This is a genomic window from Bacteroidota bacterium, assembly GCA_016718825.1.
Taxonomy (GTDB): Bacteria; Bacteroidota; Bacteroidia; order J057; family JADKCL01; genus JADKCL01.
On the sequence record JADKCL010000004.1, the window covers coordinates 115344 to 173014 of the forward strand.

54 protein-coding genes and 1 pseudogene (1 of these 55 only partly in view) are annotated in these 57671 nt (G+C 50.9%); 38 read left to right on the top strand and 17 right to left on the bottom strand.

What is annotated here, in order from left to right:
• On the top strand, positions 1-153 hold the end of the coding sequence (locus tag IPN95_05650) for a T9SS type A sorting domain-containing protein (GenBank protein MBK9448887.1). 2109 nt of this gene lie to the left of the window's left edge; only the last 153 of its 2262 coding nucleotides appear in the window; its start codon lies off the left edge, out of view; it ends in the stop codon at positions 151-153.
• Between the two features lie 203 nt (positions 154-356).
• Here the strand turns inward: IPN95_05650 and ftcD are convergent, their stop codons facing one another.
• Together ftcD and IPN95_05660 are read right to left on the bottom strand one after the other, a co-directional pair.
• Positions 357-2039, bottom strand: a complete 1683-nt coding sequence (gene ftcD / locus IPN95_05655) for a glutamate formimidoyltransferase (protein MBK9448888.1) — start codon at positions 2037-2039, stop codon at positions 357-359.
• A gap of 688 nt (positions 2040-2727) precedes the next feature.
• Positions 2728-2943 carry a hypothetical protein gene (locus IPN95_05660; protein MBK9448889.1) on the bottom strand — a complete coding sequence of 72 codons (216 nt, stop codon included), beginning with the start codon at positions 2941-2943 and terminating at the stop codon, positions 2728-2730.
• A gap of 309 nt (positions 2944-3252) precedes the next feature.
• On the opposite strand from IPN95_05660, the gene IPN95_05665 reads away from it, so the two are divergent.
• Positions 3253-4263, top strand: a complete 1011-nt coding sequence (locus tag IPN95_05665) for a virulence RhuM family protein (protein MBK9448890.1) — start codon at positions 3253-3255, stop codon at positions 4261-4263.
• Positions 4264-4363: 100 nt separating this feature from the next.
• Positions 4364-5503, top strand: a complete 1140-nt coding sequence (locus IPN95_05670; protein ID MBK9448891.1) for a M28 family peptidase — start codon at positions 4364-4366, stop codon at positions 5501-5503.
• Here IPN95_05670 and IPN95_05675 read toward each other — a convergent pair.
• From IPN95_05675 to IPN95_05685, 3 genes are all read right to left on the bottom strand, one after another.
• On the bottom strand, positions 5398-6027 hold the full coding sequence (locus tag IPN95_05675) for a zeta toxin family protein (GenBank protein MBK9448892.1): 630 nt from the start codon (positions 6025-6027) through the stop codon (positions 5398-5400). The genes IPN95_05670 and IPN95_05675 overlap by 106 nt on opposite strands.
• A gap of 79 nt (positions 6028-6106) precedes the next feature.
• Complete coding sequence (locus tag IPN95_05680) at positions 6107-6772, bottom strand: cytochrome b/b6 domain-containing protein (GenBank protein MBK9448893.1); 666 nt, start codon at positions 6770-6772, stop codon at positions 6107-6109.
• A gap of 210 nt (positions 6773-6982) precedes the next feature.
• Positions 6983-7855, bottom strand: a complete 873-nt coding sequence (locus IPN95_05685; protein ID MBK9448894.1) for a hypothetical protein — start codon at positions 7853-7855, stop codon at positions 6983-6985.
• Between the two features lie 304 nt (positions 7856-8159).
• Here IPN95_05685 and IPN95_05690 point away from each other — a divergent pair, with 304 nt between their 5' ends.
• A complete protein-coding gene (locus IPN95_05690) occupies positions 8160-9254 on the top strand; it encodes a DUF695 domain-containing protein (protein ID MBK9448895.1) in 1095 nt (364 codons plus the stop codon).
• Between the two features lie 81 nt (positions 9255-9335).
• On the opposite strand, the gene IPN95_05695 is transcribed toward IPN95_05690, so the two are convergent.
• Genes IPN95_05695 through IPN95_05715 form a run of 5 tightly spaced genes read right to left on the bottom strand, consistent with a single transcriptional unit; the run spans position 9336 to position 12206 of the window.
• Positions 9336-10013 (bottom strand): T9SS type A sorting domain-containing protein, encoded by a 678-nt coding sequence (locus IPN95_05695; GenBank protein ID MBK9448896.1) that lies wholly within the window; start codon positions 10011-10013, stop codon positions 9336-9338.
• A gap of 47 nt (positions 10014-10060) precedes the next feature.
• Positions 10061-10579 carry a hypothetical protein gene (locus IPN95_05700; protein ID MBK9448897.1) on the bottom strand — a complete coding sequence of 173 codons (519 nt, stop codon included), beginning with the start codon at positions 10577-10579 and terminating at the stop codon, positions 10061-10063.
• The gene (locus IPN95_05705; protein ID MBK9448898.1) at positions 10576-11226 is read right to left on the bottom strand and encodes a class I SAM-dependent methyltransferase; all 651 of its coding nucleotides are present in this window, start codon (positions 11224-11226) and stop codon (positions 10576-10578) included. Before IPN95_05705 ends, IPN95_05700 begins: the two co-directional genes overlap by 4 nt.
• Before the next feature lie 4 nt (positions 11227-11230).
• Positions 11231-11788: a bifunctional (p)ppGpp synthetase/guanosine-3',5'-bis(diphosphate) 3'-pyrophosphohydrolase gene (locus IPN95_05710; GenBank protein ID MBK9448899.1), complete on the bottom strand. Its 558-nt coding sequence runs from the start codon at positions 11786-11788 to the stop codon at positions 11231-11233.
• Between the two features lie 34 nt (positions 11789-11822).
• Positions 11823-12206 (bottom strand): DUF1801 domain-containing protein, encoded by a 384-nt coding sequence (locus tag IPN95_05715; protein MBK9448900.1) that lies wholly within the window; start codon positions 12204-12206, stop codon positions 11823-11825.
• Positions 12207-12335: 129 nt separating this feature from the next.
• Here IPN95_05715 and IPN95_05720 point away from each other — a divergent pair, with 129 nt between their 5' ends.
• The 15 genes from IPN95_05720 to IPN95_05790 all read left to right on the top strand — a co-directional run bounded on the left by IPN95_05720 (position 12336) and on the right by IPN95_05790 (position 22802).
• Positions 12336-12974 (top strand): hypothetical protein, encoded by a 639-nt coding sequence (locus IPN95_05720; GenBank protein MBK9448901.1) that lies wholly within the window; start codon positions 12336-12338, stop codon positions 12972-12974.
• A 42-nt stretch (positions 12975-13016) separates the two neighbouring features.
• Entirely contained in the window at positions 13017-13199 is a 183-nt protein-coding gene (locus tag IPN95_05725) for a hypothetical protein (protein MBK9448902.1), read from the top strand.
• 11 nt (positions 13200-13210) lie between these two features.
• Positions 13211-13660 carry a DUF1697 domain-containing protein gene (locus tag IPN95_05730; protein ID MBK9448903.1) on the top strand — a complete coding sequence of 150 codons (450 nt, stop codon included), beginning with the start codon at positions 13211-13213 and terminating at the stop codon, positions 13658-13660.
• 100 nt (positions 13661-13760) lie between these two features.
• Positions 13761-14195: a hypothetical protein gene (locus IPN95_05735; GenBank protein ID MBK9448904.1), complete on the top strand. Its 435-nt coding sequence runs from the start codon at positions 13761-13763 to the stop codon at positions 14193-14195.
• Between the two features lie 86 nt (positions 14196-14281).
• Entirely contained in the window at positions 14282-15376 is a 1095-nt protein-coding gene (locus IPN95_05740; GenBank protein MBK9448905.1) for a hypothetical protein, read from the top strand.
• A gap of 40 nt (positions 15377-15416) precedes the next feature.
• On the top strand, positions 15417-16010 hold the full coding sequence (locus tag IPN95_05745) for a hypothetical protein (GenBank protein MBK9448906.1): 594 nt from the start codon (positions 15417-15419) through the stop codon (positions 16008-16010).
• A gap of 212 nt (positions 16011-16222) precedes the next feature.
• Positions 16223-17077 carry a DNA damage-inducible protein D gene (gene dinD, locus IPN95_05750; protein MBK9448907.1) on the top strand — a complete coding sequence of 285 codons (855 nt, stop codon included), beginning with the start codon at positions 16223-16225 and terminating at the stop codon, positions 17075-17077.
• Between the two features lie 52 nt (positions 17078-17129).
• Positions 17130-17876 carry a hypothetical protein gene (locus tag IPN95_05755; protein MBK9448908.1) on the top strand — a complete coding sequence of 249 codons (747 nt, stop codon included), beginning with the start codon at positions 17130-17132 and terminating at the stop codon, positions 17874-17876.
• A 7-nt stretch (positions 17877-17883) separates the two neighbouring features.
• Positions 17884-18402 (top strand): hypothetical protein, encoded by a 519-nt coding sequence (locus IPN95_05760; protein ID MBK9448909.1) that lies wholly within the window; start codon positions 17884-17886, stop codon positions 18400-18402.
• A gap of 112 nt (positions 18403-18514) precedes the next feature.
• The gene (locus tag IPN95_05765) at positions 18515-19135 is read left to right on the top strand and encodes a DUF523 domain-containing protein (protein ID MBK9448910.1); all 621 of its coding nucleotides are present in this window, start codon (positions 18515-18517) and stop codon (positions 19133-19135) included.
• Between the two features lie 106 nt (positions 19136-19241).
• Positions 19242-20150, top strand: coding sequence for a hypothetical protein (locus IPN95_05770; protein ID MBK9448911.1), 909 nt, complete (start codon positions 19242-19244; stop codon positions 20148-20150).
• A 48-nt stretch (positions 20151-20198) separates the two neighbouring features.
• On the top strand, positions 20199-20858 hold the full coding sequence (locus IPN95_05775; GenBank protein ID MBK9448912.1) for a hypothetical protein: 660 nt from the start codon (positions 20199-20201) through the stop codon (positions 20856-20858).
• A gap of 48 nt (positions 20859-20906) precedes the next feature.
• Positions 20907-21467: an inorganic diphosphatase gene (locus IPN95_05780; GenBank protein ID MBK9448913.1), complete on the top strand. Its 561-nt coding sequence runs from the start codon at positions 20907-20909 to the stop codon at positions 21465-21467.
• 8 nt (positions 21468-21475) lie between these two features.
• Positions 21476-21991 carry a lipocalin family protein gene (locus IPN95_05785; GenBank protein MBK9448914.1) on the top strand — a complete coding sequence of 172 codons (516 nt, stop codon included), beginning with the start codon at positions 21476-21478 and terminating at the stop codon, positions 21989-21991.
• A gap of 100 nt (positions 21992-22091) precedes the next feature.
• Positions 22092-22802: a DNA alkylation repair protein gene (locus IPN95_05790; GenBank protein ID MBK9448915.1), complete on the top strand. Its 711-nt coding sequence runs from the start codon at positions 22092-22094 to the stop codon at positions 22800-22802.
• Between the two features lie 30 nt (positions 22803-22832).
• On the opposite strand, the pseudogene IPN95_05795 reads toward IPN95_05790, so the two are convergent.
• Positions 22833-23739: pseudogene (locus tag IPN95_05795) on the bottom strand (hypothetical protein).
• Between the two features lie 21 nt (positions 23740-23760).
• Complete coding sequence (locus tag IPN95_05800; GenBank protein ID MBK9448916.1) at positions 23761-24111, bottom strand: DUF3291 domain-containing protein; 351 nt, start codon at positions 24109-24111, stop codon at positions 23761-23763.
• A gap of 522 nt (positions 24112-24633) precedes the next feature.
• Here IPN95_05800 and IPN95_05805 point away from each other — a divergent pair.
• Positions 24634-24864 carry a hypothetical protein gene (locus IPN95_05805; protein ID MBK9448917.1) on the top strand — a complete coding sequence of 77 codons (231 nt, stop codon included), beginning with the start codon at positions 24634-24636 and terminating at the stop codon, positions 24862-24864.
• A 9-nt stretch (positions 24865-24873) separates the two neighbouring features.
• Here IPN95_05805 and IPN95_05810 read toward each other — a convergent pair whose 3' ends face one another.
• Positions 24874-25170 (bottom strand): HEAT repeat domain-containing protein, encoded by a 297-nt coding sequence (locus tag IPN95_05810; GenBank protein ID MBK9448918.1) that lies wholly within the window; start codon positions 25168-25170, stop codon positions 24874-24876.
• A 192-nt stretch (positions 25171-25362) separates the two neighbouring features.
• Between IPN95_05810 and IPN95_05815 the strand changes: the two genes are divergently transcribed.
• From IPN95_05815 to IPN95_05850, 8 genes are all read left to right on the top strand, one after another.
• A complete protein-coding gene (locus tag IPN95_05815) occupies positions 25363-26874 on the top strand; it encodes a magnesium chelatase (protein MBK9448919.1) in 1512 nt (503 codons plus the stop codon).
• Positions 26875-27086: 212 nt separating this feature from the next.
• The gene (locus IPN95_05820; protein ID MBK9448920.1) at positions 27087-28643 is read left to right on the top strand and encodes a hypothetical protein; all 1557 of its coding nucleotides are present in this window, start codon (positions 27087-27089) and stop codon (positions 28641-28643) included.
• A 153-nt stretch (positions 28644-28796) separates the two neighbouring features.
• Positions 28797-29489, top strand: coding sequence for a hypothetical protein (locus IPN95_05825; GenBank protein ID MBK9448921.1), 693 nt, complete (start codon positions 28797-28799; stop codon positions 29487-29489).
• A complete protein-coding gene (locus IPN95_05830; protein ID MBK9448922.1) occupies positions 29486-29770 on the top strand; it encodes a hypothetical protein in 285 nt (94 codons plus the stop codon). Before IPN95_05825 ends, IPN95_05830 begins: the two co-directional genes overlap by 4 nt.
• A gap of 121 nt (positions 29771-29891) precedes the next feature.
• Positions 29892-30461 (top strand): colanic acid biosynthesis acetyltransferase WcaF, encoded by a 570-nt coding sequence (wcaF, locus tag IPN95_05835; protein MBK9448923.1) that lies wholly within the window; start codon positions 29892-29894, stop codon positions 30459-30461.
• Positions 30458-31237 (top strand): glycosyltransferase, encoded by a 780-nt coding sequence (locus IPN95_05840; GenBank protein ID MBK9448924.1) that lies wholly within the window; start codon positions 30458-30460, stop codon positions 31235-31237. Before wcaF ends, IPN95_05840 begins: the two co-directional genes overlap by 4 nt.
• A gap of 61 nt (positions 31238-31298) precedes the next feature.
• The gene (locus IPN95_05845) at positions 31299-32609 is read left to right on the top strand and encodes an MBL fold metallo-hydrolase (GenBank protein MBK9448925.1); all 1311 of its coding nucleotides are present in this window, start codon (positions 31299-31301) and stop codon (positions 32607-32609) included.
• An 82-nt stretch (positions 32610-32691) separates the two neighbouring features.
• Positions 32692-33033, top strand: coding sequence for a hypothetical protein (locus IPN95_05850; protein MBK9448926.1), 342 nt, complete (start codon positions 32692-32694; stop codon positions 33031-33033).
• 158 nt (positions 33034-33191) lie between these two features.
• Here the strand turns inward: IPN95_05850 and IPN95_05855 are convergent, their stop codons facing one another.
• The gene (locus IPN95_05855) at positions 33192-34376 is read right to left on the bottom strand and encodes a hypothetical protein (protein MBK9448927.1); all 1185 of its coding nucleotides are present in this window, start codon (positions 34374-34376) and stop codon (positions 33192-33194) included.
• A gap of 139 nt (positions 34377-34515) precedes the next feature.
• On the opposite strand from IPN95_05855, the gene IPN95_05860 reads away from it, so the two are divergent.
• The 7 genes from IPN95_05860 (at position 34516) to IPN95_05890 (ending at position 44993) form a co-directional block, all read left to right on the top strand.
• Entirely contained in the window at positions 34516-34791 is a 276-nt protein-coding gene (locus IPN95_05860) for a hypothetical protein (GenBank protein ID MBK9448928.1), read from the top strand.
• Between the two features lie 298 nt (positions 34792-35089).
• Entirely contained in the window at positions 35090-36754 is a 1665-nt protein-coding gene (locus IPN95_05865) for a right-handed parallel beta-helix repeat-containing protein (protein ID MBK9448929.1), read from the top strand.
• Positions 36755-36981: 227 nt separating this feature from the next.
• Positions 36982-40071: a histidine kinase gene (locus tag IPN95_05870; protein ID MBK9448930.1), complete on the top strand. Its 3090-nt coding sequence runs from the start codon at positions 36982-36984 to the stop codon at positions 40069-40071.
• 24 nt (positions 40072-40095) lie between these two features.
• A complete protein-coding gene (locus tag IPN95_05875) occupies positions 40096-40836 on the top strand; it encodes a response regulator (GenBank protein ID MBK9448931.1) in 741 nt (246 codons plus the stop codon).
• Positions 40837-40968: 132 nt separating this feature from the next.
• Positions 40969-42078, top strand: a complete 1110-nt coding sequence (locus tag IPN95_05880; protein MBK9448932.1) for a hypothetical protein — start codon at positions 40969-40971, stop codon at positions 42076-42078.
• Between the two features lie 49 nt (positions 42079-42127).
• On the top strand, positions 42128-43795 hold the full coding sequence (locus tag IPN95_05885) for a hypothetical protein (GenBank protein ID MBK9448933.1): 1668 nt from the start codon (positions 42128-42130) through the stop codon (positions 43793-43795).
• Between the two features lie 508 nt (positions 43796-44303).
• Positions 44304-44993, top strand: coding sequence for a hypothetical protein (locus tag IPN95_05890; GenBank protein MBK9448934.1), 690 nt, complete (start codon positions 44304-44306; stop codon positions 44991-44993).
• 316 nt (positions 44994-45309) lie between these two features.
• Here the strand turns inward: IPN95_05890 and IPN95_05895 are convergent, their stop codons facing one another.
• A complete protein-coding gene (locus IPN95_05895) occupies positions 45310-48282 on the bottom strand; it encodes an insulinase family protein (protein MBK9448935.1) in 2973 nt (990 codons plus the stop codon).
• 139 nt (positions 48283-48421) lie between these two features.
• Here IPN95_05895 and IPN95_05900 point away from each other — a divergent pair, with 139 nt between their 5' ends.
• Both IPN95_05900 and IPN95_05905 read left to right on the top strand, forming a co-directional pair.
• Positions 48422-48907, top strand: a complete 486-nt coding sequence (locus tag IPN95_05900) for a GAF domain-containing protein (protein MBK9448936.1) — start codon at positions 48422-48424, stop codon at positions 48905-48907.
• Positions 48908-49074: 167 nt separating this feature from the next.
• Positions 49075-50232: an ATP-binding protein gene (locus tag IPN95_05905; GenBank protein ID MBK9448937.1), complete on the top strand. Its 1158-nt coding sequence runs from the start codon at positions 49075-49077 to the stop codon at positions 50230-50232.
• Between the two features lie 120 nt (positions 50233-50352).
• On the opposite strand, the gene IPN95_05910 is transcribed toward IPN95_05905, so the two are convergent.
• Positions 50353-54678, bottom strand: a complete 4326-nt coding sequence (locus tag IPN95_05910) for a gliding motility-associated C-terminal domain-containing protein (protein MBK9448938.1) — start codon at positions 54676-54678, stop codon at positions 50353-50355.
• A gap of 202 nt (positions 54679-54880) precedes the next feature.
• Here IPN95_05910 and IPN95_05915 point away from each other — a divergent pair, with 202 nt between their 5' ends.
• Positions 54881-56413 (top strand): GH3 auxin-responsive promoter family protein, encoded by a 1533-nt coding sequence (locus IPN95_05915; GenBank protein ID MBK9448939.1) that lies wholly within the window; start codon positions 54881-54883, stop codon positions 56411-56413.
• Positions 56414-56515: 102 nt separating this feature from the next.
• On the opposite strand, the gene IPN95_05920 is transcribed toward IPN95_05915, so the two are convergent.
• A complete protein-coding gene (locus IPN95_05920; GenBank protein ID MBK9448940.1) occupies positions 56516-57643 on the bottom strand; it encodes a hypothetical protein in 1128 nt (375 codons plus the stop codon).
• Positions 57644-57671: the final 28 nt, after the last annotated feature.

Here is a 57671-nt window from a genome sequence, read left to right on the forward strand (position 1 = left end):
GACATGTTTGGCCGCAGCATTTTGGTCAAATCCCTGCCGCAGCTGGGTGATGAAGTCGCATTCGACCTCAAGGCCTTGGCCGCAGGAACTTACATGGTGGAGGTGACTTCCGAGCAAGGCCAACGCAAGACGTTCAAGCTCGCAGTCCAATAACCAAGTTTGTCTTGATCAAAAGCCGCTGGCGAATTCGAAGGAATTTGCCAGCGGCTTTGGTTTTTAGGGTTGCGAAATGGTTCAGGTAAAATCTTGATTCCTTTTTTCAGCCACAAAGACACGAAGGCACAAAGCAACTTGGACTCAGATTCGTGTCTTCGTGCCTTGGTGTCTTCGTGGCCAAATTTCAGTAGAATATCGTATCAGCCCATCTTGGATTCCACCACAGCCAAAATCTCCCGCAGCGTCATTGCCGAATCATTGATCAGCATTGCAACTTTTTTGCCGAGTTCGGCTTTGAAGTCTTCGTTTTTGAGGCCGCCGAGGTTGATGCGCACGTTGAGGGCTGCGCCTTGGATGCATGTGTGGATGCACAACGCGCCCACGCCTGCGTCCGTGATCGAAGCTGGATTGCCATTTTCGGCCATTTGCTTGATCAAGGCATAAGCTTCGAATGCCTTTTGCATGACGGAAAAGGGCACCTGCGCTGCATATTCGTTGGCGGATTGGATCGCGGCGCTGCGCGCAGCTTTTTCGAGGTCGGTGTCCTTGGGCAGGCGAAAGGCATCCATGACCTTGTTGAAGGCCGCGGTGTCTTCGTCCACGAGGTAAAGCAACTGATCCTTGATGCCCTGCGCCTTGGTCGCAATCGCGCTGAATTCGGGAATGCGGGCGTCCCAGCCTTGTTTGGCGGCGCTGAGGTTGGCGACCATTCCACCGAGGGACACGCCCAAGGCGCCGACCAATGCCGCCACAGAGCCGCCGCCCGGCGCGGGCGAATCGCTCAAGGTTTCGTTGCAAAACTGCCGCAGGTTCATTTTGACCAACTTGGCCTTGTTTTCGTCGGCGATGCGGTATTCGATGATCTTTTCCTTGGGATTGAAGGGGTACAATTCGTCGAGACCCATGGATTTCACAGCGATGCGAATCAATTCCTCCTCGCTCACACCTTCGCTCACGTTTTGCTTTTTCAGGTAATGGCGTCCTGCATCCAACATGGCATTCAACGGCAAAAGGCCTACGATTTCCGAGCCCGTGACACGCAGCCCGCGGTTGGTGGCGCTCACACAACAGGCGTCAAATGCTTCGTGCAAGGGCGTCACGCTGATGTTGGTGAGGTTCATGCTCACCTGCGCGATGCCGTATTCCTCGACCATCCATCCGATGGCTTTCACGGATTTCAGCATTCCCGGCTCGCGGATTTCTTCGCCATTGGCGTCGAGGACTTTTTTGCCCCAAGGTGTGCCGTCTTCTGTTTTGGGCCGGCCATTTTCCCGCACATCAAACGCCACCGAATTTGCGCGCCGCACCGAAGTCGTGTTCAAATTGGCGTTGTAGGCAATGAGGAAATCGCGTACGCCGATGACGGATTGGCCCGCCTTGGCGTTGAATTCCTGGGGTCCAAAGTCAGGTTTCCACTCCGGCTGATAAATTTTGGTGGCGAAGGCCTCGTATTCGCCGGCACGGATGACCGCCAAATTCCTGCGCTCCGGCGTCGAAGCGGCCATTTCGTAGAGGTAAACGGGGATGCCCAATTCCCCTACCCTTTTGCCGAGCTCCTTTGCCCAAACGATGCATTCGTCAAAGGTGATGCCGGCGATCGGAATCAGCGGCGTGACGTCGGTAGCGCCCATGCGGGGGTGTGCGCCCTTGTGGGTACGCATGTCGATGAGTTCGGCAGCCTTGGCGATGCCTCGGTACGCCGCCTCGACGACCGCAGCGGGTTCGCCGACAAAGGTCACGACGGTGCGATTGGTCGATGCGCCCATGTCCACGTCGAGCAGGGAAATGCCCTCGACAGACTCAATGGCGTCGGTGATTTGCTTGATTTTATCCTTGTCGCGGCCCTCTGAAAAGTTGGGTACGCATTCTATGAGTTGTTTCATTGGAATCTACTTTTGGGTGCCGCGAAGATAACGGGTTTTGGGGGAATGTTGGGTGGCTCCTTTTCACCTGAAAGGAGACTTGAAACGGAACTTTATTGCTCCTTTCGAAATGAAAAATCCGATTGAATTGCAGACGACTACCACTCAAGCCTAATATCCATGTCCTTAATTCGCTCCTCAATTGCTTTCTCGTTGCAAATCAGCTCGGTCAAGCCTGGAATTGTCTCGGAAACACTAAAAAGCAAGGGTTGTCCACTTTCCAGCTTGAGTAAAATGGCTGCATCGTATTCGTATCCCCAGTTGTCTTCTTTTTTCCGAAGAATTGATGTTCGAACAACGCTGCTGATAGGGCCAAGCACCACGTCGGAAGCCTCAAGAAAAGCACCTTTAAAAGGTCCTTCTATTTTACGTCGTATACCCTGCGGTGATTCGTTTTCCTCAAGAAAAAATTGATACCTTTCCTCGCCATCACACCATGAATAGATTGTAAGAAAACGTTCGCCGAGAGAAATTGAGAAGGAGCCAGCAGTAAACGATTCATCATAAAGACTGAACCTGATCGAGGGACACCAGATTTGGTAGATACCTACAGCTTCTGAAGCAAGGGAAAGGTCTTCTCATCAATGAAATTCTGAATGATCATTTGGATGGGGAGGAATACTTTTCAACGAGATCAATAAAAACCAGCTCAACATTCACTCAGAAAATCCTTTAGCGATTGCAACTCGCGTCCTTCCTTCTTGGCATCGTCTACTTCCTTGAGTGCGTCTTTTATCCCTTGCAAAACTACCAGCTTCCGTTTGAATTCCTGGAATTGCTTTTCGAAGAGCAGCCAATCACTCATGGCGATTTGTACTGCAATTTGCTTGCCCGTCGCATCTGTGATATAATTCAAGTCAAGCATGACATTAGATTTCTTCTTTGATCAAAGATAGTCACGACAGGCAAAAAGGACAAACTTGTTTCAGGTGGTCAATTGGCTGCGCATTTTCGGCTGACTATACTTGCAGGGAATCGACAATAGGCATTCTTTGAAATTCTTAGCTATTAGTTTTGGCATAAACTTGGCCGGATCGCCATTTCTGATCGTATTTGGCACCAAATCTTAGTTACAATTTCGAGATTTCTCTTTAAATTTGCATTCTCGGTCAATGCCAAAACTCGAAAGAGTCTGCCAAGATCGATTGTTAATCCGAATCACATTGCTCCAACCATGGAAAGCGAAGAACAGAACATCATCATTTACAATACTGCCGACGGCAAGGCTGCAGTTGCTTTGTATGCCCGCGACGGTAGTGCTTGGATGAGTCAAGCGCAACTCGCAGAACTTTTTGACACCTCTAAGCAAAACATTGGCCAACACATCGCTAATGTACTGGATGATAAAGAGTTAAATTCAAATTCAGTTGTAAAGAATTACTTTACAACTGCCTCTGACGGCAAGCAGTACGAAGTCACCTTCTACTCCCTCGACATGATCCTGGCGATCGGATTCCGGGTTCGAAGCAAACGCGGCACTCAGTTTCGCATCTGGGCCAACAACCACTTGCGGGAATACTTGGTCAAGGGCTTTGTGATGGACGATGAGCGGCTGAAGAATCCGAATGGCCGTTTTGACTATTTTGATGAGTTGTTGGAGCGCATCCGCGAAATCCGGGCATCGGAAAAGCGGTTTTATCAGAAGGTGCGGGATTTGTTTGCATTGAGCAGCGACTATGACCAAAGCGATAAGGCGACCCAAATGTTCTTTGCGGAGACCCAAAACAAGCTCCTCTATGCCGTCACAGGACAGACAGCGGCCGAAGTCATTGTCTCACGCGCCAACGCGAGCCTCCCCAACATGGGTTTGACCTCTTGGAAAGGCAACGTCGTGCGCAAGCAAGACATCATCGTCGCCAAAAATTATCTCAATGCCGACGAACTCGATACCCTGAACCGATTGGTCGTGCTCTTCCTTGAAAGCGCCGAGCTCAGGGTGAAAAATCGTCAAGACATCACGATGCGCTTCTGGCGGGACAATGTCGATCGGCTTCTAGAATTTCAAGACAAGCAAGTCCTGCAAGGCGTCGGACAAATCAGCCACGGCATGATGGAGGAGCAAGTACGCGAAGTTTATGCAGCGTTTGATCAGCAGCGCAAGGCCGCCGAAGCAGCTGCCGCGGATTTGTTTGATTTGGAGGAGTTGAAGGAGCTGGAGGAGGAGGTTGGGAAACGGAATGGGTGAGTTGGCAACGTCCTTTAACTAACCTGCAACAAACCGATTCCTAAACATTTGCAACCGAGACCACCAATACCCTATCTTCGCCGCTCACCAATTCCAGTAGATGCTTCCTTTCATCCAAGACATCATCAGCCGCTTTGGCGGTCGCTACCCGGGCAGCACTGCCGAAAGAGACGCCCAAGCCTACACTGCGGAGTATCTGAAAAACTACTGCGACAAGGTGGAGGTTGAGGAGTTTCAGGCGCCTTTGGAATCCCATTTCGGGTCGATGAAGATCTTTGTGACGGTGTATTTTTTGGTGCTGATCCTGCTGAAAGTCAATGTCTATGCAGCTGGTTTGCTCGGAATTTTGAATACGGTCCTGTTTCTGGGGCATTTTGTGAGCTACCGGCATTGGCTGGATTTTTTGTGGCGGAAACAGGCGTCTTGGAACGTCATCGGCGACATCGAACCCACGGGTGAAGTGCGGGACACGCTGATCATCGCCGGCCATATCGACAGCGTCCGCGAATTTCAGTGGTGGTACCGCTTCAAGCAGCGTGGCATCGAAATGACCCTGTTTGGCGGGTTTGCGCTGACATTCTTGGGCGTCTATGCGCTGCTGAGCATGGTCATCACAGCAAATTGGTGGAGTTACGGATGGTGGATTTTTGTGGTGATGGCGCCCTTGCAGCTGATTTGGTACAAATTTTTTGGAGATAGGGTCGTCGATGGCGCGATCGACAACCTCACGGGCGTGGCGCTCTCCGTCGAAATGGCCAAGGTCTTTTCGGCGCGCAGGCTCAAGCATACACGTTTGCGCGTGATCAGCTTCGGATCCGAGGAGGCGTGTTTGCGCGGGTCACATGCCTACGCACGGGCGCACAAGCAACAATTGCTGGACGAAAAGGCATTTCTCTTTAACCTCGATTCGATCAAGGACCCAGAGCACTTGACGATTTGCATCAGCGAAATCAGCACGTTTGTTTACTACAAAAAGGAACACATCGCGCTGGTGCAAAAGGCCTTTGACGATGCAGAAGTGCCCGCACTCAAGTTGCCGATCACGGTCGGCGCTTCGGATGGCTCAGCCTTCCATATGAACGGCTTGCCGGCGATCACGGTGATCGGCCTCAATTCGGGACGCTTGGACCCGACCTACCATACACGCCTCGACGTCGCGGCAAACATCAATCCGCAAGCGCTGGAGTCCATGAAAGAGGTGCTGATCCGGTTTGTGGAGAATTGGGATGGGCGGGTTTGAGGTGGACTGCCAGTCGACTTATGAGCAATCAACATTGGCGCTCCAAGAGAATTATCAAAAATCGTAGCTTCGCTCACGACCGGAAGGTAAATCCCAAACAGATTCTGCAGACCGCTTACATACCTTCTTCGGATAACATCTGTCTCAATGTTGTGCCCACCATTGCGCACTCTTTCGGCGACACGGTCAATGGCCAATTGAACGCTGTCCAACCAAAAAAACAACAAAGTCACGACGTACCCTTTCGCCTTGGCTTCCTCCACGGTCGTGCGGTAGCTTTTCGTTGCGAGGGTGGTCTCAAAAGCAAAGGTTTCGCCGCGCTCCAGAAGTTCGTCGATGCGCCTGAGCATGATCCTGCCAGCTTCAAAAGCAACCTTTTCCGGCTGAAAGGGCGACAAGCCGCGGGCTATTTCGTCGGCATTGACAAACTCTTTGCAGTTCAAAATCTCGGGCAAAATGGTAAAGGATGCCGTCGTTTTTCCAGCTCCATTGCAACCTGCGATGATAAATAGGCGCTTGACCATCGATCAAAGATAATCCATTTCAACGGAAATCATCCATTCGAAGTGGACCAGAAAAGACGCGCTTGTCCAATCGTCTCCTTTACCCCTGCTTCCCGTGGATCATCCTTGAAACTAGACCATTGTACTTGGTCATGTCGGCACGTAGAACCCCAAAAAGGTGTACTACGATGTAGGCGTACATTCCCCATTGGCCGAGTTCGTGGATTTGTTTGATCGGGCGGTGGTAGGTGTCCAACAATTCCACATCATGCTCAAACGCAAGGCCCAATCCTGTTGCTGCCATCACGAAAATCAACAGGTAAAAGACCAAATACCCACGCTTGACCCAGATGTAATGCAGGCGATCCCGTTTTTGGACATCCGATGTTGGGGAAAGCTGCAAAGCACGCTTGATCTTGTTACGCATTTTTTCCTCCTTCGAGACGACCACTTCGATCAACAAACGGCTGAATAACAGGAAATTAATTCCATAGCCGATCCAAGTATGGAGCACCCAGAGCTTTTCGGGGAAGTAGTGCGCGATGCCGCGTGCTTGTTTTTCGCTGAGTTCGACGCCGCGGTTGAGGGCCTCCTCCATGACCGCCGGCGCATTGGCACGGGTATCAAAAACGTATTCGGCGAGCATCACCAAGACGATCGTGCTGATGAGCAAAAGGGCAAATAGCCAGTGCCAGAGGCGGATCAGGGCTGGATGGCGTTCATTGAACAGGGCCACGCTGCCTTGCGTTGTCGCGGAATTCTCCATATCTCCAAACTAATAGCCTCAACCGCCGCATTCTCCATTGGCAGCCCGGCTGATGTACATTTTGCTGCCGATTTCGGGAAAGGAGACGAAAATTCCTAATGCGATGCCACGAATTGTCAACCACAGGCGTTTGGATGCCCATCCAATTTGGCTTCACACTCCCCACTGCGAACAAGATTCGGCCCAAAATTCCGGAGATCCTTGCCTTCTCTACCGCAAATAACCATTGATCGTGGCCAAATTGGGCGCGACGTGGGTACTGGAAACGACACTGCCGGCAGCGACGAAAATGGCTTGCTCGAGGTGGCTGTTGCGCGCCGCCTCGCCCCGGAAAAGGCTGAATCCTTCGAATACATTGATCCCATTCACCCGCAGGAAGGAGCCAAATCCGCCTGAGGAACAGTAAGATGTAATCACCAAGGTCTTGCCGACGGGCACTGTGTAAGTTGCGCCCACGAGATTGACGGAAACCGGAGTCACCTGCTTGTCGACTAGGTAGCCATTGAAATTGGTAGTGGTCTTGCCGCTGATCACGTCGCCCGGCCCCGCGAGCAATGGACGCAGAAAAGCCCCCATCGCGTCTTGGTCGCCACGATTCGTGTAACCAATCATCATCGTGATGGCGTTGATTTCGAGTGAGTTGGTCGTATTGCCGACATTGTTGTGGACGTTAGTGATGTAGAGGTTTTTGCCGACGGGCACGGTGTAGGGAAAAGAGGTGCCGGCAAGCGTGATTGGCGTGATGGTAACATGGTCGTCGGGATGGTACCAATCCGGGCCGCCGCTTCCCCCGCCACCGGGTGCCGGTCCCCAAGTGGCATTGCCCAGCAAAACCGTATTGGGATCCATTGAAAATTCGAAGCGGCGAAGGGTTCCCAATGGGTCAGCAATCACCAAGGCGCTATCCGGTCCTGCCAACGAATCGGAGCGGATCCAACCGGCAACATGCAACTTGGTGAATGGGTTGCTGCGGCCGATACCGACGTTTTGCGCTGACAGCGAAGCAAAGGCCAAACATCCAATGCTCAAAATCGACAAAACCACCTTACCATTCCGAAACCGGATTCCAAATAGCTCCAACATACCTACACGTGCGAAAATGTAATTCAGGAACCAAGTTAGCGATTTCAGGTGATTGCAACTTCATTGGATTAAGAATCGGGGTTAGCGATGAATCCGACGAAAACCACCTGGCAACCACTTGAGGACGCAATCCAATGACAAGTATCTCCTGCGAAGTCCCATTTGAGCCAATTTGGAGGTGGCACGAAAATTCGCGATGCTTGCATACTGACGCCCAAGCTTAAATGACCAATGCAGGTGCATGTCATGATAGGCGCGAGAAGGTCCACATTCGAATTCGTTCACATTAACCATTTTGAATCCCATGAGCTTCTTCAAAAAATTATTCGGCAAAAAAGAGCAGCCCATTCGCAGCTATGCAGATTTCTGGGCTTGGTTTCAGGAACATGCGCCGAACTTTCAAAGTGTTGTCAAGCGAATGGGAGATATTCAGAGGGACTTTTTCAGCCACGTTTCCCCAAAATTGGGCGAGTTGCATGAGGGATTTTACCTGTTGACGGGTATGCAAGACCCGGAGACAGTGGAATTGGTCTTTTCGGCGGAAGGGAATTTGCGGAATTTCGTTTTTGTCGAAGAACTCGTTGCTGCAGCACCTCCGATCCCAGGATGGACCTTCACAGCTCACAAACCTGCCTTCGACAGCACCACCTTTGGCGTCGAAATGGAGGGCATCCAATTTGACCACAAAACGTTGCATTTCTATCCGATCGAGGATTCAGCGTTCCCGGATTTGATTCAAATCGCGGTCGTACATCGCGATTTGACAGCCGAAAACCGCCCTGTGATCACCAACGGCTGCTTCGTATTTCTAGACAACTACCTTGGGGACCTGAGGGTCGTCACCGAAATCGATCAGGTTTTCATCGTAGGAAAGGGGGATGCAGCCGGCGAATTGATGACCATGGACAAACTTGGCCCCTACCTCACGTGGCGGCAAGCTGAATTCGTTGAAAAATACGAGGGCGAAAGACAGAATACCGAGCATGGCAACTACGCCATCATGGAAGCAACGCTGCAAAACGGGAAAGGGCTCATTGCAACGATCAACCAAGATCTGCTGCAATGGGACCGAAAAGCCTCGCATCCTTGGATGGTGATCGTGGAAATCGGCTATCCCGCTGACGGCGATCACGGCATGCCCGACCAATCAACAGCCGATTCGCTGAATACCATTGAAGACAAAATCATCGCCCAACTCCCTGACCATGAAGGCTATCTCAACATTGGGCGGCAAACTTCCGAAAACCTCCGATCCATCTTTATGGCCTGCCGGGATTTCCGGAAACCGTCTAAAGTGATGGAGGCGATTGAAAAGGAATACAAGGGCAGTTTTCAGATTGAATTTGAGATCTTCAAGGACAAATACTGGCGAAGTGTAGAGCGGTTTGCCAAGCCGTAGCCGAATTGACACCGCTTGATTCTACAGCTGAAAGATAGCTCGGAGGCACCATTTCGCTGATTCTTCCAGTCGATCGGCCATTCAATTCTTGAAAACTTTGTAAACTGATTGACTACCCGCAGTACCAATTTTGATCCAATACATGCCTGCCGGAAAAGACCGAATATCAACTGAAGCGCCGGCATTCAAGGTGGTGTAATAGCAAACTTGTCCCAAAGCATTGGTGAGTGTTAGCTCCAATCTTCCGACTGATTTGCGCGAAATCACCACAAATTCGTCCACCACGGGGTTAGGGGCAATGGAAAAGCCGTTAGAGGGTAAACCTTCATTTGCGATGCTAGCCAAGTTCACAACCTCGAAATTCAAAGTCACGCTGTTGGAATCTACCGGAACGCAAACGGTGTCATTGGAAGAAATGGTTCCCAAGTAATTCACTGTATAAAATCCTCCCTGCAACGGTCCAAGCATTGTTGTATCCAAAAACGTCCGTGGAACGGTCAGCATCCCATCCGCAAAACAGCCATTCAATTGGATCAAATTTCCTTGCAAAGAGAAACTGTATGAAATTTCTTGACCGTAGCCAGGAGTCGTCGTTTGTGTCACGATCCTCACCGAATCACTTGTGGTAGGCTGAGTGGGAATGATCTCGATTGGGGAAATGTATGGGCAGCAATTCGTTTGCGCATTGAACGAACCAACAATTGCTACCAAAACGAGGCAGGTGAGAAGAATCTTGCGGATGGTTTCGGGATTGATCATCAGGAATTATGATTACGTTTCAATGCAAGCCTTAAGCTATTCATTTTTCAGATTTCTTGCAACTTGATTGCACTGCGGTAGATCTTCTGAATGCTCCCCTTTTCCTCCCGCGCGCAAATCGCCTCGAACGCAGGCAAAAGATCTGCATTGTGCGGCGTTTTAATCTTGAAAATCTCGCCCAAGGCAAAGGCTGCACTCCATCGCACGACGGTTCCTTCGTGTTCGGTATTGGAAAGCAAGTTGCCGATGGCTTCCTCCAAATGGCCCGGAAAAAGGTAGGCTATGTTTCCAATCACCCTGGCCGATTCGCATTTCACGCGTGGTGCCTTGGCTTTCAATGCATTGGAAACAAATTGAAGGCAGTCCAACGTAGCCAATGCTGGATTTTGTTTTGTCGCGTATTCCAAAGCTTCGATACAAGTGGCTTTCAAAGGATCCTTTGCCTTCCCTGCGAACAACAGCAAATCTGCCACCGATAGGCTTTGGTTCAGCAACGCCGTACTGAGCGCGTTGGTCTTTTCCTTGGGCTTTAACCCCTTGTCGTTGAGCAACTCTCCGATGTTCATTTCCCTGTTTTCCTTGCGATCAGAATTAAATCCACATCCCCATCCGGCCCTGCTGCGCGAACCCGACTTTCGTAGAGTAAATCGAATCCGCAAGCCTTGAGCTGCGCTGTCAAATAGCCGGCTTCGTGAAAATGCATAAAAATTTCATCGCCTTGGCTGCCTTTGCGAATTCCCGATTTTGCATAGTCGTCTTCCATGGTGCTGATGTAGAGGACGCCACCCGGTGCGAGTTTGGTTGCACTATCTTGAATGAAACGCAGCGCCTCTTCCTTGGAAATGTACGGAAAGAAAAATGCCGCGACAATCGCATCCAACTGCTCCGGAACTTGCAAGATGGCCCGACCGTCCAGAAGCTCAAATTGCGCGGTCGGATTGTTGGCTTGGGCGAGGGCCAACATATTCGGAGATAGATCAGTGCCCAAAATCTGCAAATCCGGGCGCTTTTGCAGCAAATATTGGGTAACATTCCCCGGGCCGCATGCGACCTCGAGAACTTTTGCAGCCTTGACCGATATCGCGGCAAGCAAAACATCCAAACTGTCGTGGTAAGCGCTGATGTCCATGAACCGCGACTGATAGCCTTCGGCGTATTTGTCAAAGATGCTGGCAGCGAATTCGGAGTGATCCATGGATTCCGGATGTTTCATGGGCTCAGGCGATAAAACGTTGATATTCTTGAATCTTCAAGGCCAATCGATTCGCCAAGTAGACATTTCCATCCTTCAAAGCGGCATGAATCAACTTTGCCTCCTCCAAATAGGCCCGTTTCTTCTCATTGCTCCAATAAAACGGTGGCGCGTACAAATTGCAGATACGGTCGGCCATTTTGACTGCCCAGATTTCGTGGGGTTGCTGCCGAATGCGGGCAAGACTGTCTTGCATCTTCTCGTCCTTGTCGGCAATCGCAGGACTTTTGGTCAAGGCAAGCACCCCTTCGGCAACGGCAAGGCCAAATTTCGCTTGAATTTCCTCGAAAGTGATTCCGGTATCTTCCAAGCTATCGTGCAAAATGGCGCATGAAAGGGCCAACTCGGCGTTCATATTCGCCGTCTGATCCAAGGCCGCCATCACCTCAAACACCACACTCCCGATGTGATTGATATATTCAATCTGCTGTCCCTTCGCCGGACCGCCATACTTTTGGCCGTCGTGGAGTTCGGTGGCGAGCTGCCAGATATCTTGAAGTGTATCGATGGACCAATTTTTCATGTGCTTGCGGCTTTTGTCTTCTTCGAATCAGGCTTCAATTTTTCCGTTTGGGCTTCTTGACGACCAATGCCTCGTCTTCCATGATGCGGTGCAAGACGATCCGACGTACAAGTTCCAACGGCAGCGGCTTGTCAAGCGGAAACTGAACGGCACCTTTGGACCATTTGAAATCCTTGAATTCGTGCTGAAACGCAGCGATTCCGGTCCCCGAGGGATAAAATCCGATATGGCCTTTGTAGCCTGCAAAATAGACCAAAACGCGTTTCATTTTGAAGGCCGGCATCTGGTAACTGATGCATTCGACGGCCAAGGGAGCTGTTTCGCGAATCACCGCCCGGAGTTGTTGAAGCAATGCCTGCGTCTCCGCCGGAAATTGGGCGATGTATTGATCGATGTTTTTAAAGGCAACGGGATTCATGCGCTTTTGGATTGGACAAGGAAGGGAAATGCATCCTTTTGCCGAAATTAATCATTTTGCGTTTGAAGAGGAACGGTGTTTCACGACAGTTTCCGAGGGGCTTTGCGAATTTCCGATTATCTTTGCCGAATGGATTCTCGCCTTCCAATTCGCAGGTTCGGGCTTGGCAAATTGCTTTTGCTCAACATCTTGTTGCTGCTTGCTTCGCGGGTTTCTGCCCAATCGGAGGATCCGCTGGTGGAGCGCTTTTCGCTGACGCTGGACGATGGCCGCGTGTTGCTCAACTGGGTCACGCGCCCGGGCACGACCTGCGACGGCGTGGACGTACTGCGCGCGACCGACAGCATTCATTTTGAGCTGATCCACCACATTCCAGGCATTTGCGGCGGCCCCAATGATGCGTTTTCGTATTCCTTCCTAGATGAGCATCCCATCGCCAATCATACGAATTACTACCGCATCGGCTTTGACCGCTTGGGAGAATCCACGATTCGGTCCATCGATGTGGTGACGTTGGATGCGACTGGATTTCAGGTTCGCCCCAACCCTGTGACGGATGTTTCACGGCTGTATTTTGCAAATGAAAACCGCGAAGTCTGCTCCCTGAGTCTGATCGATATGGGCGGAATTGTCCAAGGCGAATGGCAAACCTCGCAAGATTTTTTTGTGGTGGACGGCACGGACTTGTTGCCGCAGCTGTACGCCTTCCGCATCCAAAACACAGAGGGCCAAGTGATTGCGAAGGGTAGATTGTTGGTACAGAAATGACCCTTTGCCGTGTCCATTCTCAAAAGACCTGATTTTCAACCCATGAGAATCCCCCCCATCGACACCGAAGAAGAATACGAAGCCGCCCTCCTGCGGCTCGCTGAATTGTTGGAAGACCTCGACGCAGACTCCGAGGATGAGGACGAGGAGCGGGAGGCCTTGTTGGAGGCGATTGAGGCGTATGAGGATGAACTTTTACCAAAGCAACAATTGAAGTCCACCTAAATTCAAAATCCATGCCCCGATACATCGCCCTCCTCCGCGGGATCAACGTCAGCGGTCAGAAAATCATCAAAATGGTCGACTTGAAGGCCATGTTTGAAGCGGCGAATTGCACGTCCGTCGTAACCTATATTCAAAGCGGCAATGTCGTTTTTGAACATGCTGAAGCGGATGCTGCTGAACTGCGACGGCATTTGGAGGTTCACCTGAAGGCATCGCTCGGGTATGCTGTGCCTACGCTTCTGCGCACGCACGGGCACTCGCGGCGATTGTGTCCAAAAACCCATTCGACGATCAACTTCCGGAATTTGGCAAGCGGATGTATGTCTGTTTCCTTGAAAATGCTCCCGATACCACGGCCATTGCCGCCATTGCGCCTTACACCAATCCTGAGGAACAACTGCAGGTCCATGGCTCAGAGGCCTTTGTGTACTATGCCGGCGGCTTGGGCAAGGCAAAATTGACGAATGCGATCATTGAGCGGAGGCTGGGCATGGCCACAATGCGCAACTGGAACACGGTCAATACCTTGTTGGAGATGTCCAAGCCCAATTGAGACGAGATATGGCCTTTGAAGATGATCAAGATTTCAGAAGATTTCTCAGCAAATTCGAACCTAACGTGCAAGAAATTGCCTTGGGAATGCGTGAATTTGTCTGGCGACGCTATCCCGAAAGCAATGAACTGATTTACGACAAAAAGAATGGGCTTTCAGTTGGATGGGGATTTACGGACAAGGCAGGCGACATTTTTGTGAGTTTTGCCTGCTATTCCAAGCATGTGAACTTCGGGTTTCATCATGGGAACCTGCTTGCTGATCCTCAAAAAATGCTGTCGGGTAGCGGCAGCCAATACCGGCATATCAAGGTGTCGCGTTGGGCAGAGTTTCCATCTGCTGCAATGGAGGGCTTCGCGCAAGCTGCTTGGCTCAATGTTCTTGGAATGCTCAAACCGACGGCAAAACTGATTCAAGGCGTCACGATGGTGAAATCGAGCTGAAACATCCGGCGCAGAAATGAGTTTTCCATGCTGGCGATTCCGTAACTTAGTAATGCCGGATTTGTCATTCTGCCGATTCTGATCGTATGAAAGGTTACCGTTTCTCCGAATACATCGCCCCTGAAAGCACGAAGACCACCTTCGACAAGCTGAAGGGCATCTTTTTGCAGATTCTTGTGCACACCAACGGCGATGTGGATGAGGCACTGAACTGGATGAATCAACTCGACCGGAAGTACCATCTGACGAATGATGCCTACGGTATGGGCGACTTCATCGAAGACCTTCGCAACCAAGGTTTTATCCGCGACAACGAGGAAGGAAAATTTGACCTGACGGCAAAGTCGGAGAAGACCATCCGGCAAAATTCGCTGGAGGAAATCTTCGGGAAGCTGAAAAAAGCCCGTCGCGGTGGCCACCGCAGTCCGCAGCATGGTTTGGGCGAAGAAGCAAGTGCCGACCACCGTCCCTACGAATTCGGAGACAGTTTGGAGCAGATTGCGATGACCGATTCGCTCCGCAATGCGCAGATCAACCATGGTCCCGACAGCAATCGCTTGACTGAAAACGACTTGGAAGTCCGCGAAAACGAATACACAACAGCTTGCTCCACAGTGCTGATGATCGATATCAGCCACTCCATGATTTTGTATGGCGAGGACCGCATCACGCCGGCAAAAAAGACTGCGATGGCCTTGGCGGAGCTCATTACCACGCGTTACCCCAAAGACACGCTCGACATCATCGTCTTCGGCAACGACGCCTGGCAGATCGAAATCAAGGACCTCCCCTACTTGCAGGTCGGCCCCTACCATACCAATACCGTGGCAGGATTGGAGCTCGCCATGGACCTGCTCAGGCGGCGCAAAACGCCCAACAAGCAGATCTTCATGATCACCGACGGCAAGCCAACCTGCATCAAGGAAGGCATCAAATACTACAAAAATTCATGGGGGCTTGACCGCAAGATCATCAACAAGACGCTCACTTTAGGCGCACAATGCCGCAAATTGAAAATCCCGGTCACGACTTTCATGATCGCCAAGGACCAATGGCTACAGGAATTTGTGCAGGAATTTACCAAAGTCAATGCAGGCCGGGCGTTTTACAGTGGATTGAATGGCCTCGGGGAGTTTGTGTTTGAGGACTATCAGAAGAATCGCCGGAAGACGGTAAGGTAGGAAACAAAAAAAATATCCCTCTCATTATCACCCAATTCACATGAATCATCACAACAACGCAAAGTTCCTCGGAAGCGCTGCCCTCCTCGCCACCCTCCTCTTATTCTCAGCCTGCAACAATTGCCCTGACTACCCGATCGAGCCCGATGTGTTGCGGTTCCTGCCTTACCAAGCGAATCAGACCGTTGTATTTGAAGATGCAACACAAAATCTGGATACACTTACCGTATCTTCATTCAGCCGCGGATTTGATACGGAAACTTGCGCAGACCACCCCAGCCAAGACTTTGAATATGAGCGCATACATATCACACTGGGGACAATTGCCGGCGATTCGACCTTCGTGCTGCTTGACAATACAACTTGGGAAAAATTGTCGATTCGGTTTCAGGACAGCGATTTGGGGCCTGCCTTTGAACCACTTTCCGGCACGCTCGACCATCCCATCGGTACCAACTATGAGACGTTTACCTTTCAGGCAAGCGAGGTCATAAATGGCACAACGTATCAAAATGTTTCGACCTACACCAAGACGTATTACAACCCTTCCCATATAGAAACGGTAAAGCTTGCCATTGACCATGGAATTGTTGCCTTTCAAACTGATTTGGGTGTTTGGTGGTATCTTCATTGATTGAATAGCACAACATTTTTGCAAAAACGGCGATTCCAGCGTTTCTGATCATATTGCCGACGTCGGCAAAATGATCAGAAACGCATTTTGAGGCAATCAAGGGCATGCAAAATCGCGAGCACCATCACCAACACACTTAGCCGCACGGAAATTTTATTGGGATTTTGCGAATTATTATTGCAACAAATTAGCAATTCACTATTTTTGCAACCATGAAACAAGAACTTATCACCGAACTCTTCGAAAAATTCGAAAAAGCCTGCTATTCCTACAATGGACTAGAGTGCTGGAGCGCCCGTGAGCTCATGGAAATTTTTGAATACACCAAGTGGGAAAACTTCGCCAAGGTGGTTGAAAAAGCGAAACTCTCCTGCGAAAACGCCGATTCCAGCGTTTCTGATCATTTTCTTGATGTCAGGAAGATGATCCAGACTGGCAAAGGGGCGGAAAGGGAGATTCAAGACATCGCACTCACACGCTATGCCTGCTACCTGATCGCTCAAAATGGTGACCCTGCAAAAAATCCGGTTGCCTTTGCCCAGACTTACTTTGCTGTCCAGACCCGGAAGCAAGAAATGGTGGAACAGCGGCTTCTGAACGTCGCGCGGGTGACGGCGAGAGAAAAGCTTTCCAAAACGGAAACCAAACTTTCGAAAATTCTCTATGACCGCGGCGTCGACCACCATGGGTTTGCAAGAATCCGCTCCCAAGGCGACCAAGCACTGTTTGGCGGAAACTCCACCGGAGAAATGAAAAAGCAGTTAAAAATCCCGGAAAACAGACCCTTGGCTGATTTCCTACCAACATTGATCATCAAAGCCAAGGACTTTGCAACTGAGCTCACGAGCCACAATGTTGTCGACAAGAACTTGCATGGTGAAGCGCCCATCACCCATGAGCATGTCGACAACAACCGCGCAGTGCGCAAAATGCTGAAAGAACGTGGCGTGAAACCAGAGGAGTTGCCGCCTTCGGAAGATGTCAAAAAGGTGCAGCGACAACTTGCCAATGAGGAAAAGGCCATTGCTGCTGGAGCGAAAAAGCCAACCGGAAATCCGCAACAATAGGAGTCGAATGCCTAGATTAGATGCTATGAAATTGCATTTTCACACGATCTGTTTGATTCTAATTGTTCTGAGCAGTTGTTCAGCGCCTAAACCCGTCAAAGGCATCGAGGAGCGCCGCCAACAACATTTGGACGTGTTTCTGGACCTCTTGCGCAACAACGATGCTGCCGGGCTTGCAAAACTTGTCCATTATCCGCTCAGCCGGGGCAATCCGATCCCAAATGTTGAGAATGAGGCGGATTTCATCCGGCGGTATGATACTTTGTTGGATTCAGAATTTAGGAAAACCCTGGTCCAAACCACTTGGGACTCCACCAATACCATGGAAAGCAATGATCGGTTCATGTTGGGCAGTGGTGAAATCTGGCTGGACTACGAAGGTAAAATCATCGCGATCAACCATCAGTCTCCTGCGGAATCCCAACTGCAAAAGGCAATCCAAACAAAGATGTTGATTGCCATTCACCCTGATGTGGAGCCGTGGCAACACAATCTCAAGGTTTGCGAAACGGACAAGTTCCTCATTCGGCTCGACGAAATGGCTGGCGGCGACTTGCGTTATGTCTCTTGGTCAAAACCCAAAACCTTCAAAGACAAGCCCGATCTCATTCTGGTTGGCGGGGAAAGCCAACAACAAGGAACGATGGGTGGCTTCACCTACACCTTCAAAAATGAGGACTGGACCTACGTGATCGACGAAGTGCAAATGGCCGAATCGGATGAAGACATTGGCCTGTTTTTACGTTTGCGGCAAGGCGAAGGGGATGAGATAAGCGCTCGTTGCACGGAAATCAAATAGCTGGAGTATGGGCTTTGGATTCAGTTTGATTGGAATTCCGTTGTTGCTTTTACTCAGCGTGGCGTTGTTGCTTTACTTCCTCTTTGTAAAAGAAAAGAAAGCCCTTTACGCACTTGGAATCCTGTGGGGAATGGTCTTTTTACTTATCCCGTTTTCATTGCTCATGGACAATTATCGTCAGCCGATAAGTCTGACCAAGGCAGATTTTGTCGGCGATTACCGGATCGACACCACCTTCTATCCCGGCAGAAACGCGCGGTGGCAATACGATCGCTTTGGATTTCGCATTTTGGAAAGCGACAGCATCATTTTTGTCGAAATCAATGACAAAGGGACACGGACGAAATTACATCGACATCGGATCAAAATAAACGATGTCCATCCCTCTCTCTGGAGCGTGATCGCTGAGACAACCTCCCATGTAATCCAAAAGCCACCCACGCTTTATCGAGGCCATACAAGATTCTACTATGTCTTTAGATCGGATCGGTATGGGAATATGTTTTTCCGAAAGGTTGATTCATGAATGTTCCTGATTGAATTTGGCTTAATTTGATTCCATGTTTGTCTCATGAATGCGAATTGGCTTTCAATTTCAATTCAGCTCTTTAGGTGGCATCCGAAAAGCAAAAACTAAAATGACCGATCAAGATCACCTCCGCTCCCTCCGCGTTCCGACGAAGGAAAATCCTTTGCGCATCCTCATGAGCGCCTGCCTTGCGGGCGTGACATGCGGGTACGACGGCACAGCAAATGGCACCTATCCAAGTGCACTGAAGCTCCTGCAATATGACACTGCGCGTTTGGTGCGCTTTTGCCCGGAGGAGTTTTCCTTCGGTTCGCCGAGGGCCATGTGCGACATCCACGGCGGGACCGGCTTGGACGTGTTGGAAGGTAGAGCCAAAATGCTGTCGGAGTTTGGCGAAGATTGGAGCGAAGGCATCATCCGAGCCTCGGAAAAGATGCTGGAACTCGCCCAAGCAGAAGACGTCGAACTTGCCGTACTGATGGACGTGAGCGGTGCCTGCGGCAGTCAAGTCATTTATGACGGCAACCGGTTTGGTGCCGAAAAGGTCTATCAAATCGGGGCAGGAGTCTGCGCTGCCCAACTGATGCGCAACGGCTTCAAAGTCATCAGTCAGCGGGATTTTGCCTCGCTGGAACTGCTTTATGCAAAATTGGATCCTGCGCATATCATCAATCCGGAGGCCATCGATCACCACGAAACCGCTTGGTACCGATTATATTTTGGGAAATGAAGGCGATATCCCAAGGATTCAATGACAAATTGCGATCAACCCGGAGTAGCTAGGCCGCAAAAGTTGAGTGAACCAAACTATCTTTGATGAATATACCGGATCCACGATGAGACGATTTCAGACTTTCATATTTGTAATTGCCCTTGCATTGATTTCGGGATGCGGAGGTACTCCGGCGAACGTTCCTAGCGACGAGAAAATTGAACTCGTTGACGGCCAAGAAAACAACGCCGACACAGCAGCTCTAGCTGATGTAGACGCAACTTCTGCCGACACCGATACTTTCAATTTGGAGGAAATGGAGTTTGGATTTGCAAATTCCGAAGGGAATAACATCCTGACAACCAAAACCGAAGGACTGAAAGATCCCGCAAAATTTTCCATGGCGATTGCAGAAAATGGTAGTCAATTTGCCATTCAATTCGTAGCGCAAAAAGAAGCGACAGAAAACGACAACGGCCGCCAAAACGAATACAACTTCAAGGACATTGGAGGATTTCTTTACAAGGTCAAGGGCGGAACGGTTAGCGCGGAACAATCGCTCATGCTGGTAACAGCTGACTTTTTGACAAAACATAAACCGCTCAAATTCAATCCCTCGGCTTCAAATTCGCTTTCGAAGGCAACACGTACCAAAATCGAAGGTGAAAAGGGACGCAAAATCAAGAAATCCAACTTGTTACGGAAGCTGGAGGGTGGGCAGGAAATTTGGATCTTTGTGTTCCAGCAAAAAGCGGATTCAGCCTTGGCTTCACTTGCCGTCGTGTCGGAAAACAAGGTCATTTACCAAGATTATCCAGCCTTGCACAACGAAATCAGCACATGGCGGGTCGACGACGGTGGTGAATTCGGATTGGACGACATTCACATTCTCGCTGCATTTGACTACGCAGGCAAAATTGAAATCGTCACGGATTGGGCCGGAGCAGAGGGGTTTTCGATCGATTTTCTGCAAGAAGACGGAAAGGCGTTCAGGTCTCTCAAAAATGACGGGCGCTATTGTGCGCCGTTTTGATTTCAAACGCAGGCTGCTCGACTCAAAACGGAAAACCCATTCCCCATTTTGGAAAATCTTCCCATCGAAATCCTGCCTATCTTACCTTTCCTGGAGGGTGATCCTACCAAGCTGATCATCGGGACATTTCCGCCACACAGGAGCAGATGGAACTTCCCATTTTTCTTCCCCAATCTGCAAAACCGGCTTTGGAACACACTCGGAAGGGTTGCTTACGGAGCGGAAAACTTCAGCACCCGAAGCAATGGCTTTGACGAAGCAGCTGTTGAGGAACGGCAAGCCATCCTCCGCAAACTGAATGCTGCAATGGTCAATATCATCCATTCATGCAGCAGAAAGGGGCAAAGCGCATTGGACAACGACCTGAATGTGGCGACCTTGCATCCGATCGTGACTGAAATCCTTGAACCGCATCCGACAATCTTGGAGATTTTCCTGACGAGTGGCAGCGGAGCCAACAGCTGTTTGTCCCTGCTGAAACGGCATCTCAAGGAAAACCGAATTCCTTTCGAAGAAACGAAGGCTCCCCAAAAATCTCGTGATGCCCGAATTGCGGATCCCAAAATCGGCTTTTTCACACTGAACGGTCGCAGGATAGCAGTGTATTCGCTGTTTTCGCCGTCTCCCACGGCACAGCGATCGGGCATCACGGAGGCAGTGTTGCTGCAGCAATACCAAGTGTTGGCAGCGCAGAATAGCAAGGCATGACATTGCTCTTATTCCCCTGCACCACACCTATCTTCCGTAACTTTGCGCATGAACATTGATTTTCAAAACCCTTGGCACAAAGTGTCTATCGGAGCCAACGCCCCCGACAGGGTCAACGGCATCATCGAAATCCCCAAAAATACCCGCGCCAAGTATGAATTGGACAAGGAATCGGGCTTGTTGAAGATGGATCGTGTGATCTTTTCCTCGATGTATTATCCTGCCAATTATGGCTTCATTCCGCAAACCTATTGTGATGACAAGGATCCGCTCGACATCTTGGTCCTTTCACAAATCGAAATCGTGCCCATGTGCATCGTCGAAGCCAAGGTCATCGGCGTCATGCGCATGATGGATGGTGGGGAAATGGACGACAAAATCATTGCCGTTGCCGCCAACGACATGAGCGTCAACCATATTCAAGACATTTCCGAACTGCCGGAGCATTTCTTGCGCGAACTCCGCAGCTTCTTTGAGGACTATAAAAAACTGGAAAACAAAACCGTCGTGGTCGAAGATTTCCAAAATGCCGCGATTGCCAAAGACATCATCCGCCAAAGCATCTCCGACTATCAGGCACTCATCCATCAAACGCCCATCAACCCTTGAATCCACCGATGAAATCTTTCCTCTTTATCACCACGCTTTTATTGGCTTCCACCATGTCATTGTCCGCTCAAAAATTAGAAACCGTCCCATTGGTTGACTTGCAGAAGTATGCCGGCAAATGGTATGAAATCGCCTCGTATCCCCTGAGTTTCCAACGTGGATGCCACTGTACCACAGCCGAATACACCGTCACCGACAAGGGTTACGTGATCGTCGAAAATCGCTGCAACCGCGACTCAGTGAACGGCAAAGCCTCCTATATCAAAGGCAAAGCCTTCGTCACAAAAAATTCCGGCAACGCCAAGTTGAAAGTGCAATTCTTCTGGCCATTCACGGGCAAATACTGGATCATCGAACTCCCGGAAGACTACAGTTATGCCGTTGTGAGCCATCCCAACCGCAAATACCTCTGGATTTTGTCACGCACCTCCAAAATGGATCCTGTGATTTATGACGGAATTTTAGCGCGCCTCAAGCAAAAGCAATTTGACTTGACGCGCCTGCAAAAAACGGTTCAAATTTGACGGAATGAATCGGTTTGAGGCAAGGGGATTCCAAGGCGTCCACTTGTTTGCTTGTGCCAATCCCGCTAATTTCATCCCTCGAATTTCACCTCTTCAAAAGATGACAGTAGCAGAAATCATGGCGCAACTCAAAGAAATGGGCAGTGCGCAAACGGTCAAAACATTCGCCAATCACGGCGCACCGATCGACAAAATGTATGGGGTCAAGGTCGGCGACTTGAAGACCATCGTCAAAAAAGTCAAAAAAAACCATGAACTGAGCCTCGAATTGTACCGCACGGGAAACAGTGATGCGATGTACCTCGCGGGGCTGATCGCGGACGAAAAGAAAATTACCAAAGAAGACCTCCAAGAATGGGTGCGCGGGGCATATTGGTACATGCTCAGCGAATACACGGTGGCCTGGATCGCTGCAGAAAGCCGATTTGGCTGGGAATTGGGCCTCGAATGGATTGAATCAGATGTTGAAACCATCGCGGATGCAGGCTGGGCAACACTCTCCAATGTCGTGAGTCTCAAGCCCGACGCGGAATTGGATTTTGGCAAACTCGAGGAGCTCATCCTGCGGGTCGAGAATACCATTCACCAAGCGCCCAACCGCGTCAGGTATGCCATGAACAGCTTTTTGCTAAGCGTCGGAGGCTATTGTCCGCTGCTGACAGAAAGGGTCAAACAAGCTGCAAACAAGATCGGGAAAGTAGAAGTGAACATGGGAACAACCCACTGCAACGTTCCTTATGTCCCAGACTACCTCAAAAATATGGAGGCGCGTGGGGTGATTGGGAAGAAGAAGAAAATGGCGCGGTGCTAGGACCGTCGGAATGCAGGTTTTCCTACGAAGTTATTCTTGTGCGCCAAGCTTCTGGATCGCATCGGCCAAAACCTCGGCGGCCTCGGGAAATCTCCTGAACCACAATTCGGGCTCGAATGCTTCCAATTCGGAGACGGAAATACGCCCTTGATTGTCCCAAATCGCGTCTACGCGGGCGTACAGGGGCATATCGGGGCAGGCGCGCAAGACATTTTCGGCAAATGCAATTTCTTCGGCGGAAGGCAAATAGTCCTCGACCGTGCCCCCAAAATCATCCTGCACCCGAAAATCACCTGATTTTGGCCGCTTGCGGACGGCATGGGTGAATTGACCGGCCATCATCATCAGGGTGATTTCTCCTTGGAGGGGCACGTTGTGCTGAAATTCCTGGAGAAGCATCGATTCGGCGGCGATCAATTGCTGGAAAATGGCTTCGAATTCGGGCAAATGGGCTTGGTCAAACCGATACGTATGCCTAGCCGTGCTGGAAATGGCGGGTTTGAGTACGAATTCGGTCCAACCTGAGGCTGCCGCGATCTGCTGTAGGCTACGCGTATCGCCGGTTTCGATAAAAATCGTCGGGGGAATGTTGATTCCCTTTCACGGCAAGATCCGCGAGATAGTGTTTGTCCCAATTCCAGCGGATGAAGTGGCTCGGGTTGATGAAAGCAGTTTTGGAATCGGTGGTCTTTAACCATTCGGAGAATTCCTCAAAGCGTTCAAAACAGTCCCAAGTCGTGCGAAACAGGGCAAAACGGGTCTGCGTCCAGTCAAAATTTGGATCGTCCCAATGGGTGCGGTGCACTTTCAGCCCGCGACGCTCCAAGGCCGCGCGCAAAATCGCATCGTCGCGGTGAATGTTCTCCACGTACCAATTGCCCGGTTGCGGCAAAACATAGCGGGCATCTGTGAGCAGGGTAATGTCGTAGGTTTTCATCAAAGGAATAGGGTTCAATCTTCAAGCAAATTTTATGATTTTACCATTTTCCAGCAGAAGCCGTTTTGCCTCTTTCCAATCTGGAAACGATTCACTCTCATAGGTATAGGTTCGGATTTCATGCGAAAGCGCGGCGCTTTGCTTCATCGCCTCCATGTGCGCGCCGGTCCGCACGAAGGCTTTCATTTCGGCCTCAGAATCCCATACGCTCAGGGTATAATGCAGTTTTCCCCAGCCGGTATTCTTCATCTTCACGAATCCCGCACTCTTTTTGGCTTGCGCCTGAATCTTGCGGCCATGGTTGCTGAGCTTAAAAAACTGCCAAGGACTACGGAGTTGAATCGAGGTGACGGTGATGCGCATGAAGATCATTTTGCCAGATTGGACCAGCGATCGAAATTAGGAAAATCAGCCCGAATGTAGGACAAACTAGCCCGCGAACGTTGAATGAGAGAGCAGTCATTCACAAAATTCGTTTGCCTTTTTGCTACCTATTTTACAATTTGAGTCTCATGAACACCTCTATCAAACGCTTAGGATTATTCTTGATTATCGTTGTAGGCCTTGGCCATACCATGGTTGTGGCGCAAAAGTCTGCGCGGAATGATTCGTTACGGCTTAGGCATGTGGTGACTTTGGGGTATATGAACTTTATGTATGGCTCAACTCCGATTCTAGGTTATGAGTCGCAACTGAATCGTAGGTGGAGTGTGAACATTTCGGGGGGCATTGGATCGATGCATTACTCTAGTTTCAACCTTCCAAACGCGGGGGCAGCGGTAGTGAATCTTGATTTTCGTTGGTATCCTGCGCTCTTCAAAGAGCGTGCGCTTTCAGGCCCTTTCTTAGCGATTCATAGTGGATGGCGGACAAATTGGTACAAGGCTATCGCCAATGGGCAAGTTACAATACAGGGATTACAATCGCTTTGCGGACTTTGGAAGCAATTTGGGATTTCAGTGGGTAATCCATCAAAGCATGACCTTCAACGGACAATTTGGAATTGGCTATGGGTTTGGCCAAAAATTTCATGGATACGCCTACAACAATGGTCCTCGCCCCGTGCCCGTTGCTGAGCGTGGATTCACCGCTCAAATTTCCCTTGGCGCAGGAATCGCCTTCTAAGCCCCCGACCTAGCGCAAGTTAAACCCACGCTCGGTGAGCAGGGCCCTGCTTTCCTTGGTATTGAGCTTCTGCAAGCCGACAATCGCCCAGTCACGGTAGGACAAATTCCCAACGGAAAGTTGCTCCTTGAACAATTCGAAGGCTTTTTCCGAACGTGCATGGCCGAGCAATTCGAGGAGCCAACATTTGAGACCATAATCGGTCTCCGCACGGAATTCGGTCATCAGTTCCTCGACAAAATGGGCCGCATGGGCTTGCAAGAGGTGAAAGCCTTCCTCCTGATGGTTGGAATTGTCGCGGCGCATGAGCGTCATGCAATGCTGGAAATTGGGAATTTTAGCGGCCATCGGGAAATCAGCGTATCAACCTCGTCGTGTTGTAATTGGGTGCAAAGGTATTGTTTCATTTTGCCAACTGTCAAGGAAATCTTGGGATTCCCGAAGTCTGAGCTTCCAAAAACAATCCCGACCCAAAATCGGTTATCTTGCCTGCACGACATGAATATGCACCAAGATCCTCCCAAAATTTCGACGTTTGGCGCGCTCAAGGCCGCCGGCTACCGCTCACGGTCCATCAAAGATGAGCTCCGCGACAACCTGATTGTCAAGCTCAAAGCGGGCGAAGAAGTCTTTCCCGGCGTTTACGGCTACGAAGACACCGTCATTCCCGACGTCGAACGCGCCATTTTGAGCCGCCACAACATGATCCTGCTGGGCCTTCGGGGTCAAGCCAAAACCCGCCTTGCCCGCCAAATGGTGGCTTTGTTGGACGAATGGATTCCAGTTGTGTATGGTTCTGAATTGCAAGACGATCCATTTGCACCGTTAAGCCGCGGCGCGGTCGAACTGCTCGCCCAACACGGCGACGATACCCGCATCGGTTGGCTGCACCGCAGCGAACGCTACGCCGAAAAACTCGCCACACCTGACGTTTCCGTCGCTGACTTGATTGGCGACCTCGACCCGATCAAGGCAGCCAACCTCCGCCTGAGCTATGCCGATGAAAAGGTCATTCACTTTGGCCTGATTCCCCGCAGCAACCGCAGCATCTTCGTGATCAACGAATTGCCTGACTTGCAGGCCCGCATCCAAGTCGCCTTGTTCAACATCTTGCAGGAAGGCGACATTCAAATCCGCGGCTTCAAGTTGCGTTTGCCACTCGACATTCAGTTTGTATTCACGGCAAATCCAGAGGACTACACCAACCGTGGCAGCATCGTGACGCCCCTCAAGGACCGCATCGAAAGCCAAATCCTGACGCATTACCCCAAAACCCTGGAAATCGGCCAAAAAATCACGCAGCAAGAGGCGCATGTCGCCGCCGATGCCAAGGAAAGGGTGCATCTGCATCCCGTTTTGGGCCGCTTGGTCGAGCAGATCGCCATCGAGGCCCGCGGCAGCGAATTCGTAGATCAAAAAAGCGGGGTTTCCGCTCGTCTCACCATTTCCGCCTTGGAAAACCTCGTGAGCGCCGCCGAAAGACGTTGCCTTCGTACGCACTCAGCAGACGTTCATGCGCGCGTCAGCGACCTTTGGGGCGTGATTCCAGCCATCACAGGCAAAATCGAATTGGTCTATGAAGGCGAACAGGAAGGTCCGGCCATCGTCGCCCAAAATCTGATCGGCAAGGCGATTCGTTCGCAGTTTGTCGAATATTTCCCAAATCCCGAGGATTTGCGCAAAAACAGCAAGGAGAATCCCTACGAGGCCGTGATCCGATGGTTTGGTGCGGGCAACAAGTTGGACATGTTGCTTGACCTGGGTGATGCCGAGTACGCCGCCACCCTCCAAAAGGTTCCGGGCCTTGAAGCCATCGTGACAAAGTATCAAGCTGATGCACAAGGACTTGAAAAGCTGTTTCTGATGGAGTTTGTCTTGCATGGCTTGGCGGAGTTTTCCCTGATCGGCAAAACTCGGCTCGAAAAGGGTTTGGTCTTCCAAGATCTGATGAGCGGTCTGCTCAGTGGGGGATTTGGATCTGCTGACGAAGACGAAGAAGAGGATTATTGAGATTGGCTTGGTTTCATACGCCTAATTTTCCGCGAGGGATTGCAATGCCTTCCTCCGAGGGAAAATGTCGTTGCCTTCCTCCTAGCCAATTCAAGAAAATCTTGGATCTTAAAATTGTGATTCCCAAGAAAATAAATTAGCTTCATTCCCCAATAGCATCGGGGAAATCCCGTCGGTAAGTGCTATTTCCGGGGTGTCTAAATCGTATTAGGATGAAGCAGAAAATTACACTTTTGGCCGCTTTTGCTTTGGTGTTGGTTGGATTTGGGACGTTACAATCACAAAACGTCGGCATTGGGGTGGCAATCCCACTTGAAAAATTGCATGTTGCAGGTAACGTTCGAGTCAATAACCTCGCAGGTGTTGGCACCCGCATGGTGGGTTCCGATGCAACGGGTACCCTGGTTAACATCGCAGCGGGAACCAACGGTCAAGTCCTGACCCAAACTGGAGGAGGTCCAGCCTGGCAACCCATCACCGCTTGGCTTACGACGGGAAATGCAGGTCTCAACGGTGGCACCACGGTCGCCGCAGGAACAAATTTCCTTGGAACGACGGACAATCAGAATCTTGATTTTCGTACCAATAACACCTTCCGGGGGCGAGTCAGTAACCTCGGCGAATTTTTCATCGGCACGCTGAATACCGTTCTGACAGGTGACTTGATGAATGGGGTCGGCAACGTGACCTTTCCATGGGCTGTCAATGGCTATACGGCATTCGACGGAGCAGGTACGTACGGACAAGTTACCGCAGGAACCACGATTTTTGCTGGTGTTCAAGGCGAATACAATGGCACCAATGCCCAAGGCGCTGGTGTGCGCGGGATAGCATTGACGGGGACCGCAGGTACTGCATTTACAACGCCGCATACGGGTGTAAGCGGAAATGCTACCACTGCAGGTACCTACAAATTTGGCACCTACGGCTCAGGGGGAACAACTACGCGTTCAGGAGGTGTATTGGGCAATGACTATGGACTTGCGATGGGCGCTTTGGGCTACTATGCCTTCAACGGCCTTGATTATGGAGTCTATGGCTTTGGTCAGGCGCATGCCACTGGACTCGGAACCGGTCGCAGTTCCGGCAGCACACCCATCACGATTGGCATGGATCAACCCAACACAATGGTCGGCCTCGGTGTTTACGGCGGCGTTATGGGCGGATGGGTCAAGGGCATGAAATATGGCATGCATGTCAATGGCGAGCGCACGAGCTTGTATGTCGATGGCAAGACTTTCACCAATGAGCCGATTGCGCAGCTCGTGGCCAAGGACGATGGCAGTCGCGTGAGCACGTATGTGCCTTCTTCTGCGACAGCGGACGTGTATGCGCGTGGCAAATCCAAAATGGCAGCAGGAGAGATTTATATCAGCTTTGATAACGATTTCAAGCAGATCATCGGTGACCCTATGAGCTTGACGATCACCGTGACGCCTGCCGGCAATTCGAATGGTGTTTACGTCTCGGCCATCGATGCCAATGGCTTCTGGGTCAAAGAAAATAACAATGGCACCTCCAATGTCGATCTTTCATGGATCGCGATGGGCGTGCGCAAGGGCAGCGAAAACATCGTGACCTCGCCTGAAATTCTCGAGGCTGACTACGACCGCCACATGCACGATGTGATGCGCAACGAAAACTCCAACGAACAAGGCGGATCACTTTGGTGGGATGGAACGCAGGTACGTTTCGACGCGCCGCCCGTGAAGAAGGCAAGCGATGACTGGAAAACAATCGCTCGGCCGTCGGCTGCAACAACACGTTGACCCACCCATCAGGCGGCAGCGACGCCATTTTGTGATTCACCGTTCATCAACGTTGCCCGTACTTCACCGTTTCGGGAAACTTGACCTTTTGCCATCTCCATTGGGACTTTTTTAGAAGCCCAATTCACTCAAGAAAATCAAATTAAGGAAATTATGATCTACAAAATCGCCCGGAATCTATTTGCGCTTGCCACTTTTGCGCTGATTGGCATATCCATGATTTATTCCCAAAACGTCGGAATAGGTGTCCCAGCGCCTTTGGAGAAGTTGCATGTGGCCGGAAACGCCCGTGTCAACAATCTCGCTGGAATTGGGACACGGGTCGTAGGCTCGGATGTCAATGGGACATTGGTGAACATCGCACCCGGAACCAACGGACAGGTATTGACTCAGACAGTGGGCGGACCGGCGTGGCAAAATGCAGGTGCCCTGAACGTGAGCTCAACGTCCCTGACTACGGATTACACCGTGACCTCGGCGGGATGGACCAACGTCGCCCCCATGTCGGTCACCTTCACAGCAACCAAGAACACAGCCCTTTTGATATTTTCGGCCTCCGGATTTGCTTATACCAACTCGATGGCCTTTGTGCAGTTTCGGGTACGAAACGGCGCCACCAGTCTCGGAGGCACCAACACACTTACCCAAAACTATGACGACGTCACGGGCACGGTCACACCTTGGAGTTGTACATTCACCAAGAATATCTCCGGACTCACGGTCGGAAATTCCTACACTTTCCAACTTCAAGCGCAACGAAATGGCATTCTCGGAACCTATGACACCGTGATTCAAGCTGCGACCAACCCCGATACTCATCACATGACGCTCACCGTAATCCAATGAAGAAGAATATCAGTTTCATCGTTTCGCTAGGCCTTTGTTTCGGTTGCGGCTATGCGCAATCGATCGAACCCAACCTTCCTCAATTGGGGGAAATGGGGACTACCACCCCTGCAGTCGTCAAACCCACTGCGGTGGACAGGCAGGTGGCGCAGCCAACATTGGGAAATGCCGCTCAATCCCAAAAAATCAAACAATTGCCCACGCCGACGCCTGATGGAAATCAACGCAACAAAGCACCGCAGTTGATGGAAAGTAGCCCGGCCAAGGCACCGGAAAACTGATTGAGGCGAAGCGCTTTACGGGGAAATGGTACTTGGTATTCGGCGTAGCGCGAATTGGAGTTAAGACCGCATTCAAATTCGAAGCGGGCAAATCTCCATTTTTCGCTAATTTGGCGGCTCAATGGATCAACAGCTCCCCAAGACCGATCTCTCCCGCTTCAACAACGATTGGTTTGATGAAGGGGCGAGCAAATTCAAATGGCTGTTGTGGTTCATGGCCAACGGACTTTTTGTCAACACGCCCCTCAATCCCTTCAATGCACTGAGAATCTTTGTTTTGCGCGCATTTGGCGCCAAGATCGGCAAAGGTGTTATTCTCAAGCACAGGGTCAACGTCAAGTTTCCCTGGAACCTCGAAATTGGGGATCATTGCTGGATTGGCGAGGCCGTTTGGATCGAAAATCAAGGCAAAGTGACCATTGGCAACAACTGCTGCCTGTCACAAGGTGTGGTGATGATGACCGGGAACCACAACTACAAAAAGGTCACCTTTGATTTGATCGTGAGGCCGATTGTCCTGGAAGACGGCGTTTGGCTGGGTGCAGGTTCGATGGTGACACAGGGCGTGACGTGCTTCAGCCATTCGGTGTTGGGAGTCGCGGCTGTGGCGAGTTTCGATCTGGAGCCCTACACCATTTATGCCGGCAACCCTTGCCAAATTTTACGCAAACGGGTGATGGAAGCCGAATGAAAGTAAGCATCATCACCGTCGTGTACAATGGCGCTGCGACCATCGCCTCGGCGGTGGATTCCGTGGTCGCACAGGACCATCCCGACATCGAATACATCGTCATCGACGGCGGCAGCAAGGACAACACCGTCGACATCCTGAAAAGTTATGGCGACAAGATCGCCGTACTTGTCTCGGAAAAGGACAAAGGCATCTACGATGCGATGAACAAAGGCCTCGCACGCGCCACCGGTGACGTGATCGGCATCCTCAATGCCGATGATTTTTATACCGATACAGACGTCATTTCCGCCGTTGTCGCCGAACTGACCCGCACCGGCAAAGACAGCATGATCGGCGACCTGATATTCGTGACGCCCGAAAACCTCGACCATGTCGTGCGGTTTTACAGTTCGGAGGGTTTTACGCTCCGCAAGTTTGAGCATGGCGACATGCCGCCGCATCCGACCTTTTTTGTGCGGCGCGAAGTTTATCAGCGCCTTGGCAATTTTGATACGCAGTACCGCATCACGAGTGACTTTGACCTTATGCTGCGGTTTTTGTACAAAGCCAAAATAAGTTGGTCATATTTGCCCAAGGTCATGGTCACGATGCGCACGGGCGGATTGACCAACCAAGGCATCAAAAGCAAAATCAAACTCAACCGCGAAATCATCGCGTCGATGCGCAACAATGGCTTGCCATCCGGGACTTTCAGGGTGTATTCGAAGTATTTCACCAAGGTTTTTCAGCTCCTGAGACGCCCAAAATCTCTACGCAAGCAGCGCAAAGATTGACTTCTCTCATGTATATGCAGGCATTTTTGCCGACATTTGCACCCAACTTTTGGTAGCAGGAATGAAAATCCAGACGATTGGCCATGCTTGCATGGTGTTGCGGGACGACGATGGGAGCCCGATTCTGATCACCGATCCTTGGTTGGTCGGTTCGGCTTATTGGCGGAGTTGGTGGTTGCAAAACTATCCCAAGGAGGCGGAATTGGAGGAACTGACCAAAACCCAATACGTTTATCTCACCCACGAGCACGGGGACCATTTCCATCCGGCGAGCATCCGAAGGTTGGGAACAGGGCCGACTTATGTGGCGCCCGCCTTGCCGCAGGAGCAAATGGCCAAGTATTTGAGCCGCGTCGGTTACAAGACCAAAGTGTTGGAGCCCTTGCAATGGCATCAGCTTCACCCCAAAGTGAGCGTACTGAGCATTCCGCTACCCAATGACGATTCGGTTTTGCTGCTTGATACGCCCACGGCGTTTATCGTGAACCTCAACGACAGCAAGCCGATGAAGTACCAGCTGCGCCGGGTACGCAAGTACATCGATGCCCATGTCGGCTCGAAAAAGGTCATTTTGCTCAGCAGCTATTCGCCGGCAAGCCCGGTCAATAGCTTTCGCAAGGACAGCAAAGTGGTGAGCATGAAAGACAAACGCGACTACGTCGCACGCTGCTGCGAACTGAGCGAAGTCTTGCGCGCCGACTTTTTCATGCCATTCGCCAGTCAGATTATTCTTTACCGTCAAGACTCCAAGTGGGCCAATCCCTACCGTGTCAGCACCGACGACCTCCGCGAGAACTGGACCGCCAAGGCGACGACGCTTTGCATGCCCTATTCGACCATCGACCTCGACCAATTCACCAACTGGCACGTTGCGGAAAATGAGTATTACCGCGATGAGGAGATGATTTTGCAGAAGGTCAGTGCCCAGGAAGCCCTGGAAAAGCAGGTGGTATTCAGTGCGCAAGACCGTGAAAACCTTCGCCAAAAACTCCGGTTTAGCCGCCTGATTTTGCCCATGCTCTTCAGAAAAGGCATCGGATTTCATGTGGACGGGCAGGAATTCACGTTCAAGCCGTGGGGCGGAAAAATGGTCGAAGGCATTCAGAATCCAAGTTTTTCGTTGATGATGCCGGGCCAAGCGTTGATTGATTGCCACAAAACAGGCCACTTCGCCGATTTGGGCATCACAATGTTCACACTGATTATCCTCAACGGCAAGACCAATCCCAAAATGGTCTATCTCTTTTTCCTGCTGATTGGCCTCCATGATTACCACCATTGGTGGAGCTGGGGCAATCTCTGGAAATGGTTCCGGACGAGTTTGAGACTGAACAAATGGAAGATTCCGGCGCTTCGTGGGGCGGAAGTTTGAGGAATGAATTTGCCCTTGTGCAACGACTGCACTACCTTCCACCTTTGAAATCAAAAATATCGACGCAGCAAGTATGGCTCAAATAGCAATCACCAACGAAGAAATCAAAGCGCATGCTTTTTTGGCAGACATGTACGCCAACAATCAGTATCCGAGGCATTTGGTGGACAAGGCAAGAACCATTTTGATGGACCTTTGCGCCAAAATCGAGGCCAAAACGCCGAAGAAGCTCGAAGATCTCTATGATTTGACGCATCGCGCCACCGACAGCTTCAACGATTTGCAGGATGAATTCAAAGCCAAGAAATCAAAGTATGACAGCGTCGCAGCCAAGAATATCGGCGAGGACTTTGCCTTCATTGCAAGCACATACGGCTACTTTGAGGCGGATGACGAGGAATTGACCGGGCCGCGGGAGTGGTAAAACATTCAGCAAAATCCCGAGCATCAACGACAGAATGCACTTTGCATGCAGAATGCTGAATGGCACCAAGGTCGATTTGGTTGGGATTTCCTACTTCACCTGTTTCACCTCCGGCAAAGCCACTTCTCTGGCGACAGATACTGGCGTTGCCTCCCCTTTCACTTCCTCCGGACGCACTTTGTACCGCTCAAAGATTCCCTTTTCCTTGGGTTGTCCATACAATTCCGGCTGCAAATACAGGCCCACATCTGAAACTCGTTTGGCAGGTTCGACCGAAATACTTTCGCTGTTTTGCTGTACAAAAGCATCGTTGCGGTCGGCATAGACGGTCCAACAAACCTTTGGCCGGGGCCTCCTCCTGCACCTTCGAAGCGGCCTTGGGCATTGATTTCCTCGGCAACAAAGACAGCCGCGGCGCTGCCCACAGGCGTCAATTGATAAGAAAAATCCACATTCACGGCCTGAAAATAGCTGGGCAATTGCACCTCAGCGAATCCATTGGCGTCCAAGACCACCGAACCACGGTAGAGATTGAGCACTTCGGGTGATTCGATCGAATAATGGCGCAGGTATTTGTTTTCAGGATCCAAGGGATGATCGATCATAAAGGATTTGACACCCGAAGCGCCGATGTTGCCATTTGCATAGACCCCGTACCAATTGCCTTGACCGACAACGCCGTATCCGTAATTGGGATTGGGTTGGAAAACACCATAGACGCCCACGCCATCGTAGTTGCCTGCCGGGCCATTGTAAAGGGCTTGGAGAACCGTGTTGCCGGAAGAGGTGCCGGCCGACAAGAATGCGCCCCCACGGATACCCGCAGATTGCGCCCACAGTGCAGTCGCATTGGAATAGGTGAGAGGTACGAGGCCATTACTAAATTGATTGAAAAATCCCGTCTGCGTGGTGCTTGTGGCCAAATAGGTGCTCGCTGCGATCGACCTGCCTGCTCCAGCTTGATCCGACAAGAATGCAGCTTGGGTCACCGCAGGATTAAATGATTGCAATGAAAGCGAATGGTTCAGTCCATTCTGTAGCACTGCAATCCCTACACCTGTCGAGGCAGCGTCCATGTCCACTTGAATACCGCGATGGGAAGATGCGCCATTGATATCCAACGAAATGCCGTGCGCCCCTGGACTTGCAACATCCGTCCGCAGGCTTATCGTAGGCACCGTTGCAGAACCATTGTAAGCGTAAATGGTCGGCGAAGTGCTTGGCCCGGCAGAAAGCGTCAAAAATTCGCCAGCTGATCCAGATGTACCTACCGCCTGCCCCACGACTGCCGATCCGCTCCCCGAAGTATAGAAAAAACCCTCCATCACCATTACCTGAAGCATAGCCATTGACTGCCCATTGCCCACCTGAGGCATAAGCGGAGAATACATCAGAATTGTACGGTCCCGTACCATTCACACAAAGTAGGCCAGAATTTGTGAATCTCGCCCGTTCAAGATTATTGGTGCGAAATGCCAACCCTTGATTGTCGGTTGTACCGACAAAATTGGTTGCAGGCACCGTGCCCGCGTTGCCCAGCAAACCCCATCCGCTGTCGTCTTGCCAGACGGGACCCGTTGGTCCTTGCACCAAAACCTGACCCGGAGTTCCGGCGGTCACTTCAGTCATCGTCCCGTTGGGGTCAATCCCGGCGAGGCGCGTATCCACACCCGCCAAGGCATCCAACCGAATGTTGCCTGCAACATGGAGTTTCTCCAATGGCGTGGTGGTACCGATGCCTACGTTTTGCGAAAATAGCCTGAAAGGAAACAAGCAAACTAAGCCGAGGAGCAAACAAAGCGAAAAATGGTGACGCATAGCATGTGGGTTGAATCCGTCTCCAATTTGGAAACAGCGCTGCAAGCTCGTACGGGCGTGCGCGTTCCTACAAGAATGGATTTGTAATCGGTCGGTATGACTTTGTATTTGGATCTGCGCGCACGATCGGTGCGGATCAAGGTCACATTCCCAAACACAAACCCAAATCCCCCAAATGCAAATTCAGGCGATAGCCAAATCATCGGTAGGCGCAGCTTTGTCTCGAAAAGCAAGAATTATGAAATCAAAAATCACCCTCACCCTTCTTTTTCTGCTGGCCTGTCGACTTTCCGCTGCGACTTGGTATGTGGCCACGACGGGCAACGATGCCAATCCCGGCACACTCACCGACCCGCTGCTGACCCTCGATGAAGCTATCTTGCAGGCCAATCCGGGCGATGTGATCGAACTTCGAGGCGGGAACTATATCAGCAATGAAGTCCGCGTCACCAAAAGCAACCTTACCATCCGCTCCTACCCCGGCGAATGGGCTGTACTTACCGCTGTCACGAATGTCGAAAACACCGCAAGCTGCATTTGGTACAATGAGCCGGATGTAAACGGCGGCACATTGGAAAACCTTGAAATCATCGGCGGCTATTATTACGGCGTGAGTTTCGAGACGAATTGGGATTGGGGTGGCGCTCCGCAAGACCGTCACGGGGTCAGTAACATCACGATTCGCAATTGCAAAATCCACGATACCGGACGAGACTGCATCAAAATCAAGCCTGGATGCGATGGAATTCAAATCCTTGGCTGCGAATTGTACAATTCGGGCGTAGGACCGGGCAATGCCCTTGATCCAAATGCAGAAGGCATTGACAACGTCAACGGCGATGGAATGGTCGTGCGCAATTGCCATATCCATCATACCTCCACCTCGGGCGTCTATGCCAAAGGGGGCGCAGATGGTTGTATCATCGACGAAAACCTGATCCGTGAAACGGGCGAGGCAGGCATTTTGCTGGGTTTTTATACCGATGCCGAATACTTTGACGAAGTCGCCAATCCGGGCATGTTTGAATGTCGCAACAGCATTGCACGCAACAACATCATCGTCAACACAGGCGGAGCTGGAATCGGATTTTTTGCCGCCCAAAACTGCCGAGCCGAACACAACACGGTTGTCACCGCCTCCCCGAGCTTTCACAGCCCATTGTTCATTTCCAAAGGCGATATTTGGGTCAGCAATAGCCTCACACTCACCCCATCCAATGAGAACATCACTGTGATCAACAATATTTTTGTGGACGAAAGCGGCACAGGCCAAGACGACTACACGGTACAGGTTCGTGAAGGCGCACTTACAGGCACCAACACGATCAATCACAATATTTTCCAAAAGACGACAGGCACAGCAACTTTTGACGACGGCATCGCTTGGCCCGCAATGACCTTCGCCCAATGGCAATCCACCATGGGGTTGGATGCACAAAGTCAGGAAGTAGATCCTGATTTGGATTCAGAATATCACCTGAATGCTGGAAGTCCGGCGGTTGATGCCGCAATGGCCTCGAGCACAACCTATGATTATGATTTTAACCTCCGCGCTGGAACGGCAGACATCGGCGCCGACGAATTTGGGGCCGGAACAAACCTCAGCACACCGCCACAAACTGGCGTGATCGGTACTGGTTCGCCCAATACCTTGCAATCGGCCACCCCCGCGCAAGGAATGCTGGAAATTCAAGTTTGGCCCAATCCCTCATCAGAAATTATTCACGTTCAAGCAGATAGGGAACGGATCAACGCGCTGTCGGTGGTGGACCTCGCGGGACGAATCGTGCTGCAATCAAAGGTTGCTGAATTTTCAGTTGCCGAAGTTCCAGCAGGAATCTATTGTCTGCAGGTTCATACGACCAAGGGTCAACAAACCATTCGAATTCAAATTGTACACTGAATTTCTTTACCAACATCTCATCCCGCGACGGGCTCCCCGCCCGTGCGGGATGTTTTTTTCCATTGCCGCTTTATGAAATTTCCCCAAACATCTTTCCCGGTTGTCCTTTCCTTTGGAGAATGCACCTGTGCATACGCGGCGATTCGCCCGCCGATGAAGGGCCGAGCCAATCCAACAATACTTGGATTTCAAGCACCAACTAGCGTATTTCAATAAAATTTGGCCAAATGCGCCTTTGTCTCCTTTTCATGCTGACTTGTTGGAGCTTCGCGATGGCGCAGCCACCCCGGCATTTTAGACATTTCACGGAAAAGGACGGCTTGAGCGACAGCAGGGTGCAAGCCATCGTCCGCGACGGACAAGGATTTCTCTGGGTAGGCACCGCCAATGGCCTCAATCGCTACGACGGCTACAACTTCAAGCACTATCTTCCCGATCCGATTCACCCTGAGCGATCCGTCTGCAACGAACTGATCCACGATCTCAAAATTGACCAAAAAGGACAAATGTGGATCGCCACCGCCAACGGACTCAATCGTTACAATCCTCAAAACCAGACCTTTCGCAAATGGATCAATGAAGGTCGAAACGATGGTTCGTTGCCCAATCCCTTGATTTGGAACCTGGCAATGGATGCACAGGATCGGTTGTGGCTGTCGGTTGATAACAAAGGATTGTGTAGGTATGACGCTGCCACGGACAAGTTTATCGTCTATCCTTGGCGCGAATTTGTGCGAAAAACCTTTCCGGAGAGGCTGCCGGATGCCTATCTGAAGATCTATCAAATCGATCAAAGGTCACCCACGGCATTTTGGCTACAAACCAACATTGGCGTCTTTTCATTCGACTGGAAGCAAGAACGGTTTGCCTACCATCCGATGCCCAAGTCATTTCCAATCGCCACCTCCGTCACGAATTGCAAGGAGGAAACCTATTTTGGCAGTTGGTACCAAAATCTGCTTCGCTATGATCCTTGCGCTGGAGAATGGACCCAAATCTGCATTCCAGCGCCAAACGCGCCTGAATGTACAGGACAACATGTCACCAATATTTGGCCTTACAAAGGCGGGAAGCTGATTCTGACGCAACTGGGCATTTATTGGTTGCCCAATGGTGGTTTCCAAGTTCAGGCGATCCAAGGTTTTGAACATGAGGAGGAAGAATTGCCGCGCGGAATCGTTCACAAGGCTTTTACAGACAACGACCAAGGACTCTGGCTGGGCGGCGAATCCGGGCTTTGGCTGGCCGAACCACAGCAACTGAACTTCAAGTACGTTCCCCTCCGTGACCAGGCGATTTTTGACAATGCCAATTGTTATCCCCGCTTTTTGGAATTGCCAGGCCGACGGCTTTTGACCCTCAATTTCTATTACCATCAATTGCTCTTGATTCGAAACGGCGAAACGGAAAAAAGCATCGACCTTCCGCCAAAATCGGCATTGTTGCACCGCGATCGTTCCGGAAAAATCTGGGTTGGCGGGGGGAATCAGCTTTTCAACTTTGATCTTAAGAACTTCGAATTGATTCCATTCCCGATCAATGCCGCAGGCTGGATTCCGCCAGCAAATGGGTATTTTCAGGACATGGCCGAAGACCACGAAGGAAACTTTTGGTTTGCGCATTTCAACAACGGCGCATTGGTCTGGAAACCGAAAACACAAACTTGGTGGATCCCGGACAGCAGCCAAGGGTTTATCAGCAAGCATGTTACATCCATTGTGACCGATAGCGCACACGCAACGGTCTATCTCGGGACCGAGGACTACGGGTTGTTTGTGTATGACGCCAAAACCAATCAGTTCGAGCTTTTCCAGCACGATCCTTCCAACCCGGAAAGCAGCCTTGCGGCGTATACTGTTTTTGATTTGTGTTTGGACCCCGATGGTGCGGTTTGGGCAGCCACAGACCCTGGCGGTGTTTCCCGGTTTGATCCCAAAGCCCCCGCGGGCCAGCAATTCTTCAACATTCGCGCCCAAAACGGGCTTCCGGGAAACCGTGTCACCAACTTGCTGTTTGATCAGCGCGGACGACTTTGGGTCTGTACTTTGGGCGGATTGGCTTGCTTGGACAAAACCACGGGTCGCATTCGTGCTTTTACCAAGGATGATGGCCTTCCAAAGGAATTTCTGGATCAGGCTTTGTCATTGATGGAAGACGGCAGCATCCTGAACAGCACGGTGTACGGCTATTTCAAGTTCCATCCTGATAGCCTCCTGCAGGAAAATCCGCAATCGGAGGTTCACTTGACCTCTTTCAAAATCTTTGACTCCGAAATCGGGGATTCGCTGTTGCTCGGCGGGCTCAAACAGCTGGATTTGAGCTGGAAACAGAACTATTTCCAATTCGAATTTGCCAGCCGCGACATCTTGTCGGCGGGAAAAACGGAATATGCGTACCGCCTTCAGGGTTTTGATGCCAATTGGCGAAAAAACGGCCATCGGCATGTGGCGAGCTATACCAATGTACCCCCCGGCGATTACGTTTTGGAGGTGAAGTCGGGCATCGAAGGTCGCTGGAACACGCCTGGAATGCGCTTGCCCATCCATATCGCGCCCCCATTTTGGGTAACTTGGTGGTTCCGTATTGCGGTCATTTTGGGATGCTGCGCCTTGATTTACAGCATTTACAGGTTCCGAATCCGGCAAATTAGACGTGAGGAAGCACTCAAAACCGATTTCAACCATCGGATTGCCCGCACCGAAATGGCGGCATTGCGCGCGCAGATGAATCCGCATTTTGTATTCAATTGCCTGAGCTCGATCAACCGGTTCATCATGGTGAATCAACCCGAGGAGGCATCGGCCTATTTGACCAAGTTTTCGCGGTTGATCCGACTGATCCTGGACAATTCCCGCACCGATACCGTCGTGCTGAGCAAGGAATTGGAGGCACTCAAGCTCTATATCGAAATGGAGCAAATGCGCTTTGCCGATCGCTTTGAATATTCCTTGGAAATCGATCCGCAGCTTCAAGTTGAGCACTTGGAGATTCCACCGTTGCTGATCCAACCTTACGTCGAAAATGCCATTTGGCATGGGTTGATGCACAAAAAAGAAGGATGTATGCTCACCATCCGGTTGTACCCGCAGGGAAAACGTCTTTGCATTGAAATCGAAGACAACGGCGTCGGGCGGGCCAAAGCCATGGAACTCAAAAGCCGTTCGGCGACGGCCCAAAAATCACATGGCATGAAGGTGACTTCCGAGCGCTTGGAGGTCATCAACCGCCTTTACGGGACGGAGGCGACCGTGGAAACCACGGATTTGTTCGATGAAAAAGGCTTGGCCGCAGGTACCCGCATTCTCCTTCAACTTTGAAAACCAAGTAAATACAATATCGTTATGGTCACAACCTTCCTGATCGACGACGAACGCAACTGCACGGATTTGTTGCGCGTGATGCTCGAAAAATACTGCACCGACATCGTCGTGACGGGCATCTTCAACGATCCGGAGGAGGCGCTGGCAAAAATCAAGTCCGATCGCCCGCAATTGGTGTTCCTCGATATCGAAATGCCACGCCTGAATGGCTTCGACCTCCTGCAACAATGCCATCCGCTGGATTTCAAGGTCGTTTTCACCACCGCTTATGACCAATATGCCGTGCGTGCATTCAAATTCAACGCATTGGACTATCTCCTCAAACCGATTGACAAACAGGAACTGATTCAAGCCGTCGAAAAAGCTACCCGCGCAAGCGCTCCCGCACCCGAGCGTCTCGAGGCCGCGCGTATGTTGCGCGAGACTCCGATGCCCAGCCGCATCGCGCTGCCCGTGGGGCAGGAATTGGTCTTCGTAGAAGTCGCCGACATCCTTTATTGCGAATCAGACGGCAGCTACGTTTCTGTGTTCCTCCAGCAACAAACCCGACCCGTCGTGCTCTCCAAAAGCCTCCGCGAATTCGAAGAATTGCTCAACAATCCCGATTTTTTCAGGGCCCACAATTCCTACCTCGTGAATCTCAAACAAGTGCAGAAAATCGTGCGGACCGACGGCGGCGAAATTTTTATGCGGAATGGAAAATCACTCCCTGTCGCGCGGGCCAAAAAAGCTGAATTGCTCGGAATGATCGCCAAATTGTAGCCACCCATCGTCGTCGGTATGGATGAGATTCTTGCAATCCACTTGATTTTCGGGGATTAACCTGCCTAATTTGTGAAACGTGAAACAAGTGGTCACGTTCTGCTTCAGGATTTCATCATTCGCCGAAAAACCATGGAAAAAGCATCCAACAAACTGTCCATCACCCCCAAAGAGCAAATCCCACTGACCAGAAATCAAAAGGAATTCAACCGTCTCACAGCGAAAATCGAGAAACTGCGCAAGGAAATCATCAAGGAATCGGAGTTTTATGAGACGATGTTTGCCGCTGCCGCAGAGCACCTTGTTCCCGCTGACGAAGCAGAAGCCCGGGCACGTATGGCACTTGCCACGACTTTGGACGGGATTTTGACGACCGGTAAATTCACAGCCGCATTCCGGCGGGATATCCGCTCTTGCATTCAGGATCTTTGTGCACAGGCTTTTGAGGTGATGCTTCCAACGCAGGAAGAGAAGGATATTTACGACCGAAATTCAAGCTTTACCTACGACGAGGAAATCCAATTCCAGCAAGACCAGCAAAAGGAGATTTTCGAGACCATGATGAAAGCGGTTTATGACATGGACGTCGACATGGACCAATTGAAAGACCCCGAGCAATTTGAGCAATTCAGGGAGGTTTTTGAGGAAAAGGCGCAACGGGGCCCAAGCGCTGGCCAACGCAAGGAGAGCAAAACGCAGGAAAAAGCGCGGTTAGCCCGAGAGGCCAAGGAAAAGGCCGCAGCCGACCTCAAGGCAAAATCGGTGCGCAGCATCTACATTTCATTGGCCAAATTGGTGCATCCTGACACGGAAACCGACGAATTGCAGCGCGCGGTGAAGGAGGAGGAAATGAAAAAGTTGTCTGCCGCCTATGAGGCCAAGGATTTGCCGACCTTGCTGCGCATGGAAATGGAGTGGATGAACAAACAATCCGACCATTTGGGCAGCATCGCCGACGACAAGTTGAAATTGTATGTCAAGGTGCTGCAAGACCAAGTCGATGAACTGGAAACCGAAAAATACATGATCGGCGCTGATCCGCGGTTTGAGCCGGTCCGCGAATTTGCCTGGGGCTCCAAGGAAGACAGCCTCAAGCGCATTTTGAATCAAGCCAAGAAAATCCTGAAAACAGCCCAAAGCTTTGACAAAGAGCGCGAAAAGCTGTCACAAACCGATTCCGACACCCCCTTGAAGCTTTTTGTCAAGGCTTATCTGCGCAGGTTCAAAAGTCCTTGGTTTTGAACAACGCAGTCCCAATTGAGCATCACGTGAAAACGACTTCGAATCGCCCATGAACTTGCTGGACCCCACCGATCACGGACATGGATTGCGTTGCAATCTGATGCGGTTGCTGGTGAGCGATGTCGCTGCCAATCGGCTGCTTGCGATGACGCTGATGGAGACAGGCGGCGTACCCTTGGTTGCCTTGCGGGAACTACGAAAGTTGTTGAATGGACATTCGCAGCCTTTTCCTGGTCCGAGTTCTCAAGCCATTGCGGATCAATTGAAGCGCTTACTGGATGCCGGCATGGCGGTTCTGCCACCGGATTTGCAGGAGCAATTGCAAATCTGGCGCGCCCCGGAGACCGACGATGGCAGCAAAAAGCGGAAGCGAATGGCTTGGAACCTTCCGGAGACCTTCGAAAAAACCGTCGCCGAAGGCTTGCTCACTTGGGAACAATGGGCCGATTTCTGGCGCATCGATGGTTCATGGCTCACCGAAACCTGCCTCACGGGGCTGCTGTTGCGAAAAGGTCACTTCTTGGTTTTTGAGGATTTTCTCCAAAAACACCCCTCGGGTCACGCCATGCGCCAACCTTGGCTCGGCCAACTACTCGACCAAAATCCGGACCGTGATTTCCAACTGCAATGCATGCAGTTGCTCATGGACGGCAAGACGCTGAATTTGAGTGGAACGCAACTGACAGAAGTCCCCGAAGTGGCCTGCAACCTCACAGAGATCGAAGCGATCGCCATCGGCGGAACACGTATCGTGAGGTTGCCGCAGGGTTTGTTGGAACGCATTCAGCGCGTGGTCGGCAGCCAATTTCAATGTAGAGAAATCGCCAACCAAGCCGTACAGGAGGGATCCCCCAATAGTAGGCTTAGGCGCTTGGAATCGCAGCGACGCGGGATGCGATGTGTTGAAGATGGAGATTCTGCGCGCGCCTTCACTTATCTGCAATCGAGTTTTGCGCAGGGAATTCCCGACTGGGTTCATCGTTACCACCAATATCCAGTTGTCGAAGCCTATTTCGGGAGTGCGATCGAGACCGGTCATTGGGAAGCTGCTGTCCACGCCTTGAGCCTGATGGCCAAGGCCCATTGGGATGAAAATCCGGCATTGCGTTGGAAAAATTGGGCTATTTGGCAGGGACAAATATTGACAGAAGGCAAGGAACAGCTGTTTTACGAAGCTTTGCAAAACCTTCCGTTGCGCAGTAACGTCACCCCGGAAATGTTTTTTGGGTTCCATTCGCATTACCATTGGGCGCACATTTTTGAGCGATTGATCTACCGCAAGGATCTCGAAACTGCCCTGCGCTTCCTGAAGCGGGCCATGCAGACCTTCCCCGAAATGTCTCTCCAAACCTTCCGCTGGAACCGCCTTCTCTGCCATTTGAAGCACATTCGCGGTTGGGATGAAGTTCTGAGACTGCTGAAATTTTTAGACAGCAACGATGGTTTTCTACCTCCCGGCACGACGGACGAAGGCCTCAACGATCCCCGCACCATGAAGGATGCCTTTTTGGCGCTCGAAACCTTGGGCGAAACCGACTTGTTGGCGCGTTACTTTGGAAGGATGATCCGGAAGTACCAAAAAGTGCTGAAAAGAGGGAAAAAGGTGGATGCCTGGTCCCGTAGGACCTGGAAAAACCGGATGCACATGATGTGGCGATACTTGCAACGGTTACCGACAAAACCGGCAGCACCCTCTTTTCCGATGTCAGTGAAATGAACAGGTCCTGATTCACCTTCGAATTTGGGTTGGCGGCCAAAATTGATTTAGTTTTGTGCCACGATGACGCCCCAAAAGCCTTCTGCAGGAAAAGAAAATTCGCTCAAAATCAGCGGCATCCAACGGAATGCAGACGGTTCCAAGCCAGCTATTCTGAATGCATCCCAACAAGCATTCAATGCCTGGATCGACAAGATCGAGCGCTTGCGCGCTGCGATACGCGAGGAACGCAAAAAATATGATCTGCTGCTTCAATCGGCGCATAAATACCTGATTCCGGCTTATGCACAGGTGGCCAAGGCCAAAATCGCGGTGGCCATGGCCCTTGAACAGGCCGTGCTGGAAAATGAATACGGAAAGCGGCAGCAGCAGGAAATCGGCTTCTGCATCGCCGGATTGTGCAAGCAAGCAGCCGACATCAGCGACCCGAGCCCGGAGGCGCAAGCACTCCTTGACCGCTGGCGCGAAAAGGATTCCGGAAACACATACCACATCCATCAAAGCCAATTTGAAGGAAATCCTCGCCTCGGAATTGCAGGATGTCCTGAGCGACAACGAAAACTGGGAGGCCTGGCAAGACGATCCCGAAAAGTTGCAACGCATGATGGATGCGCTCGAGGAAAAGCGCCTTCAGGATGCTGAAAAAGCCCGAAACCAAGGAAAATCAGCCGCACGTCCCAAAAAAGCGACTTCGAAGGAAAACAAAATCAAGGCCGCCGAAGTCCTGAAATCGCGTTCCGTACGCTCCATCTACATTGCCCTCGCAAAGTTGATGCATCCCGACATGGAACCCGACGCCGACCTGCGTTTGGCAAAAGAAGAGCAGATGAAACAACTGATCCAAGCCTACGAACGCAACGACCTTGCCGCCTTGCTCAGCCTTGAAATGGACTGGATTCACCAACAAAACAACCAATTGGGCAGCGTCCCATCGGAGAAGCTTGACCTTTACGTGGAGGTTTTAAAGGATCAGGCCAAAGACTTGGAAGGCGAAAAGGCGGACCTTTTTTGGGAACCCCGCTACGGACTGATTCGAGAATTTGCCACCGGCAAACTGGAAAAGGGGATTCAGAAAATCAAAGAAGAAGCGACCTATTTCCAAGCGGTTGCCAAGGAAATGCAAAGCCTCGCCAAGGCATTCAAGGAAGAAGACGGAAAACGCCGAATCGGTAATTTCGTCAAGGATTTCCTGGGATAAGTCGAATTCCCGGACCTCCGTTGCCCCCAAATCCCGTTCGGAAATGATGATGATGATGATGCCCCTTGCTGCATCTGCCGCTTGGCATCCAAACGAAACGCGGCGCACCTCCTTTCCGAATGTGCGCCGCGCGTTTGGAAATTCAACCTAGGAATGATTTTTCTATAAGTTCCAAGATTATGCACAGGATTCTTGGTTCAGAGCAAGGCGCTTTTTGGGTTCGTCCCGAGGTCGGGACGGATCCAAAAAGGAACGCAGCACTGGGCCAAGAAGACAAGCATAATGAAGGAACTGATAGAAATTTAATTCCCTTATCTCAATACCCAAACAAGTCCAACAAGCTCAATTCCACCACTTCGCCATATTGCGAAAGTGCCTTCATATCGATCTTGTCTTTGCTGCCGAGTACCAACAAATTGAATTGCTTGCCAGCGACATACTGCTTGTGAAAAGCCTGCACGTCGGCAAATGTCAGTTTTTCGAGTGCTTCGTAGATTTCCTGACGCTGATCGGTGCTCACCGCATGGCGCAGGGCCGTTTCGTAGTTAAACAGGATGCCCGTGCGAATAATCCGCTCAGTATCAATCTTATTTTTGATCGATGCCTTCGAATTCTCAAAGAGATTTTCCGATTTGGGGATCTCATTCAGCAACTCAAACATGCCGACGATGGCGTCGTTGAGTTTGTCGGCCTGGGTGCCAACATAAGCCTGCACAAAAAACGGCTCCTTGATTTTGGCAGGTGTCACAAAGCTGCTGAAGGTCGAATAGGCAAGTGCCTTGGATTCGCGAATTGTCTGAAAAACAATGCTGGACATGTTTCCACCGTAGTATTCATTGAACATACGGATGTTTTTGTACATCGTAGGATCGTAGTCCACTGAGCGTGACAGCCAGAGAATCTCGGCCTGCACCATGTCGTAATTCACAAAATACACCTTGGTTTTGGTGGTCTGTGTATGCTGATAGGGATTTTCCCTTGGTACTGCTGTCAACTGCGCCGGCGTGATATGCAGGCGGTTCAGCGTAGTGGCAACCTCGGCAGCCGCTGCAGGGCCGTAGTAAAGCACTTTGTGCTGATAATCCGTAATCGTTTTGATCTTGTCGACCAAAGCCTGAGCCTTGATGGATCTCAACTGATCTTCTTGCAAGATATCGTTGAATGGGTTTTTGGCGCCATACATGCCATAGCTTTGCATACCCCTCCAAAGAATCGCACCCTTGTTGAGCTTCAAATCGTTGCGTGACTTCACGGTACGGTCGATCAGGCTCGCCAAGGCAGCATCGTCAGGCTTCGCATTCTTCAGCAGATGCTCAAACAGCTCGACACTTGCATCAAAATTTTTGGCCAATCCGCTGACGTACACATAAATCTGGTCATCGCCCGAACTCACATCAAAGGTGGTTCCGAGCTCATAAAACTTCTTGGAAATGTCGTCAGCCGAATATTTATCCGTTCCGAGGAAGGGAAGATACTCGATGGCAAATGCAAGTTGCTTGTCTTGATTCTTCCCGAAATCCAGCAAATAATAGAGGGAAAACAGCGAATTCTCGTCGTTTTTGACATAATGCATCGTCACGCCTGACTTGAGCGAAGACTTTTCAATGTCTTTGTTGTAGTCGAGGAAACGTGGCGCGATCGCGGGAGCTTCCATGGCAACGAGTCCTTTGAGGAATTCGCTTTGTGCCTCGCGGTTTACTTCCACAGGCGTGATTTGTGGCTTCACGACCTTTTGGACATTGGCACGCTCCCCGGTCCTTTTGTACACCACGACATAGTTGTCGTTGTAGTATTGCTTGGCGACGCGGATAATGTCATCCTTGGTCAGTTTGCGCATTTTGGCAACCTTCTGAATATAGTCGGCCCATTCTTGATTGGTGATAAAAGCCTCGATATAGCCACCTGTGCGGCCGCGATTGCTTTCAAATTGGCGCATTTGCTGGATTTCCATGTCATTCACGACGGCAGCAAGTGCAGATTCGTCAAATTCGCCCTTTTTGATCTTGATCAATTGCCCGATCAGCAGTTCCTCCAATGCCTCCAGGGTTTGCCCCTCCTTGGGGGAACCGCCCAACATGTACACGCCATAGTCCTTGTTGATCATCGTATAGCCGTAGGCGTCCAATACCTTCTGCTGCTTGACCAAATTCAAGTCGATCAAGCCCGCCGTCGAATTGCTCAGCAGATAGTCAATCATCTCGATGGCAGGCATGTCTGCATGTGCGACGCCCGGCACGCGGAAACCGATGTTGACAAATTCGGCTTCTGGACCAAACACCTCCAAACGCTGAATCCCGGTCAATGGCTCCTCGACGGGGCCATTGTAAGGAATGACCGGCTTGGTCTGAAATCCTCCAAAATTCTGATCGATCAACCGGATCACTTGGTCTGGATCAAAGTCTCCTGAAAGACACAATGCCATGTTATTGGGGACGTAATAGTTCTTGAAATACTCCTTGATCTTGATGATCGAAGGGTTTTTCAGGTGCTCAACGGTACCGATGGTGGTTTGCTGACCGTAATTGTGGGATGGGAATACCGTTTCCATCAGCTTTGCATAGACTGCGCGGCGGTCATTGTCGAGCGAAATGTTCTTCTCCTCGTAAACTGCTTCCAATTCGGTATGAAAAAGGCGCAAAACAGGATTGCGAAAGCGTTCGCCTTCGATCTTGAGCCACTTTCCAATCATATTGCTCGGAATATCATTGATATAAACGGTGCGTTCGACAGAGGTATAGGCATTGGTGCCTTTGGCGCCGATGGAAGAAAGCATCTTGTCATATTCGCTGGCGATGGCATACTTGGCAGCTTCACCGGAAACCTTGTCGATTTGCGCATAAATCTGCTTGCGTTTTGCCTCGTCGGTCGTGGCGCGGTATTGCTCGTAAAGCTTCTCGATTTGGTCCAACAACGGCTTTTCCTTGGCATAGTCCAATGAACCGTAGCGATCCGTACCCTTAAACAACAGGTGCTCCAGATAGTGGGCCAAGCCTGTGCAATCCTTGGGATCGTTGTTGCTACCGGTACGGACAGCGATGTTTGTCTGGATGCGTGGCTCGCTTTTATTGACCGTCAGGTACACGGTCAGGCCGTTTTTCAGGTTATAAATTCGCGTATTCAGCGGATCACCTACGACCGAAAACCATGTGTATTTGCCGTCCTCGGAAGTGTAGGTCACGGTATTGTACAACGCCGCCTGTTTGATCTTTTCCTTTTGGGCTTGGAGCGTTCCCAAGCCGAATGTAAACAGTAAAGCCAGCAACAGGGCTGGTTTCAACAATTGCTTCATATTTTCGTTTCTTTTTTGCTTCAAACTTTCAGAATGCAAACCATGTGCATATTTGCAAAGAAAATGCCGAAAACAGTTGTCCCGGCAAAGACGAATCCCAAAGTTAAGTACAGTTTCGAAATCAACGTATTACAATTCGATGGCTGAATCCATTTCCTTGTTGTCAGAGGCCACCCGCGCCGAACAGTACCGCAGTCTTTTACCGCAAATTGCTGCACTCATCGAGGACGAGCCCGATCTGATCGCCAACCTTGCGAATGTGGCTGCCGTGCTGAAAGAGGCGTTTGGCTTCTTTTGGGTAGGCTTTTACCTGATGAAAGACGGCGAATTGGTTTTGGGTCCGTTCCAAGGGCCACTTGCTTGCACGCGTATCGCGCTCGGGCGGGGCGTATGCGGCGCAGCTGCCCAACAACGCGAGACCTTGGTCGTTCCCGACGTCGAATTGTTTCCCGGACACATTGCATGCAGCAGCCTCAGCAGGTCAGAAATTGTCGTGCCGATGATTGCCAACGACCAAATTTTGGGCGTTCTCGACGTGGATTCAGAGCACCTCGCGCACTTCGACGGGGTGGATGCGGAATGGCTAGCCAAGATTGTCAACACAGTGGTGGACAGACATTGGTAAAAACGGAGGCTGAACCATCACAAAGCAATTCCACAAAGGCACCCATTCGCCCAAAATCCACTCTTTTTCGCCCTTGAAACCCGAAATCCTGCTATATTTACAGGCTTGATTTTGCTGGCTGCGGCGAATCCAAGTTGGTACGGAGAGATTAACGGAATTGATTTCAAATGGGAACGAAGGCCCACTTTAGGGTGGATACCAAACTGGCTGCATTGTTGGGCGAAAATTATCGCTCGACCGAATATGCATTGAAGGAACTGATCGACAATGCTTGGGATGCGGATGCGGAAAATGTCTGGATTTACCTTCCCGCGCCGCTCACCGCCGACCCGATCATCATCATCGACGATGGACTGGGCATGACCGAGCGGGAATTGACCGAAGGCTACCTCAAAATCGCATCTGACCGGCGCACACGCAAGGGCGAGCGCACACTTCGATTCAACCGACGCGTCAAGGGACGCAAGGGAATTGGCAAATTTGCAGGGCTTGTCTCCGCAAATGTCATGGAGATCAGTACCCGATCCAACGGCAAAAAAACCAAAATCAGCATTGTCAAGGCCGATTTGCTGAGCTCTGACAAGGATTTGGAGAAAATTGATCTCCCGATGAGTTCGGAGGCTTGCCCCGACGATCAGCATGGCACAGCCATCAAGCTTACCGACCTCAACCAGAATCTCAGCTTTCCAGACCCCAATGTCTTGAAGCAAATTCTCTTCCTGGAATACGGCCGACAAGCCAATTTCCGGATCTTCGTCAACGAGGAAGCGCTTGACATTGAGGATCTCCCCGGAGAAACCATCATCGAGGAAAGCGACCTCAACGAATTGGGAGTCGTGAAAATGAAGTTCACGATCACGGACAAACGTTCGCCCAAACAAAGCGGCATCGCCGTGCGTGTCAATGGCAAAATCGTGGGCAAACCCCATCATTTCGGGCTCGAGAACTCCGACGAGATTCCGACAAAATTGCTGTCCAGAGTCTATGGAGAGGTAGAAACCGACGGACTCGAAGATGCTGTCACTGCGGACTGGGGCGCCATCATTGAAAACTCAAAGGCTTGGCAGAAGCTCGAAGCATTTGTGCGTTTCCGACTTCTGAAGGCGCTCAAGGCGAAACATAAAGCCGAAATCGGCATCGCGCAAGCGCGCTGGAAACTCTTGATCAACCGGGAGCTGGACAAACTTCCGCCCCATAAGCGCCCGTTTGCCGCAACGGCACTCGACAAAGTGCTCAAAAAATTCTACGACCAAAAGGAGGAGCATGTGCGGTCGATCATCGCAATGGTTTTCGATTTGCTCAAAGATGCCAATATTCGGGCATAGGAAATGCTTCAAAAGATCAAGTCAACCTTGCTTGGTCCCCAATTGTGCTTCAGTTTGGCATTGAAGGAAAGCCAAAGCCTCTTTAAAATGGTGCCAAGGATGTGTATGCCTCTGAAAGTCCTACCTGAGTAGCGTAACTGTTCCGGCGCGTTTTACTTTTTCACTGAGATAACCTCTGGCCTCAATCACATAAGTGTAGACTCCCTCCTGCACTCCCTTGTCGTGGAGTGAACCATCCCATTGAAAATCAGGATCAAAGGACTCGTAGATCATCATCCCCCATCGGTCAAACAACATGACGTGGAACTCCTTTACACCGATCCATTTGACGAAGAAAAAATCGTTGAGGCCGTCGCCGTTGGGGGTAAATGCATTCGGAATATAAATCGTAAAGTCGGCGCCGACAATCACCCGTTGCACAGCCGAATCACGGCATCCGGTTGCAGAAGTCACGATCAACAATACATCAAAACGGCCTGTATCCTGATATTCATGGGAAGGACTGAAGGATGTGCTTCCATTGCCGTCCCCAAAATCCCAAAGCCAAGAACTCCCTAATTGGCTTTGATTAAAGAAAGTAGTCGAAAACGGAAGTATTCCTGAATCCGGATCGGCAAAAAAATCGGCAATCGGCAGCATTGTGTCTACAGTCATGACCAAGCTGTCGGGCAAACTGGGGCAACCGTCAACAAACGTAGTAAGCGTATAAAGCGTTGTTTGGGAGGGAAATACATCGATTCTAACGGTCGACTCTCCCGTACTCCAAAGTAAAATATCCCCTCCTGATCCGAGCAGGACGGTACGTTCTCCACGGCAAAGGAGCGGCGGGCCAGTGATCTGCGCTACAGGTGTGGGTGTTACGGGCACGTTCACGGTGTCCCAATCACGGCAGCCGTTGGCGCCAAATACGGTGACAATCAGGTCGGTGGTCTGCGTGAGCACCGCAACCGGGTTTTGCAATTGTGGATCATTGAACACGATCGCTGGCGACCAGGCATAGGAATTGCCTCCCGAAGCGAATACTTGGATGGATGAATCTTCACAGATCACCGTCCCACCCCAAGCCTGTGCCACAGGCGCAGGCATCACATCAATCGAAAGCGTATCTTGATCGCGACAGCCGTAGATGTCTGTACCTGTCACGATGTACGTGATGTCGCTGCTCGGGTAAGTGAGCGGCGAGCCACTGTTGGGGTTGCTCAAGGCAGTTGGCGGCGACCAAGAATAGGTCGCTGCACCCGTGGCAGTCAGTTGTACGGTATCGTTTTCGCACATCACAAAATCTGGACCCACATCAATCACCGGCAGTGGATGAACGGTCACCCGGAGGCTGTCGGTATGCGAGCAGCCAAATGCGTCGGTGACGGTCAGCGTATAGGTCGTGTTTACCGTCGGGCTCGCAACCGGATTGGCAATATTGGTGGCAGAAAGTCCCGTTGGCGGTTGCCAGAGATAGGTTCCGCCACCGGAACCGTTCAACGGAATGCCATCTCCAATACAAAGATCAATATCAGGTCCGGGTTGGGCCAAAACCGTGCTGACTTGTACGGTGACAGTATCCGTGTCTGTGCAGCCATTCAAGGCCGTGACAGTCAAGGTGTAATTGGTGGTCTGGGTTGGAAACGCAAACGGATTGGGTATGGCATTGTTGCTCAAGGTGGTGGGATTGCTCCAATTGTAGAATCCGCCGCCGCTTGCGCCGAGCTGCACGCTGTCACCCGGGCAAATAAACCCTCCTGTACCCGCATTCGCAGTGGGCAAAGGCAATATGCTGATCGTCACTTGCCCCGTATCGGCGCAGCCGCCCGGGTTGGTCGTAATCACAGTATAGGTCTGACTTGCAGCAGGATTGGCAAATGTCGTTCCTGTGGTGGTACTGCTGAGCCCGATCGGCGGGCTCCATTGAAAAAATTGACCGCCTGCTGCCTGCAATGTGATTCCCTGCCCTTCGCAAAAGCTAGTGTCCGGCGTAAGCGTCAAAACCGGATAAGGATAAACATTGATGGTGCGGTAACTGGTATCGAGCTCATTGCAGCTATTGGGATCGGCCACAATCAGCATGACATTGTAGGTGCCTGGAAATTGAAAGGTATGACTGGCATTGAATGTAGCGGCGGTATTGGCTCCACCGGAGGATGGGTCATCAAAATTCCAGAAAAAGGAAACGCCACCCGTACTTTGATTCTGGAATTGCACGGTATGTGGCGCACAGCCACCCAATGCAGGAACCGGCTGAAAATCAGCCACAATTCCTTCCAATTCCAGATCCATTTTGAAACATGCAAGGTTACAGCCGCCCTGACCGGCATTGTTATTCGGGGAATAGGCCCCCGGCGTCGTCGGGAAATCGGAATTGTTCCAGCAACCGGCGCAGACTGCCTGATAAACTTCGGCATGTTTGCTGAACCGACTCGTGCCGCCGTCCACGTGCTCGTTGCTCAAGGAGCCGCCCATAAACGTAGCGAAGTTCAAGGCAACCGCATCATTTTGCAGGACGATCAAATACAAATCACTGCCGTCGGTCGATTGTTGAATGGCATTCGGAGTGGTCGGAAGTCCAAGGGTATTTCCCATGAAATTCGTTGCACCGCCCCAACCTGAGACATACACGTATTCGCAGACATCCACCAAAAATGCCGTCGGTGAAATGCTTACACCATTCCCGTTTCCAAACACGGTGGAATAATGGATGATTGAGAGATCAGGATCAAGCTTTTGAATAAACTGCCCTGTGGTGCCGGCGCTCCAAACACCCGGGGTTCGCAAAAAGTTGCCATCCGTCTGACCGACAATATACACGTCGCCATCCTGATCGATTTCGACAAAATAACATTGATCATACTGCGGTGTCCCGATATAGGTGCTCGAGACGAGGCCGGTTCCTTGCGGATTGAGATGCGTGAGAAATCCGTCGATGCCGCCTGGTTTGGCTGGAGAAACCGTGGCCGGTGTCGTTGGAAAATTCGAGCTTGCGGTGCCGCCGGTCACGTACACTCCCTGATTGGCATCGAGTTTCAGTGAATAGGCAGCATCATCTCCATTTCCGCCCAAGTGCGTGCTCCAAAGCAATTGCGTCAATCCGGGATTCATTTTGAAAACCACGCCGTCCTGAACGCTGGATATTTGCGGACGGAATGCCCCCGGTGTGGTTGGAAAATTTCCTGATCGGGTACACGAGGCAATGTAAACATTGCCAAATTGGTCAGAAACGATTTCCCCACGGGCGTCGTCCCCGTAATTGTGCTTGATACTGTTTTGTGTGTAGCTGTTGTCAATATTGAAGGCATCCAAGCCGTCACCGCCGACGTAAGTACTTGCCATCAAGGACGTTCCACCAGGATTGAGCTTGGACACGTAGATATCCGTAGCCCCATTCAATGTGGCATCGTATCGGCCTTGTGTCGTCGGAAAGTCATTGGACCGCGTCATGCCAAAGACAAACAAGTTACCAAACACGTCGACGACCATGCTATGAGGCTGATCAGGGTTGCTGCCACCCAAGTAGGTCGAGTACAGCATCGCACCGGTGGCGCTGAATTTGGTAATGGAGACGTCAAATCCGCCCCGGAAATTGGTTTGGTAGGCCCCCAACGACACAGGATATCCCTGCGCGTAGGCAATGCCACCCGCATAGAGATTTCCGCTCGCATCATACGTCGCTGAAAAGCCGAAATTGTTAGCGGTGGAGCCTGTAAACGTCGAAAATACCAAGGTCGGATCAATGACCAACTCCGATTTGCCATCGTATCCTTCTGGAAAAAAGAAGCTGAGTTCATTTCCTGTCAAGCTGAAGGAACAAGGCAGCGGCTGATCTTTTTGAAAGGCGATGGGCCGTTCCTCGCGGATCTCGTTGATCGAAGTGACCATTTTCAACTGACCCTTTTCGATTCCAAGCGCATCCAGACCCTCATAGGCCAGTTTGATTCTACCCGCATCAGCGTTGGGATGCACGACAAAATCATACTTCAAGCCAAGCCCGTGGGCATAGATCACAAAATCAACTCCTGGATAGAGGTTTTTGTACCGCACTTGCTGGAACATCGGCACCTCTGAGGCCCACTTTTCAGGGACGTTCCCATGGTAATAGTTGTGGTATTCAGGGACTTTTTGTTCGCCGAGAATAAGATCTGGAGATTGCGCGCCGGCAAACTTTACCGCGAAGGCATGGCAATCAATCGTGGAATCGACAGGTTTGCCGGGAGGGTTGTGAAACATTTGGTCGTGGAGGTTGCTCACATCGCAAAAAGCGTAGGTGAGCCTGTCCTTTTCCAAAAAGACCCTTCCCATCGGAATGTCAGCAACAAAAAGCACCTGCGGCTCCCATTGCCCTTTATTTTCGATAAAGCGAATCGCTGAGGAGTCTGAATGACCTGAAGCGGCCACCCAATTCCCGATCAAGAACAAGGCTGCAAAAACAAAAAGGAGTCGTCGCGTGTGTTGCTGCATACCATCACCCCAATGAATGGGTCGAAAGCACTAAATTTACTAAGTCAAGACGTTGCCCACAAGTCGCCCAACGTCATTCTGATCGAATTGTTGCATTGACGGTCAGAATGAGTGCATCAACTGTCGCATTCCTTGAAAAAAGCTGTATTTTTGATCGGGTAGCCTTGCAACCAAGGCAAGATTTGATGGAGAAAAACAAAACATGATTCCACTTTCAGATGCGATCAAGAAACGGGTCGCGATGGCCGAAGCGATGCGAAAACTTCGAAAAAGTCCGATTCTGGGACAAGACCGCACTTTTACAAAGTTGCTTGTCAAGGCAAAAGACACCGCATTCGGCAAATACTACGGATTTGAGGAAATTTTGGGCTCTGAAGATCCCCTCAGGCGGTTTCGCGATACCGTGCCACTGAGCAACTATGACACGATCCACCCTTGGTGGCAACGTGCCGAGCAAGGCGAAGCCGATATCTGTTGGCCGGGGAAAATCAAATATTTCGCCTTGAGCTCAGGTACCTCAGGTGCGCCGTCCAAGAACATCCCCGTGACCAAAGACCTGATTCGGGCGACGCAGCAGGCGAGCGTTCGGCAGTTGTTGATCTTGCGACGGTTCAAGGTGAGCCCGACGATCATCAGCAAAAAAGTCCTGACCCTTAGTGGTTCGACGACTTTGCAGTACTATGGAAATCACTACAAGGGTGACGTGAGCGGGATTCACGCGAAGCATATACCACGGGTAATCAAAACCTTACAGAAGCCTGGCCGACGCATTTCCAATGCCACAAGCTGGGAAAGCAGGCTGCGTTTGATGGTTCAAAATGCGCCGAAATGGGACATCGGCGTCGTTGCCGGGGTTCCGGCTTGGCTCGACATCCTGATGGAACGCATCGAGGAACGTTACGGAGCGAACAGCATTCACGAGATTTGGCCCAATTTTCAGGCATTTATCCACGGGGGTGTTTCGATCGAACCTTACCGCAAAAAGCTGCAAACGCATTTCACTCGCGACGTGGCATTCGTGGAAACCTATCTCGCGTCGGAAGGATTTATCGCATTGCAAGGCCATCCGGATTCCAAGGGAATGGAATTGCTTGCCGAGCATGGCATTTTCTACGAATTTTTGCCTTTTGACGATGCCACATTTGACCAAGACGGTCAGTTGCGCGACAATCATGCACAGACCTTTACATTGTCAGAAATCGAACTTCACAAGCCTTACGCGCTCGTAATGAGTACCTGCGCAGGCGCGTGGCGCTACCTGATCGGCGATGTGGTCAGGTTTGTCAACAACGACCCTTATGAGCTGATCATCGATGGTCGCACCAAGCATTTTCTCAGCTTGGTCGGCGAGCACCTCAGCGTAGACAATATGACCCATGCCCTCGCCAACACTGCGGATCGGCTCGGTCTGAATTTTCCGGAATTTGGTGTGACCGGCATCCCCTATGAAGGCAGGTTTGGGCATCAATGGTACATAGCCTGTGACGAACCGGCGGATGCGGCCAAGGTGCAGCAAGTGCTTGACGAGGAATTGGCCAAAGTCAATGACGACTATGCTGTGGAAAGGAAACATGCATTGGCCTACATGTTTGTCAAGCTGCTTCCCAGCAGGGTTTTTATCGACTACCTTGACAAGTTGGGTAAGCTGGGCGCACAGAGCAAGTTTCCGCGGGTATTGAAGGGCAAGCAGTTGGAGAGTTGGATGGAATACCTGAATCTCCGGGGATTGGCCTGAAAGGTGGATAAAGAATAGAAACGAATGATTGGGCGAATGCCCAAACAAAAAAGGGAGGGCTGTAATGGCCCTCCCTTTTTATGATTGGTTGAGAACGCTCGCTTACAAGCAAGTATTCGAGTTGCAGCGACCAATTTCGCAACCAGAGTCGTGGCCTTGGTTGGGGTTGGTACCCGCTACGCGGAACCTTTCAATGTGTGCAGGAAGTGCACTTGTCGAGATGCAAATTTCTTGTGGATTTTCTGGGTTTCCTGGTGGAATGTGGCAAACCCAAACCTTCGTATTGTTGCCATTTCCGCAAGCTGCATCGACATAGTTCACAGTCACCTCGTTGATGCGCACAGCAGTACCGGTGGCATCCTTGATGGTAACAGAATATGTGGTGGTGGCAGTGGGGCAAACGTTGATGGATGGTGAAGTTGCACCATTTGACCACTGATAGGTCAATGCACCCGACAAACCAGTGATGTCAGCACTAATGTTGGTGCAGCTCACTACGCCAGCATAGAACGTTTCGCAAGATGCCAAGACAGGAGTCTGAACTTCCAAGCAGCGTGCTGGGGCAAAGTGCATGACCCACTGAGAGTTGGATGCAGAATTGGATGCTGTATTGTTCCACTTTGCGTTGCGGCCCCAGAGGGTTGTTGCAGAACCTGGGATGGTTGCACCAAAGAGGTTGAGCTTTACAGCGCCAACACGAAGTGCCAAATCAAATTCGCCAGTTGGAAGATCTGCAACTGCGAGGCGAAGCTGCCACTTATTGGCGACGGGATTCACGATCAAGTTGCTCCAGTCGTTGGTTACGACAGGAATGCCATTTTGATCAAACGTAAAGCTATTGGTTACGCCAAACTCCCAGTTGTTGAAGTTACAAAACCATCCTGGTGCCATCCAGAAATTGCAGTCAATGAAGTTTTCGTTGTTCAGATAACCTTCGTTCATCACCAAACCACCCCATTTCAGCTGTTGTGTAGGGCTACATGCGACGGGCACGCCACCATAACCAAAACATTTGTCAACGACTGGGCTGCCGTTGTCCTCACGCCACAACCAAAGTGTATCTGACGATTGGCAAAGGGTATCGAGCATCGGATGCGGATCACCCAGAGCTCCCGCAAGATTGGGGTTGCCATTCTTATTTTCCTGAGGTACGACATTGTCAGACTGACATCCGACAAGCACAAGACCTGCCATTGCGACCGCTGCGACTGATTGAATAAAACGTTTCATCTTCTCTTGAAATTAGTGATTGATAATA

Bases quoted from the DNA above. Each gene is read 5' to 3' on its own strand.
- ftcD (MBK9448888.1), bottom strand. From the start codon at position 2,039: ATGAAACAACTCATAGAATGCGTACCCAACTTTTCAGAGGGCCGCGAC.
- IPN95_05705 (MBK9448898.1), bottom strand. From the start codon at position 11,226: ATGAAACATCCGGAATCCATGGATCACTCCGAATTCGCTGCCAGCATC.
- IPN95_05825 (MBK9448921.1), top strand. From the start codon at position 28,797: ATGATCTACAAAATCGCCCGGAATCTATTTGCGCTTGCCACTTTTGCG.
- IPN95_05905 (MBK9448937.1), top strand. From the start codon at position 49,075: ATGGGAACGAAGGCCCACTTTAGGGTGGATACCAAACTGGCTGCATTG.
- IPN95_05740 (MBK9448905.1), top strand. From the start codon at position 14,282: ATGAAAGGTTACCGTTTCTCCGAATACATCGCCCCTGAAAGCACGAAG.
- IPN95_05875 (MBK9448931.1), top strand. From the start codon at position 40,096: ATGGTCACAACCTTCCTGATCGACGACGAACGCAACTGCACGGATTTG.
- IPN95_05870 (MBK9448930.1), top strand. From the start codon at position 36,982: ATGCGCCTTTGTCTCCTTTTCATGCTGACTTGTTGGAGCTTCGCGATG.
- IPN95_05805 (MBK9448917.1), top strand. From the start codon at position 24,634: ATGGGCAAGTTACAATACAGGGATTACAATCGCTTTGCGGACTTTGGA.
- IPN95_05670 (MBK9448891.1), top strand. From the start codon at position 4,364: ATGCTTCCTTTCATCCAAGACATCATCAGCCGCTTTGGCGGTCGCTAC.
- IPN95_05915 (MBK9448939.1), top strand. From the start codon at position 54,881: ATGATTCCACTTTCAGATGCGATCAAGAAACGGGTCGCGATGGCCGAA.
- IPN95_05725 (MBK9448902.1), top strand. From the start codon at position 13,017: ATGAGAATCCCCCCCATCGACACCGAAGAAGAATACGAAGCCGCCCTC.
- IPN95_05760 (MBK9448909.1), top strand. From the start codon at position 17,884: ATGGGCTTTGGATTCAGTTTGATTGGAATTCCGTTGTTGCTTTTACTC.
- IPN95_05830 (MBK9448922.1), top strand. From the start codon at position 29,486: ATGAAGAAGAATATCAGTTTCATCGTTTCGCTAGGCCTTTGTTTCGGT.
- IPN95_05735 (MBK9448904.1), top strand. From the start codon at position 13,761: ATGGCCTTTGAAGATGATCAAGATTTCAGAAGATTTCTCAGCAAATTC.
- IPN95_05895 (MBK9448935.1), bottom strand. From the start codon at position 48,282: ATGAAGCAATTGTTGAAACCAGCCCTGTTGCTGGCTTTACTGTTTACA.
- IPN95_05745 (MBK9448906.1), top strand. From the start codon at position 15,417: ATGAATCATCACAACAACGCAAAGTTCCTCGGAAGCGCTGCCCTCCTC.
- IPN95_05720 (MBK9448901.1), top strand. From the start codon at position 12,336: ATGGATTCTCGCCTTCCAATTCGCAGGTTCGGGCTTGGCAAATTGCTT.
- IPN95_05695 (MBK9448896.1), bottom strand. From the start codon at position 10,013: ATGATCAATCCCGAAACCATCCGCAAGATTCTTCTCACCTGCCTCGTT.
- IPN95_05675 (MBK9448892.1), bottom strand. From the start codon at position 6,027: ATGGTCAAGCGCCTATTTATCATCGCAGGTTGCAATGGAGCTGGAAAA.
- IPN95_05665 (MBK9448890.1), top strand. From the start codon at position 3,253: ATGGAAAGCGAAGAACAGAACATCATCATTTACAATACTGCCGACGGC.
- IPN95_05730 (MBK9448903.1), top strand. From the start codon at position 13,211: ATGCCCCGATACATCGCCCTCCTCCGCGGGATCAACGTCAGCGGTCAG.
- IPN95_05685 (MBK9448894.1), bottom strand. From the start codon at position 7,855: ATGTTGGAGCTATTTGGAATCCGGTTTCGGAATGGTAAGGTGGTTTTG.
- IPN95_05660 (MBK9448889.1), bottom strand. From the start codon at position 2,943: ATGCTTGACTTGAATTATATCACAGATGCGACGGGCAAGCAAATTGCA.
- IPN95_05785 (MBK9448914.1), top strand. From the start codon at position 21,476: ATGAAATCTTTCCTCTTTATCACCACGCTTTTATTGGCTTCCACCATG.
- IPN95_05710 (MBK9448899.1), bottom strand. From the start codon at position 11,788: ATGAAAAATTGGTCCATCGATACACTTCAAGATATCTGGCAGCTCGCC.
- IPN95_05815 (MBK9448919.1), top strand. From the start codon at position 25,363: ATGAATATGCACCAAGATCCTCCCAAAATTTCGACGTTTGGCGCGCTC.
- wcaF (MBK9448923.1), top strand. From the start codon at position 29,892: ATGGATCAACAGCTCCCCAAGACCGATCTCTCCCGCTTCAACAACGAT.
- IPN95_05865 (MBK9448929.1), top strand. From the start codon at position 35,090: ATGAAATCAAAAATCACCCTCACCCTTCTTTTTCTGCTGGCCTGTCGA.
- IPN95_05845 (MBK9448925.1), top strand. From the start codon at position 31,299: ATGAAAATCCAGACGATTGGCCATGCTTGCATGGTGTTGCGGGACGAC.
- IPN95_05765 (MBK9448910.1), top strand. From the start codon at position 18,515: ATGACCGATCAAGATCACCTCCGCTCCCTCCGCGTTCCGACGAAGGAA.
- IPN95_05680 (MBK9448893.1), bottom strand. From the start codon at position 6,772: ATGGAGAATTCCGCGACAACGCAAGGCAGCGTGGCCCTGTTCAATGAA.
- IPN95_05780 (MBK9448913.1), top strand. From the start codon at position 20,907: ATGAACATTGATTTTCAAAACCCTTGGCACAAAGTGTCTATCGGAGCC.
- IPN95_05790 (MBK9448915.1), top strand. From the start codon at position 22,092: ATGACAGTAGCAGAAATCATGGCGCAACTCAAAGAAATGGGCAGTGCG.
- IPN95_05820 (MBK9448920.1), top strand. From the start codon at position 27,087: ATGAAGCAGAAAATTACACTTTTGGCCGCTTTTGCTTTGGTGTTGGTT.
- IPN95_05920 (MBK9448940.1), bottom strand. From the start codon at position 57,643: ATGAAACGTTTTATTCAATCAGTCGCAGCGGTCGCAATGGCAGGTCTT.
- IPN95_05715 (MBK9448900.1), bottom strand. From the start codon at position 12,206: ATGAATCCCGTTGCCTTTAAAAACATCGATCAATACATCGCCCAATTT.
- IPN95_05900 (MBK9448936.1), top strand. From the start codon at position 48,422: ATGGCTGAATCCATTTCCTTGTTGTCAGAGGCCACCCGCGCCGAACAG.
- IPN95_05880 (MBK9448932.1), top strand. From the start codon at position 40,969: ATGGAAAAAGCATCCAACAAACTGTCCATCACCCCCAAAGAGCAAATC.
- IPN95_05910 (MBK9448938.1), bottom strand. From the start codon at position 54,678: ATGCAGCAACACACGCGACGACTCCTTTTTGTTTTTGCAGCCTTGTTC.
- IPN95_05840 (MBK9448924.1), top strand. From the start codon at position 30,458: ATGAAAGTAAGCATCATCACCGTCGTGTACAATGGCGCTGCGACCATC.
- IPN95_05885 (MBK9448933.1), top strand. From the start codon at position 42,128: ATGAACTTGCTGGACCCCACCGATCACGGACATGGATTGCGTTGCAAT.
- IPN95_05810 (MBK9448918.1), bottom strand. From the start codon at position 25,170: ATGCGCCGCGACAATTCCAACCATCAGGAGGAAGGCTTTCACCTCTTG.
- IPN95_05855 (MBK9448927.1), bottom strand. From the start codon at position 34,376: ATGCTTCAGGTAATGGTGATGGAGGGTTTTTTCTATACTTCGGGGAGC.
- IPN95_05690 (MBK9448895.1), top strand. From the start codon at position 8,160: ATGAGCTTCTTCAAAAAATTATTCGGCAAAAAAGAGCAGCCCATTCGC.
- dinD (MBK9448907.1), top strand. From the start codon at position 16,223: ATGAAACAAGAACTTATCACCGAACTCTTCGAAAAATTCGAAAAAGCC.
- IPN95_05700 (MBK9448897.1), bottom strand. From the start codon at position 10,579: ATGAACATCGGAGAGTTGCTCAACGACAAGGGGTTAAAGCCCAAGGAA.
- IPN95_05800 (MBK9448916.1), bottom strand. From the start codon at position 24,111: ATGATCTTCATGCGCATCACCGTCACCTCGATTCAACTCCGTAGTCCT.
- IPN95_05770 (MBK9448911.1), top strand. From the start codon at position 19,242: ATGAGACGATTTCAGACTTTCATATTTGTAATTGCCCTTGCATTGATT.